The sequence below is a fragment of the Marivirga aurantiaca genome (assembly GCF_016679925.1).
Lineage (GTDB): Bacteria > Bacteroidota > Bacteroidia > Cytophagales > Cyclobacteriaceae > Marivirga > Marivirga aurantiaca.
The window spans coordinates 1-56,807 of sequence record NZ_JAEQBW010000017.1; the positions used below are offsets into that span (position 1 = coordinate 1).

33 protein-coding genes are annotated in these 56,807 nt (G+C 38.0%); 12 read left to right on the forward strand and 21 right to left on the reverse strand.

The features are described from left to right. The 4 genes from JKA74_RS20045 to JKA74_RS20060 form a co-directional block, all read right to left on the reverse strand. Positions 1-7,059 (reverse strand): beta strand repeat-containing protein (locus JKA74_RS20045; RefSeq protein ID WP_201433032.1); only part of this gene is annotated, 7,059 nt, incomplete at its 3' end. Between the two features lie 153 nt (positions 7,060-7,212). Beyond that, positions 7,213-8,478 carry a PD40 domain-containing protein gene (locus tag JKA74_RS20050; protein ID WP_201433033.1) on the reverse strand — a complete coding sequence of 422 codons (1,266 nt, stop codon included), beginning with the start codon at positions 8,476-8,478 and terminating at the stop codon, positions 7,213-7,215. Positions 8,479-8,497: 19 nt separating this feature from the next. Continuing rightward, positions 8,498-9,478 carry a PorP/SprF family type IX secretion system membrane protein gene (locus tag JKA74_RS20055; protein WP_201433034.1) on the reverse strand — a complete coding sequence of 327 codons (981 nt, stop codon included), beginning with the start codon at positions 9,476-9,478 and terminating at the stop codon, positions 8,498-8,500. Positions 9,479-9,505: 27 nt separating this feature from the next. Beyond that, complete coding sequence (locus tag JKA74_RS20060) at positions 9,506-15,163, reverse strand: T9SS type B sorting domain-containing protein (RefSeq protein ID WP_201433035.1); 5,658 nt, start codon at positions 15,161-15,163, stop codon at positions 9,506-9,508. A 1,023-nt stretch (positions 15,164-16,186) separates the two neighbouring features. Here JKA74_RS20060 and JKA74_RS20065 point away from each other — a divergent pair. Beyond that, positions 16,187-16,768 (forward strand): LOG family protein, encoded by a 582-nt coding sequence (locus tag JKA74_RS20065; RefSeq protein ID WP_201433036.1) that lies wholly within the window; start codon positions 16,187-16,189, stop codon positions 16,766-16,768. Between the two features lie 9 nt (positions 16,769-16,777). Here the strand turns inward: JKA74_RS20065 and JKA74_RS20070 are convergent, their stop codons facing one another. Further along, positions 16,778-18,100, reverse strand: a complete 1,323-nt coding sequence (locus JKA74_RS20070) for an HTTM domain-containing protein (protein ID WP_236587978.1) — start codon at positions 18,098-18,100, stop codon at positions 16,778-16,780. Between the two features lie 347 nt (positions 18,101-18,447). On the opposite strand from JKA74_RS20070, the gene JKA74_RS20075 reads away from it, so the two are divergent. After that, positions 18,448-19,203, forward strand: coding sequence for a hypothetical protein (locus JKA74_RS20075; protein WP_201433037.1), 756 nt, complete (start codon positions 18,448-18,450; stop codon positions 19,201-19,203). Between the two features lie 93 nt (positions 19,204-19,296). On the opposite strand, the gene JKA74_RS20080 is transcribed toward JKA74_RS20075, so the two are convergent. The 4 genes from JKA74_RS20080 to JKA74_RS20095 form a co-directional block, all read right to left on the reverse strand. Next, positions 19,297-22,875 carry an ABC transporter permease/M1 family aminopeptidase gene (locus JKA74_RS20080; protein ID WP_201433038.1) on the reverse strand — a complete coding sequence of 1,193 codons (3,579 nt, stop codon included), beginning with the start codon at positions 22,873-22,875 and terminating at the stop codon, positions 19,297-19,299. Between the two features lie 18 nt (positions 22,876-22,893). Continuing rightward, positions 22,894-23,766, reverse strand: coding sequence for an ABC transporter ATP-binding protein (locus tag JKA74_RS20085; protein WP_201433039.1), 873 nt, complete (start codon positions 23,764-23,766; stop codon positions 22,894-22,896). 342 nt (positions 23,767-24,108) lie between these two features. Next, positions 24,109-24,984: an alpha/beta hydrolase family protein gene (locus tag JKA74_RS20090; protein ID WP_201433040.1), complete on the reverse strand. Its 876-nt coding sequence runs from the start codon at positions 24,982-24,984 to the stop codon at positions 24,109-24,111. 56 nt (positions 24,985-25,040) lie between these two features. Continuing rightward, positions 25,041-25,595 (reverse strand): TetR/AcrR family transcriptional regulator, encoded by a 555-nt coding sequence (locus JKA74_RS20095; protein WP_201433041.1) that lies wholly within the window; start codon positions 25,593-25,595, stop codon positions 25,041-25,043. A 200-nt stretch (positions 25,596-25,795) separates the two neighbouring features. Here JKA74_RS20095 and JKA74_RS20100 point away from each other — a divergent pair, with 200 nt between their 5' ends. Beyond that, positions 25,796-26,671: an NmrA family NAD(P)-binding protein gene (locus JKA74_RS20100; protein ID WP_201433042.1), complete on the forward strand. Its 876-nt coding sequence runs from the start codon at positions 25,796-25,798 to the stop codon at positions 26,669-26,671. Positions 26,672-27,016: 345 nt separating this feature from the next. On the opposite strand, the gene JKA74_RS20105 is transcribed toward JKA74_RS20100, so the two are convergent. After that, positions 27,017-28,357: a dihydroorotase gene (locus JKA74_RS20105; RefSeq protein ID WP_201433043.1), complete on the reverse strand. Its 1,341-nt coding sequence runs from the start codon at positions 28,355-28,357 to the stop codon at positions 27,017-27,019. 22 nt (positions 28,358-28,379) lie between these two features. Between JKA74_RS20105 and JKA74_RS20110 the strand changes: the two genes are divergently transcribed. Next, positions 28,380-29,696, forward strand: coding sequence for a DEAD/DEAH box helicase (locus JKA74_RS20110; RefSeq protein WP_201433044.1), 1,317 nt, complete (start codon positions 28,380-28,382; stop codon positions 29,694-29,696). A 54-nt stretch (positions 29,697-29,750) separates the two neighbouring features. Here the strand turns inward: JKA74_RS20110 and JKA74_RS20115 are convergent, their stop codons facing one another. Next, positions 29,751-30,341: a DUF6036 family nucleotidyltransferase gene (locus JKA74_RS20115; protein WP_201433045.1), complete on the reverse strand. Its 591-nt coding sequence runs from the start codon at positions 30,339-30,341 to the stop codon at positions 29,751-29,753. A 68-nt stretch (positions 30,342-30,409) separates the two neighbouring features. Next, a complete protein-coding gene (locus JKA74_RS20120; RefSeq protein ID WP_201433046.1) occupies positions 30,410-31,879 on the reverse strand; it encodes a M28 family peptidase in 1,470 nt (489 codons plus the stop codon). 235 nt (positions 31,880-32,114) lie between these two features. Here JKA74_RS20120 and gcvP point away from each other — a divergent pair, with 235 nt between their 5' ends. The 3 genes from gcvP to JKA74_RS20135 all read left to right on the forward strand — a co-directional run bounded on the left by gcvP (position 32,115) and on the right by JKA74_RS20135 (position 36,701). Then, a complete protein-coding gene (gcvP, locus tag JKA74_RS20125; protein WP_201433047.1) occupies positions 32,115-35,024 on the forward strand; it encodes an aminomethyl-transferring glycine dehydrogenase in 2,910 nt (969 codons plus the stop codon). Between the two features lie 218 nt (positions 35,025-35,242). Continuing rightward, positions 35,243-35,767: a Crp/Fnr family transcriptional regulator gene (locus JKA74_RS20130; RefSeq protein ID WP_201433048.1), complete on the forward strand. Its 525-nt coding sequence runs from the start codon at positions 35,243-35,245 to the stop codon at positions 35,765-35,767. A gap of 76 nt (positions 35,768-35,843) precedes the next feature. After that, entirely contained in the window at positions 35,844-36,701 is an 858-nt protein-coding gene (locus tag JKA74_RS20135) for an acyl-CoA thioester hydrolase/BAAT C-terminal domain-containing protein (protein ID WP_201433049.1), read from the forward strand. Positions 36,702-36,775: 74 nt separating this feature from the next. Here the strand turns inward: JKA74_RS20135 and JKA74_RS20140 are convergent, their stop codons facing one another. Together JKA74_RS20140 and JKA74_RS20145 are read right to left on the reverse strand one after the other, a co-directional pair. Beyond that, positions 36,776-37,654: a murein L,D-transpeptidase catalytic domain family protein gene (locus tag JKA74_RS20140; RefSeq protein ID WP_201433050.1), complete on the reverse strand. Its 879-nt coding sequence runs from the start codon at positions 37,652-37,654 to the stop codon at positions 36,776-36,778. Positions 37,655-37,825: 171 nt separating this feature from the next. After that, on the reverse strand, positions 37,826-39,517 hold the full coding sequence (locus JKA74_RS20145; protein ID WP_201433051.1) for a L,D-transpeptidase family protein: 1,692 nt from the start codon (positions 39,515-39,517) through the stop codon (positions 37,826-37,828). Positions 39,518-40,060: 543 nt separating this feature from the next. Between JKA74_RS20145 and JKA74_RS20150 the strand changes: the two genes are divergently transcribed. Beyond that, positions 40,061-40,534, forward strand: coding sequence for a hypothetical protein (locus JKA74_RS20150; protein WP_201433064.1), 474 nt, complete (start codon positions 40,061-40,063; stop codon positions 40,532-40,534). Positions 40,535-40,649: 115 nt separating this feature from the next. Here the strand turns inward: JKA74_RS20150 and JKA74_RS20155 are convergent, their stop codons facing one another. Continuing rightward, positions 40,650-41,135: a hypothetical protein gene (locus tag JKA74_RS20155; RefSeq protein WP_201433052.1), complete on the reverse strand. Its 486-nt coding sequence runs from the start codon at positions 41,133-41,135 to the stop codon at positions 40,650-40,652. A gap of 166 nt (positions 41,136-41,301) precedes the next feature. Here JKA74_RS20155 and JKA74_RS20160 point away from each other — a divergent pair, with 166 nt between their 5' ends. Next, positions 41,302-43,341 carry an OmpA family protein gene (locus JKA74_RS20160; protein ID WP_201433053.1) on the forward strand — a complete coding sequence of 680 codons (2,040 nt, stop codon included), beginning with the start codon at positions 41,302-41,304 and terminating at the stop codon, positions 43,339-43,341. A 75-nt stretch (positions 43,342-43,416) separates the two neighbouring features. On the opposite strand, the gene JKA74_RS20165 is transcribed toward JKA74_RS20160, so the two are convergent. From JKA74_RS20165 to JKA74_RS20190, 6 genes are all read right to left on the reverse strand, one after another. Then, positions 43,417-44,022 carry a CxxCxxCC domain-containing protein gene (locus JKA74_RS20165; RefSeq protein WP_201433054.1) on the reverse strand — a complete coding sequence of 202 codons (606 nt, stop codon included), beginning with the start codon at positions 44,020-44,022 and terminating at the stop codon, positions 43,417-43,419. A gap of 76 nt (positions 44,023-44,098) precedes the next feature. Next, complete coding sequence (locus JKA74_RS20170; RefSeq protein WP_201433055.1) at positions 44,099-45,358, reverse strand: M16 family metallopeptidase; 1,260 nt, start codon at positions 45,356-45,358, stop codon at positions 44,099-44,101. Between the two features lie 6 nt (positions 45,359-45,364). Beyond that, positions 45,365-46,555 carry a type IX secretion system outer membrane channel protein PorV gene (gene porV, locus JKA74_RS20175; protein ID WP_201433056.1) on the reverse strand — a complete coding sequence of 397 codons (1,191 nt, stop codon included), beginning with the start codon at positions 46,553-46,555 and terminating at the stop codon, positions 45,365-45,367. Positions 46,556-46,581: 26 nt separating this feature from the next. Continuing rightward, on the reverse strand, positions 46,582-49,953 hold the full coding sequence (gene porU / locus JKA74_RS20180) for a type IX secretion system sortase PorU (RefSeq protein ID WP_201433057.1): 3,372 nt from the start codon (positions 49,951-49,953) through the stop codon (positions 46,582-46,584). 47 nt (positions 49,954-50,000) lie between these two features. Beyond that, on the reverse strand, positions 50,001-50,684 hold the full coding sequence (gene pssA / locus JKA74_RS20185; RefSeq protein WP_201433058.1) for a CDP-diacylglycerol--serine O-phosphatidyltransferase: 684 nt from the start codon (positions 50,682-50,684) through the stop codon (positions 50,001-50,003). A 24-nt stretch (positions 50,685-50,708) separates the two neighbouring features. Continuing rightward, entirely contained in the window at positions 50,709-51,353 is a 645-nt protein-coding gene (locus JKA74_RS20190) for an MBL fold metallo-hydrolase (RefSeq protein WP_201433059.1), read from the reverse strand. A gap of 65 nt (positions 51,354-51,418) precedes the next feature. Here JKA74_RS20190 and JKA74_RS20195 point away from each other — a divergent pair, with 65 nt between their 5' ends. The 3 genes from JKA74_RS20195 (at position 51,419) to JKA74_RS20205 (ending at position 56,634) form a co-directional block, all read left to right on the forward strand. Beyond that, positions 51,419-52,489 carry an NAD(P)/FAD-dependent oxidoreductase gene (locus JKA74_RS20195; protein WP_201433060.1) on the forward strand — a complete coding sequence of 357 codons (1,071 nt, stop codon included), beginning with the start codon at positions 51,419-51,421 and terminating at the stop codon, positions 52,487-52,489. A gap of 82 nt (positions 52,490-52,571) precedes the next feature. After that, on the forward strand, positions 52,572-55,745 hold the full coding sequence (locus JKA74_RS20200) for a PD40 domain-containing protein (RefSeq protein ID WP_201433061.1): 3,174 nt from the start codon (positions 52,572-52,574) through the stop codon (positions 55,743-55,745). Positions 55,746-55,752: 7 nt separating this feature from the next. Then, entirely contained in the window at positions 55,753-56,634 is an 882-nt protein-coding gene (locus JKA74_RS20205; protein WP_201433062.1) for a YicC/YloC family endoribonuclease, read from the forward strand. Positions 56,635-56,807 lie beyond the last annotated feature (173 nt).

The window sequence follows — 56,807 nt, forward strand, 5'->3', positions numbered from 1 at the left end:
GGCTGTCACTCCTTCCGGTTGTGACTCATCTATTTCCACTTCAGTAGTGGTGGTAGTTGTGCAACCGGTACTTTCTTTGGTTACTTCCAAAGTGTATTCACCTGGGGAATTGACTGTGGTAGTTGCTTTGGTTGCAATCTCATTGCTGCCACTTAACCAACGGTAGCTCACGCCTGCTGTAGTCGTGGAACCTGTCAGCTCTACGCTGGTGGTTTCACAAGTCAATGGGCCGCTATTGCTGGCTGTCACTCCTTCTGGTTGTGACTCATCTATTTCCACCTCAGTAGTCGTGGTAGTCGTACAGCCGGTACTCTCTTTGGTCACTTCTAAAGTGTATTCACCTGGGGAATTGACTGTGGTAGTTGCTGTGGTCGCTATCTCACTACCATCACTTAACCAGCGGTAGCTCACGCCTGTCGTGGTCGTGGATCCTGTCAGCTCTACGCTGGTGGTTGCACAAGTCAATGGTCCGCTGTTGCTGGCTGTCACTCCTTCCGGTTGTGACTCATCTATTTCCACTTCAGTAGTGGTGGTAGTTGTGCAACCGGTACTTTCTTTGGTTACTTCCAAAGTGTATTCACCTGGGGAATTGACTGTGGTAGTTGCTGTGGTCGCTATCTCACTACCATCACTTAACCAGCGGTAGCTCACGCCTGCTGTAGTCGTGGATCCTGTCAGCTCTACGCTGGTGGTTGCACAAGTCAATGGTCCGCTGTTGCTCGCTGTCACGCCTTCGGGTTGTGACTCATCTATTTCCACTTCGGTGGTTGTGGTAGTCGTACAGCCGGTACTTTCTTTGGTTACTTCCAAAGTATACTCTCCAGGAGCACTTACTGTAGTAGTAGCTGTGGTTGCAATCTCATTGCTGCCACTTAACCAACGGTAGCTCACGCCTGCTGTAGTCGTGGAACCTGTCAGCTCTACGCTGGTGGTTTCACACGTCAATGGTCCGCTGTTGCTGGCTGTCACTCCTTCCGGTTGTGACTCATCTATTTCCACTTCAGTAGTGGTAGTAGTTGTGCAACCTGTACCTTCTTTGGTTACTTCCAAAGTGTATTCACCTGGGGAATTGACTGTGGTAGTTGCTGTGGTCGCTATCTCACTACCATCACTTAACCAGCGGTAGCTCACGCCTGCTGTAGTCGTGGATCCTGTCAGCTCTACGCTGGTGGTTGCACAGGTAAGCGGGCCATTGTTGCTCGCTGTCACTCCTTCTGGTTGTGACTCATCTATACCTACTTCGGTAGTGGTGGTAGTTGTGCAGCCGGTACTTTCTTTCGTTACTTCTAAAGTGTATGTTCCAGGAGCACTTACTGTAGTGGTCGCAGTAGTCGCTATCTCACTGCTGCCACTTAACCAACGGTAGCTTACTCCTGTTGTAGTCGTGGATCCTGTCAGCTCTACGCTGGTGGTTTCACAAGTCAATGGTCCGCTGTTGCTGGCTGTCACTCCTTCCGGTTGTGACTCATCTATTTCCACTTCAGTAGTGGTGGTAGTTGTGCAACCGGTACTTTCTTTGGTTACTTCCAAAGTATACTCTCCAGGAGCACTTACCATAGTGGTCGCAGTAGTTGCGATCTCCGTTCCGGAAAACAACCAACGGTAGCTCACGCCTGTAGTGGTCGTGGAACCTGTCAGCTCCACACTGGTGGTTGCACAGGTAAGCGGGCCACTGTTGCTGGCAGTCACTCCTTCTGGCAGGCTAATATTTTGTATAACTGTTGCAGTAGCAGTTCCTGTACACCCTCCTGCTAATGACACGACCAGTGTGTAGTCACCAGGCACACTGACATTAATTACCTCTGTATCGGCCGTGAAATTATTTGGCCCTGTCCAACTATAAGTAACATCGGATTCAGAAGACTCTCCCGTAATACTCACAGAAGTATTGTTGCAACTTAACACTCCATTTGCAGTAGCCGTGACATCAAGGCTACTCTGTCCTGTCCCCTTTACAGTTATGTTGTCATAATAATAAAACTCACTATCACCAGTACTTTTTGTGCGAATCACAAGTTGAACCGTAGAACCGTTTAGCATATGTGATGACACTGTGGCACTGGTAAAGCTACCATCTTTGTCGCCATCTATGAAAAGCGTTTCCGAACCTCCATCCAGCTTATAATAAATGCGGATGTAATCCTCTCCACTATCCAAAGATCCCTCTCCTTCTATATCTACTGAAAGAACTACATCTGTAAAAGTTGAAATATCAATCACTTCTGATGTCCAAACCCCACGGCCTAACTCCGAATCTATACCTGAACCATGGGCAACAAATCTTTGGCTCCTAACTTCCATATACCCGGTATTAATCCCTGAATCATCAATGGACCAGGATGTGCTTCCATTGTCTGATGTTGTGCCATCGGCAAGATCATTAAAATCTTCTAACCATACGGTGCCCGAACCGGAGTTGCCATCGGTAACAGTAACAGTTTGGGAAGAAGTACATTCATTTGCCGGATCTGTTACGGTTAAAGTGTAGAGTCCCGCTTCATTGGCTGTCGGGTTTTGTGAGTTCGAACTGAAGTTGTCCGGACCCGCCCAACTGTAGATCGCATTCGGAGTAGTGGAACTACCCAATAAAGTAACTGAACCGGAAGAACAGTCCAGCGCACCATCTACGGAGGCTGTTACATCCGGTGGGTTTGTATTTTGCGTAACTGTTGCAGTGGCTGTTCCTGTACACCCTCCGGCCGATAACACGACCAGGGTATAGTCTCCAGGGGTACTTACAGTAATTACTTGCGTATCTGCGGTAAATCCGTTCGGGCCAGTCCAGCTATAGGTGGCATCAGGCTCAAAAGACCCTCCTGTGATATCTACGGAAGTATTGGAGCAGGTCAGCACCCCGCTTACTGAGACTGAAGGTGTAACAGCTTCATAGACCGGTGTGCCAGTTAGCGTCACATTCTCTATATAATATCGCTCATCATCCCAAGTGTTTCGAAGGCGTATGATCACCCGAAGCGTACTACCATTAAGAGTCGGAGACAATGCCATCGCAGATCCCGTAGCAGCAGTGTTGGCACCATCCAGGCCGTAATGATCCTCAAAGAACAGCGTTTCTGCTCCCCCGTCTAGTACATAAGACACTCGAATGTAGTCATCACTTTCAAAATCACCTAGTACCTCACTTCGCAAGGAAGTCGAAATAGACACATCTGTCTTGCCTGAAATGTCAATAACCTCAGATAGCCAGATCCCTTCGTTGGCCGATTCGAAGGAAGCCTTGAGTTCGTTGTTTTTGACGGAGAAGGTGCCTGTGCCCGGGTTTTGGATCGACCAGGCAGTGCTGCCATTGTCAACGGTAGTGCCGTTGGGGTGTGAAAAGTCCTCTACCCAAAAATCGCTGGCAGAGGCGCTCCCGGCAGTTACCTCCACCGACTGGGATGCAGTACAACCGTTTACAGGATCTGTTACGGTCAAGGTGTAGAGTCCCGCTTGACTGGCTGTCGGATTTTGCGAGTTCGAATTGAAATTGTCCGGACCCATCCAACTGTAGTTCACATTCAGAGTAGTGGAACTACCCAATAAAGTAACTGAACCGGAAGAACAGTCCAGCACACCATCTACCGAGGCTGTTACATCCGGTGGACTTGTGTTTTGCGTAACAGTGGCAGTAGCAGTTCCCGTACATCCCCCGCCAGAAGACACCACCAGGGTATAGTCTCCAGGGGTACTCACAGTAATTAATTGCGTATCTGTGGTAAATCCGTCCGGGCCAGTCCAGCTATAGGTGGCATCAGACTCAGAAGACCCTCCTGTGATATCCACGGAAGTATTGTTGCAAGTAAGAATACCTTCTACTGTCGCTGTAGCATCCACAGTACTCTGACCAGACCCCTTGACAGCTATGTTATCGAAATAATATTTCTCAGTGGAATGCGAATTATTTACTCTTAAAATGACCTGAACAGTATTACCATTAAATGGTCCGGATTCAATACTTTTTGTTGATGTTGAATTATTTGCTCCATTAAGCCCCCCATTATTTTCAAAAATCAATATTTCTGCTCCACCATCTATTTTATAATATGCTCGTATGTAATCCTCTGACTCAAAATAATCATTCGAACTGGCGGTTGCGCTTTTCAGATCAGCAGATATAGTAACATCATTAATGCCGGATATATCGATAACTTCTGACATCCAGATACCCTCATTAGCTGAATCGAATGAAGCTTTGAATTCATTTCCCTTTACTGAAAAAGTGCCTGAACCGGGATTCTGTACGGACCAGCTTGTAGAGCCATTGTCTGAGTTTGTGTGATCTGCCAGACTGAAGTCTTCATGCCAGATCGTGCCTGAGCTTTCAGGTTCAACGGTGGCTATAGCAGTTGCCGTACATCCTTCGGAAGTCGATACAACCAATGTATAATCGCCAGGGGCGCTAACAGTGATTATTTGCGTGTCTGCGCTAAATCCGTTCGGGCCCGTCCAGCTATATGTGGCTTCTGTAGCACTGGAATTGCCGGAAATTGTTACTGAGGAGCCATCACAGTGCAGATTCCCATCCACAGTTGCCGAGGCAGTTAAAGGAGAACTAACCATCACATTGTCAAAGTAATACAGTTCATCTGTGGCGGTGGTCCGGCCTTTGATAACGACCTGAAGGGTAGAACCGTTAAGTTCGCCACTGGTGACAATGCTGCTTTGTTTATTTCCATTGATTTCTCCTAAAAACTCATGGGCAAGTACTTTAGATCCTCCATCCAATATGTAATATAATTTCAGATAATCGTCCAGGTCTCCTGAACTTTCCAGTCCATTTCCACCATTGATCACCTCACTTCTCGCGGACATGGTAATAGTCACATTCGGCATATCTGAAATATCGATTACTTCCGAAGTCCATTTCGCTATTTCCCCGGCACCGGTATTCACAATTACAAACTCATTATCCGATACCTCGAAATCTCCACCTCCGCTATTTTCAATACTCCAACTTGTACTACCATCATCGCTGTTGGTACCATCAGAAAGAGTGAAGTTTTCGTGCCAATGAGCTATGGTGTTAAATTCCAATAGCTCTACCTCTGCGACAGCGGTACATCCCGTTTCAGGGACAGTCACTGTCAGAGCATAAGTTCCTGGCTCCGTTACCACTGGGCTTTGCTGTGATGACGCAAAACCACCCGGTCCGGTCCAGTCAAAGGTTGCATTTGAAGTATTGGAGCCACCAGACAATGTCACCGAGGTATTGGTGCAGCTTAGGTATTCACTTGCTGATGCTGTCGCTGTAACTGTGGAAGCCAATTCCACATTGTCAAAATAATAGAGCTCATCAGTAGCAGTGGTCCTTCCCTTGATAATGACCTGGAGGGTAGAACCATTTAGTTTCCCACTACTTACGGTAGTGGCATCACTGCTATTTCCATTGATCTCTCCTGAAAATTCATGAGCCAGTGTTTTAGCCCCTCCATCCAGTATGTAATATACCCGCAGGTAATCTTTCAGATCTCCAGAATCTTCCAGCCCATTTCCACCATTGGTGGCACTTCTTGCCGCCATGCTGATCGTCACATCAGGCCTGCCCGAGATATCTATTACCCCTGAAGTCCATTTTGCAACTTCTCCTGCACCTGTGTTCACGACTACAAATTCATTTCCTGAGACTTCGAAATCTCCTCCCCCACTGTTTTCAGTACTCCATGCTGTACTCCCACCATCACTGCTTGTGCCGTCAGGATGGGTAAAATCTTCACTCCAAAAAGTACCTGCCCCACCTCCAGACACTTCTACACTAGCAGTATTGGTACTTTGAGACTGAGGATCGGTAACAGTAACTGTGTAGGTACCAGGATAGCTAACAGTAGGGTATTGGCTTGTGGACGAGAAGCCGTTAGGCCCACTCCATAAATAATTCACATTCGAATAATTGGCTGTAGCACCTATCGTTACATCAGGATTGCTGCAGGAAAGGGTTCCTCCGGTGATTTCTGTAATCTCCAGTGCTGACACACCCACGACCAACATATTATCGATCGTATGCTTTTCATCCTCCCAGCTATTGTTTACCTTGATGATGAATTGCACTGTATTTCCTGAAATATCCTCTGCGGATACAGTGACGGGGGCTGAAGTGTTATTGAAACCACCGATCAGTACTTTGTCCCCTCCATTTAGCCGGTAGTATGCGTTTATGTAATCCAAATCCTCCATTCTGCCAAACCCTGAAAGATCCACGGATAAGTCTACCGATGAATAACCTGATATATCTATTGGTTCACTGATTAGCTGAGCTTCCCCTTTAAGATCTCTTCCGAGAAACCTACCCTGTCGTACTTCGAAATATCCGAGAGAACCAATAGATGCTCCGGATATATCTCTCGTCCATTGACTGCCCGAGGTAGAGAAATCGGGGGGGCCTTCAAAAGTTTCATGCCAAACCAGGTTGTCGGGGAGACTCATTGCATCCGCAGAAACTGTCACATTATCAAACCGAATATACTCTCCTGAGTTATCATTATAAACTTTAATGATAATCTGTAATCGACTACCCGTCAAACCCGAAATAGTAGCTGTAGCTCCGCCAAATGATCCATATTGCGCTCCATTGTTCAGCAGGGTTTCCGATCCTCCATCCAATTTATAGTATACCTTAATATAATCTTCATTAGATTCCAAATCACCTGAAGAGGATATATCCACCTGAATACCCACATTGGTGTGGTACTTAATATTGATCACCTCCGACCGCCACTTTGCTTCCTTATCGAGATTATTAGCCTCATAAGCATGGTTTTTTACTTCAAAATGGCCCGTAATCCCCGAAACCTCACCATCCCATGAGGCTTGTCCCGCATGATAGTTTATCCCATCGGACAGGTTATCGAAATCTTCAAACCAGATCTGATTTGACCCCTGGCTAACTTTTTTGAGATCAGGGTCAGTTTCAGGAGAACTTACACGGGTCAGTATCTCACTGCTCCGAAAGGTTATATCGGGAGCAGCTATTGCTTTGTTTAAATTTTCTAAGAATACGTTACTAATAAGTAAAAAAGAAAGAATTATCAGTTTAATACTTCTTGAGAAATAAGGTATAGATTCCATACTATAGGTTTTGGTTAAAAATAATGTTTGATCCGCCCATTACCAGAGTTGCTGGCGATTGAGCTTATTTAGTTTTAGTTATTGTTTATTTCAGGTCATTGCACAAGCGAACATTTTTCTTGCTTTGGCTGCCCTAACGATTTTCTGTATTATTCATTGGCTTTCATAAAATAATCCAAGCACCTTCTTGCCAGAACTCTTAAAAAGATCTTCGTATCGGGTTACTTTTCTCACAAAGGCATCATAATATCCCATCTGGCGGTATGAATTCATTGCTTCCACAGCTAAAGAAAAACTATCGAACTCACCAATAGAGAATCTATTCAAACCATCATTGCCCATGTAGACAGTTACAGAGTGAATATCAATTTTGTCAAAAAAGCCAAGTTCAGGTGCTTCTTTTTTTCCTAATGCCAATAACTGGACAGTATAATAAGTAGACTGACTTAGCATTTCCTTACTTAGTGTATCCTGCTCCAGAGCAATACTGGTGCTATCCAACCAGATTGTAGTGTCAGGTGCCGGGGATTCATCTTCAAAGGTGATAATTGCACTATATATATCAGAAAAATCCCTGTTTTTGGAACTACTGTAAAAAGCGAGGTCATTGGAATTTAAACTTAAATAGGCATCGAAGCCTTTTGTATTTATTTGTGAGCCAAGATTGACAGGCTTGCTCCAATTTTCCCAGCTATCATCTAATCTTTCGATCATGAAAATGTCGGCATCTCCATAGCCTCCATGTCCGTTACTGGCAAAGAAAATCCTTTTCCTGTCATTTGTCAGGAAAGGAGAAATTTCAAATCCAGCTGTATTGATTTCCGGACCTAAATGAATAGGTTCATGCCATTGGCCATTTTCTTTGACATATATATATATATCTTCCTCACCATAGCTATCTTCCGAATTCGATGACAGGAGTACGACATCCCCGGCCGGGGCAACAAAATACCCTCGAAAATCCCCTAGACTATTAAAGACTATATCATATTCCCGTGGATGAGTCCAAAGCCCATTTTCGCTTTTTGTACTATAAGATATACCCCATTTTTTCCGTAAAGGACCTGAATAAGAATTGAGAAGATATAAGGTGTCATAGTTTCCTGATATACCTACTACCAAATTATTATCAATAGTATTTAATGAAGCTAAGTTACTGGCTCTTGACCAGGTACTATCTTCCTTCAATTGACTATACCAAATATCCTGGCCTGCCAGTGCACCTCCGATATTTTCTTCAGAAAAAGTCCGTACAAAAAACAAGACCCTTCCATCTTTGGTAAGAATAGGGGCAGATTCTTCCGCCTCACTATTGATAGAATCTGAAAGAATATTTACTTCGCTAATATTAAATTGAGCCATTAAAAATGGGGCTGGCTCCATATAAAGTATCACCAAAGAAGTTAAAAAGACTTTCACAGATACTCTCTGGAAAAAACTACCAAATCGGAACATAACCTTTTTTATTAAAAAGCTGAAAGCCTAAAACAATCTCATGGCTATTAGGCTTAAACCCTTGAACATTTAAATTCTTATATTCATAGGAATATCCGAATCGAAACATATCATTTACAACCAAACCCAGCATACCAATAAATGTCTGGTCATTTCGGTAAACTATACCGAAGTCCAGCAATTGATTGAACCTAAGTTTTAACCCTAAATCAAATGAAGTAGGATTTCTATTTGAATAACGCACTATACTACTGGAAATCAGTTCCAAATTCTCTTGCAGACTAAACCTATAACCCCCCAATATTTGATGAGAAAACCTGATAAAGATCCCTTCTTCGACTTTATATCCGGATAAGAGTGCATCTCCGGCATTTAAGATTGAGTAACTCAAGTAATATGATGGAGAATAAAACGCCAATCCAATATTTATTCTTAAATAAGTGGAGGAGGGTGTATTCTCCAAATATGCATTATAATAGGGATCACCCGGATCAAAAACCTTAATCTCTTCAAAATCGATTTCCGTTTGATTGACACCAGAAGACAATCCCAGGGACAAGTAAGTTCTGTTTTTTACGGGAACATGTACAGCAGTATTTAACATGACCAAGTTTTGGTTAAAAGCCCCTAATTCATCTTTTATAATATATCCACCAATCCCTATTTTAACATCATTACCCTCGTAAGCGGAAAGGTTGCTTACTCGTGTAGAGTTGTGTCTATACTCATTATTCCGGAATTTTTTAACACCATTTACACTTGCCATCAGTGTTTTGGGAGCTCCATCAAAACCCACCCATTGCTGACGATAGGATGTACGGATATCAAGAAAGTCCATGGCACCTGCCAGGCCGGGCGCAACAGAAGGCATGTTTTGATGATACTGAGTCATAAAAACATCACTTTGAGAATAAGTCCTCTCCCATGTCATCCATATTATCAATAAGAAAATATATCTAAGCATTTTATCATTTAATTTAAAAAAGCACTTTTACAGTATCATTACAAAGCCTCTATAAACTCGTTTTGAACTATCATTCAATTCAATAACATAGAAGTATGTATCCTTCCCTAATTTTTTGTTGCCGTTGGTTCCGTCCCATGGTCTTTGATACCCCTCGGAATAGTATACCCGAAGTCCATTTCTATGCATCACAGTGACTTCACAATTTGGATACATCTCGAGCTCGGGAATTAGCCACAAATCATTAAACCCGTCATTATTTGGAGTAAAGGCACTCGGAATATTTAATTTATGATCAGGGTCGAGGATGGTGATGATGATATCAAAGTCTTCTTCGATAAACTCCTCCCCTGAATCTGTCGAACGGATAGTTAAGCTAAAACTATTTTGGGAATTATAATCAAATGAGCTGTTTGTCAACAATTGATTGTCCTCAATTGAAAATAATGAAGCATCAGCTCCCCCAACTATCTCGTAGTAGTGCACATCATCAACATCTTCATCTGTTGTAGAAAGCACCCCTATAAAAGTTCCTATCGGTTCTTTTTCTGAAACAATATTATTTGATAAATCAATGGAAGAAGGGGTGTCATTAGCATCCAGAATGATTATCTGAAATGTTCTTTCGAAAAACCCACCACCGGAATCTGTGGTTCTGACCAGAATTTCATAATTATCTTTCAATTCAAAATTAAAAGATTCAGCAGTGACCAGCTCATTCCCATTGATTGAAAACGAAGCAGCATCCGGACCACCTTCAATGGTATAGGTGTGGGTATCATTGACATCCTCCGTGTTAAATATTCCCACAAATGTGCCAATGGATTCGTTTTCAAGTACCGTATTTTGAGAAAGAGATAAGTTGACAGGTGGAGCGTTAACTTCAATAACAAATACCGTCAGGAACTGTTCATCCGTGAAGGTTCCGTCACTCACAGCAACGATAACCTCATATGCATTATCCATATCATTATCTGTAGGATTGTCAAAATCCGGTGCATTGATGAAAACCAAATCACCAGAGACTTCATTGATGTTGAACAAGCCATTATCTACTCCGCCTATGATACTGAAAGTCAGAGGGGCTTCTGCATCATTATCAGTAGCTGTAACCGTGGTAACAGCAGTGGTGTTCTCATTAATATTGATAGAGGCATTGTCTCCGCCACCATTGGATGTTATTACTGGTACATTATCATTTAGATCATTGACTGTTACTATCCAACTCATGCTGGCATCGTTGTCATCAGAGTCCGTAGCGGTAATCTCAATTTCATAAACATTATCTGTGTTGGCATCATCAGGATTCTCAAAATCTCTGCCCACCATACTTACCACTCCTGTAGTAGCATTGATGGTGAAGTCAGATGCATCCGCTCCTCCGCTGATTGTATAAGTAATATCTCCAATCGGAGTGCCTATAACCGAAGGAGTTTCTGAAGTGTAGGCTGCATTTTCATTGACATCAGCATCAGCAATAGGGTCGATAGTAAAAGTAGTAGCTTCAATTACATCATTAACTGTTACCGTCCAGCTTTCAGAAGCATTGTTGCCATCAGAGTCCGTAGCAGTAATCTCTATTTCATACTCATTGTCTGTATTGGCATCATCAGGATTCTCAAAATCCCTGCCCACCATACTTACCACGCCTGTAGTGGCATTGATGGTGAAGTCAGCAGCATCCGCTCCTCCGCTGATTGTATAGGTGATGTCTCCAATCGGAGTGCCTATAACCGATGGGGATTCCGAAGTGTAAACTGCATTTTCATTGACATCAGCATCAGCAATAGGGTCGATAGTAAAAGTAGCAGCTTCAATTACATCATTAACTGTTACCGTCCAGCTTTCAGAAGCATTGTTGCCATCAGAGTCCGTAGCAGTAATCTCTATTTCATACTCATTGTCTGTATTGGCATCATCAGGATTCTCAAAATCCCTGCCCACCATACTTACCACGCCTGTAGTGGCATTGATGGTGAAGTCAGCAGCATCCGCTCCTCCGCTGATTGTATAGGTGATGTCTCCAATCGGAGTGCCTATAACCGATGGGGATTCCGAAGTGTAAACTGCATTTTCATTGACATCAGCATCAGCAATGAGGTCGATAGTAAAAGTAGCAGCTTCAATTACATCATTAACTGTTACCGTCCAGCTTTCAGAAGCACTGTTACTTTCAGAGTCAGTAGCGGTGATCTCTATTTCATACTCATTGTCTGCATTGGCATCATCGGGGGATTCAAAATCCCTAGGAACCATGACCACTATCCCAACAGGATTTATCATGAACGCTGCTGCATCCGCCCCTCCACTGATCGTATAAGTGATACTTCCTATTGGGGTGCCGGTGATAGAAGGCGGTGGAGCCAAAGTGTAGGCAGCATTTTCATTAACACTCGCATCAGCAATGGGGTCAATGGTAAAAGTAGCTGATTCCATCACATTATTGACTGTTACTGTCCAGCTATCAGAAGCGGTGTTCTCATCGGCATCTGTTACGGTGATCTCTATTTCGTAGACATTGTCTGTGTTGGCATCAACGGGATTCTCAAAATCCCTGGCCACCATATTTACTACACCTGTAGTGGCATTGATGGTAAAGTCAGATGCATCTGCTCCTCCGCTAATTGTATAAGTGATGTTGCCAATCGGGGTGCCTATGACTGAAGGCGTTTCCGAAGTGTAAACTGCATTTTCATTAACATCAGCATCAACAATGGGATCAATGGTAAAAGTAGCTGATTCGATCACATCATTAACTGTCACTGTCCAGCTATCAGAAGCGCTGTTGCCATCAGAGTCCGTAGCAGTAATCTCAATTTCATAAACATTATCTGTGTTGGCATCATCAGGAGATTCGAAATCTCTGGCTACCATACTTACCACGCCTGTAGTGGCATTGATGGTAAAGTCAGCAGCATCTGCTCCTCCGCTAATTGTATAAGTGATGTTGCCGATCGGGGTGCCTATGACCGATGGGGTTTCCGAAGTGTAGGTTGCATTTTCATTGACATCAGCATCAACAATGGGATCAATGGTAAAAGTAGCTGATTCGATCACATCATTGACTGTTACTGTCCAGCTATCAGAAGCGCTGTTGCCATCAGAGTCCGTAGCAGTAATCTCAATTTCATAAACATTATCTGTGTTGGCATCATCAGGAGATTCAAAATCTCTGCCCACCATACTTACCACTCCCGTAGCGACATTGATGGTGAAGTCAGACGCATCCGCTCCTCCGCTGATTGTATAAGTGATGTCTCCAATCGGAGCATCCCCGCTTAAAGAAGGAGTCTCAGAAGTGTAGACTGCGTTTTCATTGACATCAGCATCAGCAATGGGATCAATAGTAAAAGTAGCTGATTCAATTACGTCCTGAAGAGTTACTGTCCAGCTCATGCTGGCATCGTTCCCATCAGCATCTGTCACGGTGATTTCTATTTCGTACACATTGTCGGTGTTGGCATCATCAGGAGATTCAAAATCTCTGGCTACCATACTTACCACGCCTGTAGTGGCATTGATGGTGAAGTCAGATGCATCCGCTCCTCCGCTGATTGTATAAGTGATATCTCCAATCGGAGCCTCCCCGCTTAAAGAAGGGGTCTCAGAAGTATAAACTGCGTTTTCATTGACATCAGCATCAGCAATGGGATCGATAATAAAAGTAGCAGCTTCAATTACATCATTGACTGTTACCGTCCAGCTATCAGAAGCACTGTTGCCATCAGCATCTGTTACGGTGATCTCTATTTCATAGACATTGTCTGTATTGGCATCATCAGGATTCTCAAAGTCTCTGCCCACCATACTTACCACACCTGTGGTAGCATTGATGGTAAAGTCAGCAGCATCTGCTCCTCCGCTGATTGTATAAGTGATGTCTCCAATCGCAGCCTCCCCGCTTAAAGAAGGAGTCTCAGAAGTGTAGACTGCATTTTCATTAACATCAGCATCAGCAATGGGATCGATAGTAAAAGTGGCTGATTCAATTACATCATTAACTGTTACTGTTAGTGTCTGTTGGTCAGTATCCACTCCATCACTAACACTGACTACTACCACATACACGTTATCAGTATTATTATCAGTGGGATTTTCAAAATCCGGAGCCGGACCAAACACTAATGCACCATTACTACTATTAATACTAAACCGTGCCTGATCAACGCCTCCCACAATGCTATAGTTAAGAGTAGTTCCTGCATCCGCATCTGTTGCAGTAACCGTAGTAACAGCAGTCGCATTTTCATTAACATTAATAGATGCATTGTCACCTCCTCCATTGGATGTGATCACAGGAGGATTATTATAAACATTGATATGCACCCATGCCGTATCTGCAAAGCGATAGGGGTCCGTAAAAAATGTACTATCAACTATCAGGTACTCAATGGAATCTTTACCGAGATAGCCTGAAACAGGAGTATATGAAATATCCGTTCTGTCAGATATTTCTGCAGTACCATTTTTAGGTGGTGTAACAATGACACTTGGAAACACATAATCTTCATAAAGCATATCATTATTCTGAATATCCAGCACATCATCTTCTGCATTGGTGTGTACATTCACTGCATCATCTATGACATCGATTTCCGGAGATACTTCATGCGCATCTCCAAATAGTTTTATATTTTCGTAATGAGGTTCAAAGGGGGAGGATGGTGAATTTGCTGTATTCAATTCAGCTATACCATAATTATAGGTATAGCCATTGAATTCTCTGTCAAAATGCCATACCCCGTAAAGTTTGGCATCCTCATCCCCTCTTAACCTAGTATAGAGGTCTGCCTGAACCTCAGCTTCAGACCGAAATTTATTCCATAACCGCAATTCACTTATATCTCCCTCTAAATGATTAGTATTCATGGTGTAGGTTTTCGTAACATCATTTTTTGTAGAAGTTTCGCCACCTACAAACAATCTGGTCGATTGATTTTCATCAGGAAGCTGAAAAGTTCTGCTACTCACCTTCTCGCCATTAACATACAGATGGTAAGTATTGACTACATCTCCACCGGTGAAGGTCAGGTGATACCATTGATTTTCATTAATAGGCAAAGTTGCAGGATTGGTTTCAACGGCAAAACCAGAAGTGTACACATAGGCTCTAAATTTACCACTTAGATAACTGATTGTATAATATGCGGTTTTACCTCCATAAGCCGATTCACGCATTAAGATAGTTTGATTTGTCTTAGAAGTGTTATTAATACGCACCCAAAGTTCTACAGAGAAACTTCTATCACTATCATCCAGACTGAGGTAAGATGAATCACTTACCACTCCATAGCCAGAGCCATCAAATCTGATAAAAGAATTAAATCCATTCTCAGGTGTAGAAGCATCAACGGTTGAAAAATCTCCCTCTGTTCCATCAAACGAGGTAACCGCATAGAAGTAAAACTGGCCATTGGTTAACCCATTGTCTGTATAGGTGTTTGTACCAAAAGGTACATTTGCCAAAGGACTAAAGGTAACTGAATCTGTAGATCGGTATATACGATATTCCGAAACACCCGGACTTACCGTTGGCAGCCAGGAAAGTTGATTGGATTCATCAAGCGAAACTAAATGAAAGCCCGTAGGAGGGTCAGGCTGAGCATTTGATGTAAATATTACAAAAAACAGCAGAATAGTGCAATGCCAAATCTTAGGATGGGGTAGCCTTTTGATTAATTTCATGTAGGTTTTGGTTTTATTAAAAAATCTGCCGAAACAGAGTTACTATAGGTCAATCACCATAAAAAAACAGATTAAAGTTAAAATAACATTCACACAAATTAATACATCCCCACAACCACTACTTCTATAAGGATTTACCATACTTTCCCTCAGACGTCTTGGTGGATCGATAACAAGCCAAGAAACTTTACTTTCTGCAAAACCCTTGACGAACACTATCAATATAGATACAACGACATTTAAGTTAGCTACATTGATTATTTATCAAACGTAGCAAAGGGCTATCACAATAACATTTCTAAATCGAACAATTTATTACATGCATAATATTAATAACAATAAAGTAAAAAGATTGTGTGGGTATCTTATCCTGAAACAGGTTGACATATTTAACCTTTAAAGCGCAAGCAATGAGGGGGGGAACCAGCTTCTTCAGCCATACTTAAAGAATACTGAATACTAACTTTTCACGACTCACAACAACAAGCTTAAGTGTTTGATAATTAGTGGCTATATGATTGAATATTATCAAGAATAGGGAAAATATTATTACCGCATATGAAATAAAAAACGAGAAAGTAATTTACTCAAAAAACCCTAAAAATTATTAATTTTAAACTGAGAAGCTCCCACTCAACACTAACTATGATCACTTCTAATAATGATATTTATGTGTTCTATTTTCCTATTTTTCTCCTGCGTTTTACTTATATTGGGACATAAAGCGGCAGATGTGGAAGCCAGGCTATAGTACCCATCAAAGACAATAACCTATGTATAATTAAAACCTACTTTATTGAAAGTTTTTCAGTAGATTTAGGGTTATAGTATTTTAGTTTATTAATTTTATGAGCACCTGGTCCTCTTGATCTTATTTTACCTATATGGTCTTCAAAAAGCAGCCTATGGGTGGTTATCAGTATTTTATAGTAATTTTGACAAAAATGCTACACCGTTTTACTCATCCTTATGTCTGCTGACAGGGGATTTCAATAATTACTTTAGCAATAAATTAGATAAATAATGAGAAACATCACTGTATTCTGTGCCTCAAGCCCGGGAATCGATTTGAAGTTTATGTCACAAGCCAACTTGTTGGGCAAAACCCTTGCCGTCCAAAACATTGGACTGGTGTACGGTGGGGCTAAAGTTGGACTTATGGGTTCTGTGGCAGAAGGTGTTTTAAACAATGGCGGAAGAGTAATAGGGGTACTTCCCACTTTTTTAAGATCAAAAGAAATTGCTCATGAAGATCTTACTGAGCTCATATTGGTTGAAAGTATGCACGAAAGAAAAACCAAAATGAATGAATTATGTGATGGGGTGATTGCCCTTCCCGGGGGTTTTGGAACTTTGGAAGAACTATTTGAAATGCTCACCTGGGCACAATTAGGGCTTCATCAAAAACCAATTGCTTTATTAAACTTCGATGGATTTTATGACTCTCTCATTGAAATGATCCAATCAATGGTTGATAAAGGCTTTCTAAAAGAGATCAATCAAAAGATGTTGTTAGTGAGCGAAAATATTGATGATTTGTTACAAAAAATGGATAGCTATGTAGCTCCTAATGTTGGGAAATGGATTCAGGAAGAAAACACATAACAGTACCTCTTACTTATCCTCCTCCATTGGCAATAACCAGTCAGATTTACGAAACCGATACCATTCCACTTTAGCCAGATTTCTTTCAGGATCGTATAAAGGCTGACGTAATCCGTTATTCAATCGAACTTTTCCATTGGCGTAAATTTCCGCATCAGACCATCCTCGTTCAGCATAGTCTTTTTTAAGCACCTGCACAAATTGCCAACACATATCCGGCCGCGTGGCAATTACACGCTGCTGCTTAAAAGTGAGGTATTTGGATTTATCCACCATTTCCGTGCTATCATTTGCAGGATTTACTACCTTAAAATTGACATGGCCACTTTTGCTACGCAACATCATTCGCCACGATAGCCTGTGCCCCTCTTCACTCCAATGCACATTGCTGTCATAAAGCCAATGCCTTGAAGGCAAAACAAGTTGGATAAGCACCCACACCATGAGAGCTGCCAATAATGGCCTGTTCACAGGGTAAACAAGCATGTTTGTTTTTTCTATTCTGCTTTTAAAGAATATCCTGCGGATGGTGACCGGATCAAAAAAGAAAATACACATAGCTATACCCATAAAAGGAAATATCCCTACCTGAAAAACAGCTGAATTGAATAAATGAAAAAATATAGAAGTGATGAAAGCCCATTTCCGTGTGGATTTCCATAATAGCAGTGGCGTTATAAATAGGTCAAACATTACTCCTCCATAAGCAATGAAGTAATGAGCCCACCTTTCCTGAAGTAAATCGCCCACTAACCAAAGATTTTTCTTTGCCAGTAATAGCATTCTGATTGATTCCGCAGTGAGCCAGTCAATATTTAGTTTAGCTATACCGGCATAGGTATAAACAATACCTATCTGCAAAATAAATAATAATCTACACCAATTAGGACATGTAGAGGACTTTAGTTCAGGTTTATATTTAGCATCCAGGGAAAAGGCGCGATTGGCAGGTACGAAACACATCAGAAAACAAAGTAGCACCAAAAGGTAATAATGGTTGTTGTAATTCGTCTTCTGCATAAAGTAAACCAAAGACCACATTAGAGTATAGCTTCCAATGGCCAGCCTGTATTTATAACCTAACATCACCATCACTCCAAAGCAGCCCATAATGAAAAAGTAGAAATACATACCATTCCCCGGCAAAGGATGAAGCCAGGAAAAATCAATGAATGGAAAAGTCATCACAGGATCAATAAAAGCCCTGCGTACCCAACCTGTCATGATAGCACCCCATGCCTCCGCTGTGATCAGGAAACCGAAAATAGTCCTGAAAATAACCAGGAAACTGTTATCTACAGCTTGAAAGAGACTTTTCTCTAATTTCCCCATGTATTATTAAATTTTTTGAAAATGCCAATCATTACCACTTTACAAAAGTATGGTTTTTCCTGAGAAACAGTTTTTCTTTTTAATAAGTAGAAGTTGTTATTAATCCCATACATAGGATGGAACTTTATGATTCAATAATACTAAGATCCGTTCGGATTAAATAGAGCCTATTAGGCAATTACACGAGAATCATTCGTAACTACCTGGACATAAGGATCAAATGACAAACATTCGTATAATTTATTCTTTAGCATCCATATAAATTTCATCTTTTCATAATCCATACTAACTTTATCAGAATTTAACTGTTCAAAGTTCTGAATACAACAGGTTTTAATAAAGAAAACATGTCCGCAAATCAAATTATTCCGGGAATACATAACTGGTGCGATAGATGGTGTGAGAAATGTCCGTTTATTAAAAGATGTGCTGTTGGAAAGCAGGAACTGGAAATCCTCAATAAGGACGGCAAAGATAATGATCCTGAATTTTGGCCAAAAATTGGAGAGCAATTGTCCAGAACTTTAGATTTACTAAAGGATGTAGCTATAGAGAAAGGAATTAATTTAGATAATATTCCTCAGGAAGAATGGGACGAAATACAAAATGAAAGTGAACAACAATGGGCAGAAGCGGAAGCTCACCCTATTTCTGCCATTGGCCTTGAGTATTATAAATTGGCTAATCAGGAAATCGGTTTGGGCTTTATCCGTGACAAGTTACAATCAGAACTCCGGAACCTAGAGTTGGGAATTGATAAAAAGACCACTGAAAACATTCAACAGCTAAAGGATGGACTGGATGTGATAAAATGGTATATGTACTTTCTTCCCGCCAAATGCCAGAGGCTGGCAATGGAACGGTTGGACAAAGATATGGAGGAGGAATTCCCTCCGGAAGAGCGATCCTATAATGGCACTGCCAAAATAACCCTCATCGGTATAGAAAGGTCTGTTGCTGCCTGGGGAATGTTGCTAGAAAAAATACCCGAAGCAGAAGATGGAATCCTTTCTGTTTTAGTTTTATTACAAAAATTACAAAGGCTCATTCAAGTGGAGTTTCCTGATGCGGAAAAATTCATCAGACCTGGATTTGATGAATAGTAATATTGGTCAAAAAAAAGACAGCCGAAGGAATCCTCAGCTGTCTTTCTAAATTGATGATTGAATATAACTGATTGAATATAACCTTAGCTCTTATTCTTCAGTTATTTTTTTCACATTGTCTTCTGGCATTCTATCAATCAGGTAATTATAAGGATCAATACCCGCTTCGTAAGGAGCTTCCTTTACCACAAATTTAAAAGTGTTTTCTGCCTGAGTAATTTTTCTCCTTTCGTATACCAAAGGCTCTCCTAAATTCTTGGAAGATTCCGTTTTAGCAAAAACCCCAATATCAATGTAATCAGCCAAAGGCACATCAGTTTGTTTCCCCAGGGAGTCTGCGTGGAACTTTTCAGAAAAAGTAGTTAAAGTCACCTCATATTCATCTCCCCTTTTAACATATTTGCTCTCAATTACTCTGTTGGAAAACAAAGTGATATTTTCGAATAGATCATCAATCACATACTGCAAACTGTCTGGTGTTACTTCCCGAAAAGCCTTTACTGCTGAAATAGAAGTAGGATATAAAGGGTCTTTGTAAGCATGATCCACCAGGAGTTTTTGCAAAGCCTTATTCACACTGTCTTCACCAATCATTTCTTTCAGATAATACATCACTACAGAGCCTTTTCCGTAATGGATGTACCCTTGGTTTTCTGTTTCCATAATGGGCCTTTCCGCTTCAAATTCTCCGCTTCTACCATTAAGATAACTATTCATCTCATACCGAAGAAATTTCTTCATCTTATCTCTGCCATACTCTTCTTCCATAACCATTAAGGCAGAATATTGGGCAAATGATTCGCTCATCATTTCTGAACCTCTCATCCCCGGCCCAATTAATTGATGCGCCCAGTATTGATGCCCCATTTCGTGTGCCACTACATAATATACCAAATCGATATCATCTTTAGTCACATCTCTGAGATCGGCAATAAAACCAATTCCCTCACTATAAGGCATGGTGCCCGGAAATGCCTGCGCAAATCCAGCATATCGTGGAAACTCAATAATTCTACATTGCTTATGATAATAAGGCCCGAAATTACTCGTATAGTATTCCAGGGATCTCCTCATACTGCTAAGCATATTCGGCACATTATATTCATGGCCTTTGATATAATACACTTCAAGATCTACATCATTCCATTTTTCCCTGGCTACTTCATATCTTGCAGAAATAAATGAATAGAAGTTAAGAGATTTTTGATCCAATTGATATTCATAATATTTCCTTCCATCTTTTTCCCATTCTTTTAATAAACTTCCGGGAGCTACTGCAATTTGGTCTGATGCAGTGCTGATGACAGTATGAACATCTACCCAATCGGCATCTTCAGAAATATAAGGGTTTTTTCGGCTTGCAGTATCCGACTCATCCAATTTAGGAAGTCTCAATCGCTTAGGTAAATCTAATTTTGCCCTTTTGTTTTTATCTGATATCTCATAATTCCTTAAATAACCAAAAGTAGGTAAGAGGTCACCGTTGTTGAAAAACGTACCGTTTTGAGTTAAAGAAGTAAAAGAAACACTGTTTTCGAAACCTTTAGTGATCTTATTAAAAGCTATCTCTAATTCCATCGTATCTCCGGCTTGCATGGGTTTCTCTAAAGTATAGATTCTGTAATTCAACTTTTTGTCATCCAATTTCAAAGTGGCATTGGGAATTTCAATTTCCATAGAATCAGGTAAAACAGGCATGGAGAAATGGAATTCATTGATGCTTTCACCAGATTTATTCACAATCGTTCCTTTGATTCGCGTATACAAATCCCGTTGATATGGAAAGATATCTATTTGATAATCCAAACTTACCCATCTTGGCTGAGCAATCCCTTCATATTGTTTATAGCTTAATTCATACTCTTTTTGTCTTCTTTCCATTTCCTTGGAAGAAACATAGGTGTTCAAAATCTCTGTATTATAATATACAAAGCCGGCACACAGCAAAAAGGCTACTATCATTACACTTAAAACCACTCCTCTTTTTTTGATTCTTTGCAGGGCAAATTGAGAACGGATTTTAAATCCTGTTTCCTTACCTCTTACATAAAAGGCATAGATAGCCATGCATAAAATCAGGCAAAACAAAGTCCAATAAATATTAAACAAAATTAAACCTGGTACAAAAGGACCAAAGCCGTTCATATCTGAGTACCTGCCTGAAGGAGTCCCTCCGAACTCCAGCATATTAGAGTTCAGTTCTAAAACTGACCAGATAAATGAATTAACAATGATAAAAGCTACAAAAGCAAAATAGGCTATATACCTGTTATTAATCAGGTAATGGAAAAGCAAAGAGATAACAACCAGAAAAGCAAACTGGAACATATCCAATACCAATAGAGACTTAACGTAAACCCCCAACTCAAAACGGGTATAACCATACAGCCCCTGGGTAATAACACCTACCAAAATAGTGAATGACAACACTAAAAACAGACTGAAAATCATAGCTACCAGCTTCGAGCTAAATAACATCCCTGTTCTTGAAGGCGTGGCATCTTGTATTTCACTTATTTTGGCATCTCTTTCCTTCCAAACCAGTACTCCTGAATAGAAGGTAATGATTCCGATAATGAACAAATAAAATGCTCCGCGGATGGTATCAATCACATCATAAGTAACAGGATATCTTACTGTACCGTATCCTCCTGAAAAGCTGGTAAGACTGGCAATTAAATTTATCAACCCAATAATGACTATAATAATAAAGGTCTGGTTTTTAACAATTGCCTTAGTTTCAAAAACAATCATATGCCATAGCGCATTGAATGAAAAACCATTTCCTTTCGGAGCACTGAAAGACTTTAATCCGCCACCCTGAGGAATTGCTTCTTCTTGTACTTTCAATTTCTTCTTGCTTACTTTTTCATTTCTGGTATTAAATGAAAAGCGTGTATACATACCAAATAAGAGCAAAATACTTAAGCCAACCCAAACCAACCTGTTAATTAACAATTGCCCTATTAAAGGTGTGGCAGTTGAGTTCTGTTCTTCTATTGTTTTATATTTACTGAGGGTTTCTAAAGGCTGAAAACCAAAGGGATCCAAAATATTAGCCAACCATTCTTTTTCTAAATCTGAAGTAAACCCCTGGCTCACCACATAAAAAACCAGGATTAGCATGGCTCCTACAAAAGACACAATATTACTTCTGAAAACAACTGCCAAAGAATAAAGCAAAACACCGGCAATAATAGTATTAGGCAAAGCAAAAGTAAGGATGCCTTGTATATGGCCACTCCAGATAACAGGGCCATATCGTTCAACCTCCACCCAAGGCATTAATGGGCCTAACAAAGCACCCACCGATACTCCTAAAAGCGGAATAATAGCTATCGGTAAAGTCCCCAAAAATTTCCCGAAGAAGTAATGACTCTTTTTGATGGGTGACGAAAAAACAAATTGATGCATGCCGGTACTGAAATCCCTGTTGGCTGTAGCATTCATAAATGCCGTAGTCATAAGCAGGCACATGAGCGACATAATCCCATAATAGGATTGTATAACATAAGGAGCGTTTTTATAGATGTTTCCTATACCCCCTCCAATTTGTACCTGATCCAGTGAAACAGCCAGAAAAACTAATAAGGTGATAATGAAAAAAAAGATCCAAAGCATTGGTGATCTTAACCAATGATTCCATTCATGTTTAATAAACTTCCACATAATTTTGAATTTACTGGTTTAGACTAGCTCATTTAATTTGGCAAAGAAAACATCTTCCAGGGTTTCCTCAGCCTGAGTAAATCCGCTATTAAGAGGCGTTTCAGAGTACACATGAATTTGCGGTTTACCTCCTACCAATTTGTTGCTGATTACTTTGAATTCGGATTGATATTGAGGCAATTCATCTTTGTTCACACTTTTCTCATAAACCCTGTCCTTTATCTGGAGCAAAGCTTCATCAGTTGTTCCTGAATAAAGCACTTTGCCTTTATCCATAATGGCCATATTGGTGCATAATTCACGTACGTCCTGAACAATATGGGTTGAAAGAATTACAATAGTTTGCTCCCCTATTTCACTCAAAATATTATAAAACCTATTTCTTTCCCCGGGATCCAAACCAGCTGTTGGCTCATCTACAATTACCAATTTAGGACTTCCTATCAGGCATTGAGCAATTCCAAATCTTTGACGCATACCTCCTGAATAACTACTTACGGCTTTCTTTCGATGCTCAAATAAATTCACCTTTTGAAGCAGGTAGTTTACCATTTCTTTCCGCTCATTACTTTTGTCAAACCCTTTCAAAATAGCCAGATGATGCAGCAAATCAGTAGCTGAAGTACGAGGATAAACCCCAAACTCCTGCGGAAGATAGCCCAATACTTTCCTTACCTCATCCTTGTTATTTAACACGTCAATATCGCCCAAAGTGGCGGTTCCACTATCTGCATTTTGCAGGGTGGCCAAAGTACGCATCAGGGAGGATTTACCGGCTCCGTTAGGTCCAAGTAGTCCAAACATTCCCTTATCGATTGTAAGGTCTACATTATTCAAAGCATGGACACCGTTTCCATACTGCTTATTCAGATTTTTAATGATTAGTTGCATAGATGATTGTTTTGTTTGGTAAATGATAAATGAAGTAAAGGCTTAGCCAATACCTACTTATTTAGTAGCTAAGACTGAGATTTTTATTACAATAAAAGTAAAAAAATTTAATTGTCTCTAGGCAGATGTATAAAAGCAGGCAAAAGTTGCATTCCTATCTGCGAGAATTATAAAACGTGAATTATATCATTCAACTTTATTAAGCCTTCCTTATTGACAGATAGGAAATTAGTAGGGTAAATTAATCGGTATGTTTCCGAGCATAATAAAAAACTAACCAAGCACGGGCTAAAGCTTAGCGTTTATTTCATCACCAATTGAACCTAATAAAATATAGTGGAATTAAATCTCAAGAAACTGATCAAATTTCTGAACTACCGAAGGCCATAACTTCTCTTTCATTCTTTTTTTAAAAAAACCAAAATGACCTATTGACATTTTATTAATTTCTGCTGGGGTCAATTTAGTGAAATCAATCCCTTTTGCGCTACTTACATTACTCCAATAGGCAGGCACAGATTTTTTGTTGGAAATAGGGTCATCTGTAGCCCAAAACACATGAATAGGAAAGTTATAATTGGCAAAATTCCCAGTTGACACCGATTTTCCGTAAAATTCAGAATCGAAAAAGTAACTCTTTTGGGAGCACCATGACCGCCATTCTTTAACCACATTTGTAGGTAAATCTTCCATAATCCCAAACCTGGAGGCATTTACGTAGCCGGTAAAAAAGCTGCTAAGTGGTGTAAATATGTAGAAAAGGAAAAATGATTTAAGTCTAAACCCGAGTGGCATATAGGGCAAATATCCTGTTGAAACTGCAAAATTAACCATCCCTTTTACGTTCTCTAATTTATTAATAAACCCTATTTGCTGACCACCCACACTATGCCCGAAAAACATGAAAGGAAGTTCAGGAAATTCTGATTCAAGGTATTTTTTAATAGCGGGCATATCTTTTATACCGTAATCCAAAAAACTGAATTCACATTTTGATAAATCCTCTACATCTGAATCTCCTGAACCCCGATAATCCCAGAGACAACATACGTAATCATTTTCAGCCAGGTATTTTACAAAGGGTAAATAAAACTCTTTCTTAGCACCTGTCCCACCATTAAATTGAATGATAGCTTTGGGAGACTCAGGAATTAAAAGCATTCCTTTCAATACAAATCCATCCTCACACTCCACTGAAAAATTTCTTTTCGTAATCATATTCATTTATTAAAATCTTAAATATACCAAACGTTTGGTATGTTAATTTATAAATTTTATAGCATCTCAATACTCCTATTTAAAGCTCTTTTTAAGTACAAATTATCTTTATGCAACTGCATTATTATGATAGATCCTTCAATATCTCCAATGATTTGTTGCACAACATCCGTTAATTGATCATTACTGTATTTTTCCTTAAAAACTTCCATCAAAGCCTGTTTCCAAAGTTCGAAAAATCTTAATATTTCCTTAATAAAAGTATCCTCCACATGAGCTGTTTCAAGAATGGTATTAGCAAAAATGCATCCTCCCTCATTATCGGTAAAGGCTTTAAAGGCTTTTTCAGACATTTTTTCTAACTTCTCTTTGCTTGATAATTGAGGCTCAAATGCAATGCTAAATAAGCTGGTTTCAAACCATTGGATGGAAGCCATTAAAGCTTTGCGCATTACATCCTCTTTGCTCTCAAAATGATGATAGAATGTTCCTTTAGTTAATCCCACCTCTTTTGCCAGATCACTCATTTTCGTACGATAGTAACCTCGTCTGCGAAAGACTTTAATACTTTTATAAAGGATTTCCTCAGGTGTAATTTTCTGTAGCGGCATTTACTAAACGTTTGGTATGTAAATTACAAAGATTTATTGATTTTGAAAAGTTTGATGAAATTCTTACCAAAACTTTTATTTTTAAAAACGGTATATTGACTTATCAAACAATGGACTATTAGCAGTAGTGGTTATACTAAAATCAAAAAGTAAGCATCTGCAATAGATTGTTGAAATGTGTACATTTTGAGGTAAAATCCATGAGAACTATATTAGTAACCGGGGCTACAGGCAATATCGGTAAAGCAGTCATTCATCATTTATTAAAAGCCAGTGAATCTATCTCCATTAAAGCCGGGGCAAGAAAAGCCGAAGAAATAAAAAGCACATTTCCTGCCTCTGAGCATATTTCCCCTACTTTATTTGATTTTGAAAAACCGGATACTTTTGCTCAGGCTCTGGCTGGTTGCGATAGCTTATTCCTATTAAGGCCTCCGCAAATATCGGAAGTAAAAAAGTACTTTGAACCTATTATTGAAGAAGCTAAAATACAAGGTATTAATCACATCATATTTCTTTCGGTACAGGGAGTAGAGAAAAGCAGTATCATTCCCCATCATAAAATAGAAAAGCTGATTGTGGAAAGTGGAATACCTTACACATTTTTGAGACCAGCCTACTTTATGCAGAATTTTACTACTACTCTCAAGAAAGACATCATTGAAAAACAGATAATATTTCTACCGGCCGGAAAAGCAAAATTCACCCTGATTGATGTGGATGATGTAGGGAAAGCTGCTGTTCCCATCATAATTTATCCTGAGCAACATGTAAATAAAGCTTATGAACTCACCAATGAGGAACAACTGAGTTTTACAGAAATGGCAGCAAAAATCTCTAAAGGAGTCGGCAGAGAAATCAGATTTATTTCCCCTAATTTATTAAGGTTTTACCTTCAAAAAAGAAAAGAGGGAATACCCGGGGGATTTATCCTGGTAATGATTATGCTCCATTATTTACCCCGCTTTCAGCAAACTCCTCAAACTACTGGATGGATTTACAAACTCACAGGCCAAAAGCCAAAATCTTTTACTGAGTTTATAAAGGAACATAAAAACGCATTATTGAAAGCCTGAATTTGATACATTGCTTATTAGCCTGAATTTGATTTTAAAAATTTACCTAAAACTACATTAGGACGTTCCCGCTGTTGCGGGACTGGCTATCTCGGTCCCGATCGGGATTACATTTTCAAAAAAAAGAAAATTAACTTGTGCCGCCACAGCGGTATCCGTGATCTCATTAATATTTAGCCTGAGATACCGGATAAATTAAGACCTATGGAAAGGTAAGTCTTAATTTTCCGGCATAGCCTGCCCCGCCTTAGCGGGGACGGCATTTTATAGCAATCGAACTCAGATTATTAGGTGATGGAAAATTTCTCTCCATTCACTTAGAGAAGTTTTCCATCAATCTCTTATTTAAGACTGCTCAAACCATAATCTCTCTCCGCTTTCCCCTTCAAGAATCCCTTCTTTGTTATAAACTAATCTTCCATTCACATAAGTAGAATCAATAGTCGATTGAAAGCTGTGTCCTTCAAAAGGGGACCATCCGCATTTAGAAAGAATATTTTCTTTTGAAACAGTATAATTTCTCTCTAAGTCAACCAAAACAAAATCAGCATGGTAGCTCTCCCTTATAAAGCCTCTCTCCTTCACATGGAAAAGAATGGCAGGATTATGCGCTGCCTTTTGAGCTATTTGCTCCAATGAGATTTTCCCCTGATGGTAGAAATCCAATAAAGCCAACAAACTATGTTGCACCAGCGGACCACCTGATGGCGCTTTAAAATAAGAGTTCTGTTTTTCGGCAAAGGTATGAGGTGCATGATCTGTAGCGATCACATCTATTCTGCCATCCAGAACCGCTTTCATAATTTCCTCCCTGTCATGAGCAGTTTTTACCGCAGGATTCCATTTAATAAATGTTCCTTTTTCGTGATAATCTTCTTCTGAAAACCAAAGATGATGAATGCAGGCTTCTGCTGTAATTTTCTTTTGCTCCAAGGGGATGGAATTATCAAAAAGGGAAAGCTCTTTGGCAGTAGAAATATGGAGTACATGCAGTCGTGAGCCATGTTGTTTAGCTAATTGTACAGCAAGAGATGAGGAAAGGTAACAAGCTTCTTCACTTCTGATTTTAGGATGCATCTCAATAGGAACTTCCTCACCATATTGAGACTGATACTTTTCCGTATTGGCTCGGATAGTCGCTTCATCTTCGCAATGTGTTGCAATTAACATGGGCACTTTTGAGAAAATATTATTCAAAGTCTGCTCATTGTCTACCAGCATATTCCCTGTAGAGCTTCCCATAAATACTTTTACCCCGCAAACATTTTTAGGATTAGTTTTCAGCACCTCCTCAATATTATCATTGCTCGCTCCCATAAAAAATGAGTAATTCGCTAAACTATTTTTAGCCGCAATTTGATATTTATCTTCCAGTAATTCCTGAGTCAATGCATTGGGAACTGTATTCGGCATTTCCATAAATGAAGTAACCCCACCGGCTACTGCAGCACGAGATTCAGTAAATATATTCGCTTTATGCGTAAGACCGGGCTCTCTAAAATGTACCTGGTCATCAATTAATCCGGGAAATAAATATTTTCCTTTGGCATCAATTACTTCATCAGCTTCATCTGAACCTATCTGGTTAGCAATTTTCTCGAATCGACCATTCTTAACAAGAACATCTTTTGACTCAATCTGCCCATCATTCACTATCTTTGCATTTATAATCAGTAGCTTTTTCATAATATTCAATAATCATCGGTTCATGTCGCAAGATATCTCATCATTTCAGGAATTTAAACTAAACAAGCAATTATTCAATGCAATTGATGATCTGGGCTACGAAAAACCCAGTCCCATTCAGCAAAAAGCAATCCCTTTGATATTAAACGGACATGATGTAATAGGGATAGCACAAACCGGAACGGGTAAAACAGCTGCTTTCGTTTTGCCTCTTCTGATGAAATTAAAGTATGCACAAGGTGATGCTCCGAGAGCTTTAGTCATAGCCCCGACTCGTGAATTAGTGATGCAGGTATATGAAAACCTGAAAGAACTGGGAAAATATACTGATTTAAGAGCCGTCTGCCTATATGGTGGTATTGGTGCCAAAAAACAAGCTGAAGAAGTAGCTGCAGGTTGTGATTTATTGGTGGCTACACCAGGCAGGCTATTGGACATTTATCAAATGGGTGTGCTCAATACCAAGCATATTAAAACATTTATACTTGATGAAGCCGACAAAATGATGGATATGGGTTTTATGCCTCAGATCAGAAATGTGCTGGAAATTTTACCCATGAAAAAACAGAACCTGTTTTTCTCAGCCACCTTTCCTGAAAAAGTGGAGAAGTACGCTTACGAATTTACTGATTTTCCTGAAAAAGTGGAGGTAACGCCCCAGGCTACTACCACGGATCTGGTCAAGCAACACCTTTACCATGTACCCAACTTCCTTACTAAAATCAACTTATTGCAACATTTATTGCTCAATGAAAAACTGGGACGGGTGATCATTTTTGTGAGCACTAAAAAAACAGCTGATAATGTTTTTCATTTTATTGAAAGAAAGGTAACTGACAGTGTAAGAGTAATCCATGCCAATAAAGGGCAATCCACCAGGATTAACTCTGTTAAAGAATTTAGCGAGGGAAATATCAGGATATTGGTTTCTACAGATGTCACTGCCAGAGGAATTGATATTCACGAAGTGAGCCATGTAATCAATTTTGATGTACCTAATAAAAACGAAGATTACGTACACCGGGTAGGCAGAACAGGCCGGGTGCAACATAAAGGAGTAGCCATCACTTTCGTGAATGCCGCTGAGGTTTATAATATTGGAAAAATTGAAGAGCTGATCCGGATGAAAATTCCGGTGAGGAAGTTACCGAAAGAAGTAACAATAGAGGCTACTTTACCCGAAGAGCGACAAGCCATTGACATGGAAATTGACAGACAAAAAAGAATTGAAGATCCTGATTTCAAAGGTGCTTTCCATGAAAAAAAGAACCCTCATGCTGCCAAAGGAAAAAAAGGTGGCACTGGCAAAAAGCCTAAAGATAAGAGAAGGAAGAGATAGTGAGGTCTAAGATTAGACGCTTCTTAAATTGTGGATTTTGGAGTCTTGAAATATCTAAGATTTCATATTATTTTGATCACGTATTTTCTCCAGATTCTCAACATCATCCAAGTCTTTATGCCGACCTAAATTTTTCTTCTCCAAAATAAGATCATTGATGTGAATAACTCTGATAGGAATACCCTCTATCTCGCTTTGATATGACCTTTGATAAACTTCTTCAAAATCCTCCTTCTTAAATAACGAAGTATATCCCATAAAATCAGCAGTAAAACCTGAATCGCCTATTGTCAAACTGCTCCATCCTGGAATCAATGGAACTTTAAAGTAACTTTCTGCAGCAGGAACATCTACTTGAACAAGTGCTTTTACTAAACGCTTTTTATTTTCAGGCTCTTCCTTTACCCATAAATCGATGTCGCCAGTTGTTCGTATATGTCCATGAAAAACAGTTGCTACGCCTCCTACCAATATATATTCCACTTTATTTTCAAACAGACTTTTTAATAACCCGAGAACTTCTTCACTATGAATATCCATAAAGTCTTTTGGTTCATTTCTCTTATTGGCCCTATATATTTTAGAAGCAAATCGAGTTAATCCGGTAAACTGCTTTAAGTTATCGATATTTGTTTTAACAGCCATAATAGCATATTTTTCCCATTAACAATATTTAAACAACTTTCATTGCAACTTACCGGAGTTCACACTTTCTATTCCTTTATTTCAACTTCCTCTTCCACCTCATCCACCAATGGTCTTCCCTCTCTGTTAGCCAATTCCCATGCGGTGTAAAAAACTAAATCGGTCCTTTTTTTCAAGAGATCAAATTCTATTTTATCAACTGTATCAGTCGGTTTGTGATAATCCTTGTGCGTACCATTAAAATAAAATATGATTGGCACTCCATTTTTGGCAAAGTTCCAATGATCAGATCTGTAATAAATTCTATCCGGATGGTCTTCTGCATTGTAAGTATAATCTAAATCCAGCTTGGTATAGTTGGAATTGATACTTTCACTGATCTCATGCAGTTCGGTTGAAATTCTATTAGAACCAATTAAATAAACAAATTCCCTGTTTTCTTTATGCACGGAATCTACACGTCCTATCATATCAATATTCAAGTTGGCAATTGTTTGCTCCAAGGGGAAAACCGGGTTTTCTGCATAATAAGCAGAGCCCAAAAGCCCTTTTTCCTCTCCTGTTACTGGCATAAACAATATACTTCTTCTTGGTGTATATCCATCTTTTTTGGCCAATGCAAAAGCCTCGGCTATTTCCATTACAGCTGTTGTTCCGGAGGCATCATCATCAGCACCATTGTAAATTTCACCATTTTTAATCCCTTCATGATCATAATGGGCAGTCAATACCAGAATTTCATCTTTCTTCTCACCACCTTCCAAAAAGCCCAGTACATTTTCAGTTTCTATAACATTTACATTCACTTCACCATACAACTCAACTGTCGCCTTATCACCAATCTTCAAATTATCGAGAGGTTTACCGTATATTTTTTCTGCTACCTCAAGGTAGGTCACTAAACTTACCAAACCTTTATGGGAAGGCTTTTTCCTGGAAGTAGAGCCATGTGCGGCATAATATTGACCATATCGAATCACCATATTCATCTTTGCACTGTCGTCAGCCAAAACTACAGCTCCTTTGGCTCCTTCACTTTCCAATTGCTCCAATATTGGAGTAAATTGTCCTTTAGCCTGAAACATTACAAACTTATCTTTCACTGAGAGCTGAGCCAAATCTTCTTTGCTGGCTTCATTTATATAAACAATTTCCACTTTTGATCTCTCCATTGGATTGTTGGACCAATAAACCATTTCTTCAAGGTTCTTTAGCGTATCATTATCAAATATTAATTCAGAATGACCTCTTTTGGTTTGGTATAGGTTAAATTTTTGGTAATAAGAATCTCCTTCAACCGGTGCACTCAATCCAATTTCTTCAAAATGCTTTTTTATATAATCAGCTGCCATTTTCTGCCCCTTTTTACCTGTTTCACGCCCCTCTAGCGAGTCTGAAGCAAGGATAGTTAAATGCCGGGTTAAATCTGCATCAGTAATAGTGGTTGCATATTTTCTGGCTACAGACTCATTCACTTGAGAATAAGACAGATAGGAGAAGCAAAAGCATCCGAAACAAAGAATTAAAAACTTATTCATGATAAAAGGTTTAAAGGATAAATAATTTAAATTTTACTGTAATCTGAACAAATATACTATCAAATATATTGTACTTTTGTGGCATCATTCAGAAGCCTGAATATCATACAATTTTACAAAAGTTATCTTCAAATATGGGGTGAACAAACATTTAAAGCTATTTTAAATTTAAAAACCTAAAATGCATCATATTTTTGCAAATCCCATATAACATGTGAAAATTAATACAATACTTATGAAATTAAACCCTCGTTACCAAGAAAGATTTGATGTGAGGCATAATGCACCGGATAAACAGCAAATAAAAGAGATGCTGGAAATGGTCAAAGCCGATTCCCTGGAACATTTGATTGAAGAAACCATTCCTAAGAACATCAGGTTGAAACAGGACTTGAATTTACCTGCTGCACAAACAGAATTTGAATTCCTTGAGTCGTTCAAAAAAATGGCTTCTAAGAATCAAATTTATCGTTCCTACATTGGTTTAGGATATTACAATACACATGTTCCCGGTGTAATTCTGAGAAATATCATGGAAAATCCCGGATGGTATACTGCTTACACTCCTTACCAGGCTGAAATAGCCCAAGGCAGGTTGGAGGCACTTATCAACTTCCAAACTATGGTAACAGATCTGACGGGAATGGAACTTGCCAATGCTTCCTTGTTGGATGAAGGAACTGCAGCAGCTGAAGGAATGAGCATGTTCTACGGTATGCGAAAAGGCAAGAAGAAAAACGCACATGTATTTTATGTAGATGAAAACATTTTCCCACAAACATTGGATGTGCTTAAGACGAGGGCTATTCCTATTGGTATTGAATTGAAAGTAGGAAAAATCACCGATATTGATGTAACTGACCCAACTATATTTGGTTTATACACTCAGCAAATTAATAGACAAGGGGATATCATTGATCTAAAACCTATTCTGGAAGCTGCACAGGAAAATGAAATTTTCTCTACTATAGGAGCTGATTTGTTATCCCTGACTTTACTAACCCCTCCCGGAGAATTAGGTGCTGATTGCGTGGTAGGTACCTCCCAAAGGTTTGGTATCCCGATGGGATATGGTGGCCCTCATGCTGCTTTTTTTGCCACCAGGGAAGCTTATAAAAGACAAATTCCCGGCAGGATCATAGGAGTTTCTATAGATAAAGCCGGAAACAAAGCTTACAGAATGGCTTTACAGACCAGAGAACAGCATATCAAGAGAGAGAAGGCCACTTCCAATATTTGTACAGCCCAGGTTTTATTAGCTGTGATGGCAGGAATGTATGCCGTTTATCATGGACCAACCGGGTTGAAGAAAATTGCCATCCGTACACATTCTTTAGTGAAATTATTGGCCCAAGGCCTGGAATCACTCGGTTATCAGGTACTTAATAAAAATTATTTTGACACCATCAGTATAGAGTTGGAATCAGAAAAATTAAGGGAAATGCTTCACTCATTAACACTTGAGCATAAAATCAACCTTAATTTTAGTGGGGACAAAACAGTATCCATTGCCTTAAATGAGACCACAAGAATTGCAGATGTGAGTGAATTACTGGAAATTTTTGCATTAGTGCTTGATGAAGATGCTTCACTTTACAGAATAGAAGAAAAAGCCAATTCCCTTGAGTTGGACTGGCCAAAAAACTTCGTCAGAAAAAGCGCCTATCTGGAACATCCTGTTTTCAATAGTTATTTTGCAGAACATGAGATGTTGCGTTACATTAAGAAATTGGAAAACAAAGACCTTTCTTTGGTGCATTCCATGATTTCATTGGGCTCATGTACAATGAAGCTGAATGCTACAACTGAAATGATTCCGGTTACATGGCCTGAATTAGGACATATCCACCCTTATGCTCCAAAAGAGCAAGCATTAGGCTACAGGGAGATGTTTATTAAACTGGAAAACATGCTAACGGAAATCACTGGATTTGCAGCAACTTCCTTGCAACCGAATTCGGGCGCTCAGGGAGAATACGCAGGCTTAATGGTAATAAGAGCTTACCACTTAAGCAGAGGTGACAACCAACGTAATGTTACAATCATTCCTTCTTCCGCACATGGTACCAATCCTGCAAGTGCAGTAATGGCTGGCATGGAAGTAGTAATTGTAAAGTGTGACGATAATGGAAACATTGATTTAGTTGATTTAAAAACCAAAGCGGAAAAGCATAAAGAGAATCTTTCAGGATTAATGGTTACCTACCCATCCACTCACGGAGTGTTTGAGGAAGAAATCCAGGAGATTTGCGAAATCATCCACCAAAATGGGGGCCAGGTTTATATGGATGGTGCCAATATGAATGCACAAGTAGGGTTAACTTCACCTGCCAATATTGGTGCCGATGTTTGTCACCTGAACTTGCATAAAACTTTTTGTATACCACATGGAGGCGGTGGACCTGGTATGGGACCAATTTGTGTGGCAGAACACCTGAAGAAATTCTTGCCAGGTAATCCATTAATTCCTACTGGTGGTGACAATTCTATTTCTTCTATTTCGTCTGCACCATGGGGAAGCGCAAGTATTCTGGCCATCAGTTATGCCTATATTTGCCTAATGGGAGCCGAAGGTTTGAAAGAAGCCACTCAATTGGCCATTTTAAATACCAACTATATCAAAGCGCGATTAGCCAATCACTTCCCTGTGCTATACACAAATAAAAAAGGACGCTCAGCACATGAAATGATTATCGACTGCCGATCTTTCAAGGAATTTGGTATAGAAGTAGAGGATATTGCTAAGCGTTTGATGGATTATGGCTATCATTCACCAACTGTTTCTTTTCCGGTACCTGGTACTATGATGATTGAGCCTACTGAAAGTGAGACTAAAACAGAGTTGGACAAATTCTGTGATGCCATGATTTCTATTAGAAAAGAAATTCAGGAAGTAGCAGATGGTTTGGCTGATCCACAAAACAACGTATTGAAAAATGCCCCGCACACTATGTCTGTTGCTTTGGCAGAGAATTGGGACCTCCCTTATAGCAGAGAAAAAGCGGTATTTCCTTTGGCCTATGTGAAAGCCAATAAGTTTTGGCCTAGTGTGAGCCGAATTGATAGTGCTTATGGTGACAGAAACTTAATGTGTAGCTGTATCCCTGTTTCTGAATATGAAAATGAGGAAGAAGCAATGGCGTAAGCAAAAGCATTATTAATTATATTAAAGCCACTTTAAAAGTTTCTATATCTTTTGAGTGGCTTTTTTTTGTAAATTATGGTCAACAAGATAACATCATGGCAAGCTTGAAGAAAATCTTAACCATGTTGTATTAATTGCAGGAATTGAAAAATACATAAACCCATTACATTATCGAAAAGCACCAATTATTTTTTAAACACTTTGAAAATTATATTGACTTGTCTGAATCTTTAAAAGAAGATATCTCCAAAAGAATTCGTTTTGAACAATTCAAAAAGGGAGAACTTGTACATAATGCTGATTTAATCTGTACTAAGAGCTACTTTATTCAAGATGGAATTTTAAGGACTTATTTTTTGAAAGATGGCAAAGAAATTAGTGAATATTTCTGTAGCGAAGGAGAATGGATCAATTCGCCTCGGAGCTTCATGCAAAGGAAGAAAGATATATATTACATTGATGCCATAGAAAATACTGATGTATATTGTTTAGATGTAAATGACCTGCTTTTCCTCTTTGACCACTACCCCGAAATGGAGCGCTACTCAAGGTTATCAATGGGCACTCTTTTTGGCCATTTGATAGAACGAATCACTTCCTTACGATTTACAACTGCCCGGGAAAAGTATGAGCACTTTTGCCAAACCTACCATGACGTTAACCATCGCATTCCTCTGGGTATGATTGCTTCCTATTTAGGAATTAGTCAGGAAACATTAAGCAGGGTTCGGGCAAAAAGATAATCTTTTTGATTTAAATCAAAAGAAATAGAATTTATTAGCAATACTTTTGGACATCGTAGACTTAAAATAAATTCCAATGTTGAAAAAATTATTGATTGGCCTCATAGTGGTTCTTGGCACACTATTCTTATTTCTGGTATTATATACTCCCCCTATTTCAGAAAATCATGGTGAAATTCAAACAAGGTTGTACTTAGGAGAAGGTGAAAACCAGCCATTAGTCGTAGGATTTGGTGGTGGAGAAGGAGGAAATGCATGGGATAGTGATTACTGGAAAGATATCCGTAATGAATTCCTTAACCAGGGTTATTCCTTTTTAGCAATTGGTTATTTCGGTATTGAAAACATTCCTGCGGAACTTGATAGGATTTCACTTAATGCCATTCATGATTCGATCATGCAAATAGCCCTTCATCCTAAAATCAACCAACAAAAGATAGCTTTAATTGGCGGCTCAAAAGGTGCTGAACTTGCTTTGAACCTTGCAAGCAGATATCCGGACTATGGAGCAATAATTGGCATTGTACCCAGCCATGTATCTTTTCCGGCCAACAATATGAGTGCTTCCACCTCCTCATGGACTTTTAACGGAGAAGAAATTCCTTATGTACCTATGCCGTGGGCGGCAGTACCTGCAGCTCTCAAGCATGATTTACATAGTGCTTTTTCTATTATGTTAGAAAACGAAGAAGCTGTAGAAAAAGCAAAAATAGCCGTGGAAAACATTCAAGGTTCTATCCTACTGGTTTCAGCTACTGAGGATGAAATGTGGCCATCTACTGAAATGTCAGAGGATATTATACAAACATTAAAAAAAGAAAATTTTGGGTATTATTATGAGCATATTCCGGTACAGGGTGGGCATACAGAACCTCGAAAACATTTTAACCGCATTTTCGACTTCCTCAACAAACATTTTAAGGAATCATTGTAAGCAAGAAAGGAGATTTGGAAAGATGATTTATTTCCAAATCTCCTCATTCGCCATAAAATAACATCTCTGAATAACTACCCTTGCTCAGATTGAAATTCATCAATCAACTGCTTCACATCCAAATATTTTGATGCATTCAGGTAACTATCATCATTATAATACGCGAAAATGACTGTTTTATTTTTAATAGTGTCTATCACTGTCCGACTTAAACCTTTTGGTAGTGCCGGACAACCATAGCTACGGCCAAGTCTTCCATATCTTTTCACAAAATCATCACTTACATAAGAAGCTTCATGCATTACAACTGCTCTTTTAAACATATTGTCATTCCAGCCTACTTCGTCTCCCATTAATCGCATACTATAACCGTTTATTCCAGTATATGTGCCTCCGGTTACATAAAAACCAAGACTGCTAGAATTGGATGAACGTTCATTCGAAAATGTTCTAGCCATATCTTCCCCGGTGTTCCTTCCGTGACTTACAAGAGAATAGAACATAAAATCCAACTGATCCAAATCAATAGTATAAAACCTTTTATCGCAACTGCTCTTGGTGAAATCTATGATCGAAACAATATTCTTGTCATTAAGTCTTTCATCTTGCTTCAGTGAATAATATCCTATCAGGGCATATCTAAAAGGTTTGAAATCCAATTTCACATCAGGATTCTTCTTGATCAATTGATGATAGAGGGATTTTACTGAGTCTTCAAAACTATCCAGAGAGTTAAAAAAAGAAAGCTCATATGCTTCTTTCTTTCGAATTGAATCTACCTCCACCATATCCTTAGGATGGGGTCTTAGTTGAGTTAATGAATCTATTTCGGCATGAATTAATTTTTCTTCCTCGGATTCTATTCTGGTAGCTTCATCTGGTTTTTCGGAGCATGCTGTAAAATTCAGAAAGAAAGGGATAGTTAATAAGAGAGTAAAAAATCTTTTGAGCATTGATATTGAATTTGAAATTTTTACTTTTAAAAATATGCACTTCTACTATTGAAAAATAGAGAGGCATCAAGTAATCCTACTTCACCACCTTCAATCAAATTTGAGTAAAAATAGTTCCGGATTACCAAAGTATATACTCTGCAAAACCTCACCATCATGGTTTTTAATCACTCATGAATATTCATTGTCAATACTTTTGGCATATTTCGATAACTCTTCCAGTTTCTTTAGTTGAATTTCATCAAACCCATAAATATCTTCAAATATTTTAAGCGCTCCGTTCTTATCCACCCATGTAGTTAAATAAGCAATCTGGACATGATATGGTTTTTCCAGATAAACTTTTTCAGTCTCCCCTTCAACCATCATTTTACTGATTTTATCCTTGTCCCAATCGCCCTGATCCCTTAATAAAAAATAAGCGAATTCCTGAGGATATTCCAATCTGATACAACCATGGCTAAAAGTCCTTTCTTTTTCATCAAACAAATAGCTCTCAGGGGTATCATGTAAATAGATAGCCAGACTATTGGGCATGATAAACTTCACTAAACCCAATGCATTAGAGGTGCTCGGTTGTTGAACAACCTTAAAATATTTTTCTTCAATGCTATCACTCTCCCAGTTAACCAGATAGGGGTCCACTTCTTCCTCATTTTCATAAACTTTGAAATCCCTGTCAATGTAATAGCCCGGGTCTTCTTTGAGTTTTGGGATCATTTCTTCTTTTATAATACTTTGAGGAACTGTCCAGGTAGGGCCAAACTCAATGTACTTCAAAGTATCACTAAAAATTGGCGTGGCATTATATTCTTCTCCTACAATTACTTTCATTTTCAATTGTAGTTCTCCTCCTTTATATGCCCTCAACTTAAATTCCGGCACATTTACTAAAACCATATCTCCCTCCATATCTTCCGGAAGCCAACGCATTCTTTCCAGGTTTAATGCAATCAACTTTTTCAACTCTTCATCCCCCATATTTAGGTATTTCAAAGTATTTGTCCCGGGCAGTCCGTCCACTTTAATGCTAAAGGACCGCTGAAAATCTTTTATTTTTTCAATTAAAGTACTATCAACCTGGCTGGCACCTGCTCCCATTTCTGTTTCAATACCCCATTGATTAAGGTTATTTCTGATATATTTTACGTTTTCATCTTCATAACCAATTTCAAAATCATCCAGATTTTTCATACTGAATTCAATGATTTCCCTTGGCTCACTATGGTTCAATTTTTTTAATTGATCTCTGAGATTGACATAAAAAGAGTGACGAGGCTGCAAGGTATCTAATAATTTATTTAATGATGACTGATCATTAATTTCAAGAAGTTGCGGGATCGCAAATCCATTGACCTCATCTTTCAACCAAATCCATTCTTTTCTACCGGGGTTTGCAATTCTCCCTTTCTTGAGATGTGTAATGAACAATATAAAAGAAGCAGTTGCGTCTCTGTCCAATTTCGAAATTCTTCTTGTGTCGGTCTTCTCTTCATTATAAATGCTTTCTGCTTCATCTTTCAAATGATTAAGTCGGTACAAGGCTGGATCGAGTCCGTAATCTTCAGCAGCACTTAAAACATCAACTAATGAAGTAAATAGTGAAGTTTTCTTTGTTGCATAAAACCATCGGGTTTTACCTCCATTTTTTCGGTAGAAATCAGAGACTTTACTGGAGATTTCCTCCTGTCTCGCAGTATCTAAAACCACTGTTTTTTCAAAAAATGAAGGAGTCGTATCTGCTAAACTTATAGCTTCCGAATCCTTGGTTATTTTAGATTGATTGCCGGTTCCACTGTTATTATCACAGCCTGTTAATAGATAAAGTAAGAAGTAAAATGCGATAAAAAATCTTAAGTTCACGTATGTTGCTGTTTTCAAAAGATTGCCACTTACAATCTTTTACATGAAAAATAGCTCGGTCTTGCTAAATAATTATTTAATTAATGGCATTTAGTGTCCATCTGCCTTCTTTTAGGGAAAACGGCAGGTAAGTGGTTTCCGAACCTTCATAAAAAAATCATGTATCACTTCCTGAAAGGCTATTCGTAATAACCTGAGTTCTACGTTCAAATGGGTTTTTAACCCAAATTTAAAATCGAACCCAGGTAAAGAAGTTGTTACATTTAATTGTACTGAAAGTAACTACATTGGTTACTAAAACTTATGAATAAATATTATAGTTCCCTTACGTTACTATCAAAATTACCCAAAAGGGAAATAGCAATTCTCATGGTAAAACAAGCTATTTCAGCTTACCTTTATTCCAAATAATTTTAATTAAGACATGAAGTGAGCATAAATTTTAGAATCCTTAATATACCAACCGAGGATGAATAAAATTTATTGAATTCCATAGCCTGCCCCGACTATTTCGGGGTGACCATTGACAATGAACTTATACACATGAAAGCAGCCACCATTAGTGAAATAAAAAAAGAGCTGAAAGATCGCTCTCCTGAAGAGTTGATGGAGCTATGTTTAAGGCTGGCAAAGTTCAAGAAAGAAAATAAAGAACTACTCACCTATTTACTCTATGAATCTTCTGACGATGATGCATATATTGAAGCTGTAAAATCAGAAATTGATTTACAATTCGGGGGAATCAATACCAGCAATTACTACTGGATGAAGAAAAGCATCCGTAAAATCTTGAGAAACACCAAAAAATACATTCGTTACACTCAAAAAAAATCCATCGAGATAGAACTGTTGATTTACTTCAGTTCCAAAATGAAAGCAATACAGCCTCCTATCTATCAAAATGCTACCCTTAAAAACATATATGAAAGACAAATTATGGCTATTAATAAAACTATCAGCACGTTGGAAGAAGATTTGCAGTATGATTATAACATTTTAATGGGAAAGCTAAAGTAGCTTATCCTTTGCAGAACACTTTTGACACAGAATCAATGTAACAATTTCTATCAGTGTTAACATTAGCCTTCTTACTCTTCTATATATTCTTTATTAGTCCTGATAGAAAAGTAGATCAAAAGGTCCAATTAATTCCAATTCCCCTACTGTTGAACACCATTCCAAGATGGTTTCTATAAACTTTTTTACTAATAAGTTTTCGACTGTTATATAATTCAATTGCCAGATCAGCCCTTTTATCAGCCTTGATGCTAATTCCCACTGCGCCTAAAAACAGACCTGCTCCCAGGCCTCCAATAGCAAAATTAAAGCCCCTATTATCTTCCAAACTAACCAATTGAGATGCTATTGCACTTAAACCAAGCCCTGCAGTTGTGGCAGCCAAAAAATTAAGCCTACGGGAAGATCTGATTAACTTATGTGCGTCTGTATGAGGTAGCATTATTTTTACTACTTTCCTTAAGGGTACATTTTCTCCCAGAATATAATATTGGTTCTGTAAGAATTCTTTCTTCCTTTCGATAAGTGGAACATCACTTTGCGCCTGAACGACATTTGAGAAGAGAATCGTAAATACAAAAACTACTAAGCCATATTTCATAATACAATAATATTATCCTGATATAAATTCACAATAGTTACATGATTTTATTTTATCTCATTAAATCATAAGATTGAAAGAAAAATGACAATCACGTACTTTTGTCTTTAATTTAGATGAATAATTTATAATATTCCTCCCTATTTTTTAAAAAAAAATCCCAACTATGAAAAGACTATTTACTATTCTTTTATTGATTCCCCTCTTTGCAACAGCCCAGGATCCCCAAATTCTTTATAAGTTGGAAGAATTGGGCAAAAATGTCAACACTCGCTACCATGAAACAGCCCCACTTATTACCTCAGATAATCAAAGGCTATATTTTACAGTTTCCAATCATCCCGAAAATACGAATGGCACGGACAATACACAGGACATCTGGTATTCCGACAGGTTACCGGATGGAACATGGGGCAAAGCACAACACATGGAATCTCCTTTGAACAAAAGGAAATTTAACCAGGTACTTAGTATTTTAGATTATGGAAATACCTTATTGATTAGAGGTGGAAAAAGCAAAAAGAAAGAAGGATTTTCTCTGGTTTTTCGTAATGGGGATAGTTGGTCCAAACCTGAAAACCTTGACATACAAGATTTTGAAGAAATGAACAATGGACGTTTTTCAGGGGCTGTTATCACACAAGATCGTGCCACAATTGTCATATATATGAGTGAAAGAACAGGAAAGGCCTACAGCGATTTATATGTAAGCAAATTGCAGCCTAATGGATCGTATTCCAAACCTGAACTGATCACCAGCCTCAGTACCCCTCAAGATGAGTTCGGGCAATACCTTGCCGATAATGACAAAACCATGTACTTTGCCAGCAATCGGCAAGGCACCATGGGAGATGTAGATGTTTGGAAAACAGAACGTTTGGATGACACGTGGCAAAAGTGGTCAGAGCCAGAAAATATTGGACCTCCCATCAACACTTCGGGATTTGATTCCTATTTCTCAATTGATGCCACAGGGAAACATGCTTTTACTACCAGAACTTATGTGAGTGCAGATGGCAGCAATATGAATATCTACGGCTTAGTTCCCAAACCCAAAATTACAGTGAAAGGGACTGTGCGGGATACTAAAACCGGTGAGGCTGTCGCCCTTCAACTGGAGGTGAATGAAAAGGATAAAAATCCAAAGATTCTCGATGTAAGAAATAATGGAGAATATAGTTTCACAACCTATGAGGAAAAACCCTTTCTTTTTAGTGCTCAAAAGAATGGTTATCTTGATTTAGAAGATACCATTGACTTGCGCCATATCACTAAAGACACTACCCTTGTTAAAGACCTATTCATTGAGCCGATAAAATCCGAAATATTCTTATATGGCTACATCCTGGAATCTGAAAGTAAATTCCCTGTGATGGTAGAGATTAGTGCAAAACAAAATAAATGGAATAAAAAAACTACAACCAACTTTTCAGATGGTCAATACCGCATACAACTCAAAGACGAAGGAGTATATAGTATCAGCATCAATGACTCTATCTATGAACCAATTACTGAAGAGATAAAAGTCAAATTGGAGAAAGACGTTTTCTACAAAGAAATCAGAAAAGATTTTCTACTTGATAAAAGCATACAACCTTATGTGCTTTCAGGATACGTTTATGACAAGAAAACAAAAGAGCCGCTTGCCGCATCAGTCTCACTGGATTTAAATGACACATTAATAGTGAAAACTGAAAGCGATAGTGACGGATTTTATACTGTTCAACTTAAAAAACCTACGAAATACAAAATACATGCAGCAAAAGCAGACTACCTCAATTTAGAAGAAAGTGTTTCTGTTTTTGACAATCAGGATTTTCTAAATTATAATAAAGATTTATTTTTAGATCCCATTGAAGTGGGTGTTACAGTCATCATCAAAAATATCTATTTCAATTTTGATAAATCAGATTTGAAAACGGAATCTTTTCCTGAACTGAACAGGCTTACCAATTTAATGCAAACCAATCCAGGGATCACTATTGAAATTGCAGGCCATACAGATGACAAAGGTAGCGATGACTACAACATGGATTTAAGTGATGGCAGAGCCAGGGCAGTTATGAACTACTTACTGGAACAAGGCATTGATCCTGACAGAATGCTGGCCAAAGGGTATGGAGAATCACAACCAATTAGCACCAATCATACAGAAGAAGGTCGTGCAGAGAACAGAAGAGTGGTATTCACTATTTTAAGCAAATAATAGTTGGTATCAGAAAATTCAGAAATTATACTGGTTTTCTGATACCAAACTTAGGGTGTTTATAATGCGAGCTGATTAAGCCACTTTCCCTTGCTTTGGAAAAGGCCTATAAGCATAATATTGCAATACTGCTTCCAATGCTGCTTCAATGGCTTCATTAATGGGCAGCATCTGGTTAGCCAACCTAAAATCAATTTGCATCAAATGAGTGTAGTAATCTGAAAATATAGGAACTTGCTCATTTCTCTTCAACATTTCCACCGCTTTGGCATAGTTTTCTACTTGTCCCTCTTTAATTAACTTACAAGTCACTAAACGAAGCTTTCCATATTTATCTTTCCCAGCACCATAGCCAAACAGCCTGCAAATCAACCCTCTATAGGGGTAATTTCCACAGCTTCCTTTGGTGGAATCTGTCAAACTAAGAGGATGGTATAAAATGCAGATTGATGAATTCTCTGATTGAAGTTTATCCAGCATTTCATGCGCCATTCCTTGTTTGAACCAGTGGAAAGCCAAAGGAAGAAATTCCAGGGGAGAAGCTTCAATATCAGGTTTGGTACAACATTTGCCACAACCTGAAAAACAGAAGACGCCTGAATTTTCTCGAAAATTATTAATGTCTGAATCAAGGCGGGTATACAATTGTTCTACCGCTTTTACCTTTTGGATTATGCTCATATTTGTAGCGCAAAGCTACATGAATTGAATGAATTAGTTGATAAGTGCTAACACAAATATTTATCAAAAAAATTGATCATACCACTTTCACAACACAATATTCTTTTGAAAAATACTTCTTGCTGATTTCTTGAATTCTTGAAGCAGAAATGGTTCTTATGGCATGAACATAAGCATCAAAATAATTCTGGAAATCAATTCCCTCTGATAATTTAGATTTATAATTATCTGCCTGGCTAAAAATAGTATCCAAATGACCTGCCAATTTGCCCAACATATAGTTTTTCACTGTTTCCAATTCCTCTTGAGAAACTTCATGCTGTTGCATATCTTCCATCTCTTTGTAAATCTCTGCTACTGCATCATCTACATGAGCTAATTTCACGTCCGCTCCTATCAAATGATAATCTTCATGTTTATAGTTGATCACCATAGAAGATATTCCATAGGTATAGCCTTTATCTTCACGGATATTCTTCATCAACCTTGACCCAAAATACCCTCCCAGGATTTCATTGGCTATAGATAAAGCAAAATAATCATTATTGGATTTGGGAATGGACAAAGTCCCCATTCTTAATGAAGCTTGTACGGAACCGGTTTTTTGGAAGATGGTTTCCTCATAATCAGGAGTTAATTTCCCTGTATACGTTACTTCATTTACTTCAAATTTTAGAGTCCCCAAATAGTCATCAATTAATCCTATTACTTCCTCAGATACTTCCCCGGCAATTACCAATTTAGGTTGGCGAGAATAAAAGTCCTCATAAAAAGAGGTGACATCCTGTAATTTGAGTTTATTTAAATGTTCTTCTTCCAGTACCACTCCATAGTTAGTGCCCTTCAGAAGATTATTCCTTAGCAACTTCGTAGCAATCAATGCGTTTTTTTGCGCATTTACTCTCACTTTTTGGATCTGTTGATATTTAAGTTTATCAAAATCAGCTACATCCAGAAGTGGCTCTGTAATAATGCTCTTCAAAAGGGGTAAAAGAGGGGTAATATATTCTTTGAGACACAGTAAAGAGATTGTGGTATGATCATAATCAGCAGTAACATCCAAATGCGCCCCATAATGATCAAGTGTATTTTGTAAAACTTCAGCCGGATAACTCTTGGTACCTTCTGTTAGTAATTTCGCACTCATATAAGCCTGTCCCGGAACTTGATCATTCACTTTCCCGAAAGGAAGCATATAATCTATTTTTATAACAGGATTGGTATCATCAGTAAGACAATGTATTTCCAGGTTATTTTTAAGTTTGGTAATTGAAGGCTTTGTAAGTGCCAAATCATCCAACATATACGCTTCAGGCGCTTGGGTTCTGTCCAACATAAATGATTATTCTGTAATAGAGGTTCTGTTCTCGGAATTTAGGTTTTCTAAACTAAAAGTCGCTGTAAAACGAAGTGTTTCAGCTAAAGGATTCTGTTGCTTGGTGGGAATCAGGTAAGAAAAATCCAATCCCAGTACCTGATACCTAAACCCAAGGCCTGCTGTAAAATATTGACGGCCTCCTTTTGTCACGTGCTCATAAAAATAGCCCGTTCTCACTGCAAAAATCTCATTATACCAATACTCCAAACCGGAAGCAATACTAATCTCTCTTAACTCTTCCTGGTATCCACCGGGTGCATCCCCGAAAGAGCCAAACATCCCTTCCAATAATGTAACTCTAACAGTATCATCTTCATTTGGAGTAGGTACCATTAATTTATTGAAATCCACTGATAAGGTAATGTTGTTGTAAGGATCAATTGCGGTAGTAAAGGCCGTCCCAATCCTAAGATTTATAGGCAAGAATTGCTCATTGTCATCATCAGAATAAGTGATCTTATTTGAAATATTGGAAATTTGCAGGCCTGAAGAAAATTCTGAATCATTTCCATTAAACAAAACAGATTTAGTGTAGAACACTCCTAAATCAACTCCCAATGCAGTGGCAGGCTTTGGGTCTTCCAAGTTACTACCTTGGTAATCGCCAAATAGGTTGGATCTTGCCACCCTTGCAGTTAATGAAGCACTAAAATTGTCACTCAGTTTTCTTGAATAAGCTACCGCAAAAGAGAAATCTTTAGGCGATGCTTCCAAACCATCTCCTGGTTGCCCTGTATCAGTAAAAAATATGCTTCCTAAATCGAAATATTTCATATCGATACCTATTACTTGTTCCTGGCTAATTCTGTAATAGCCACTTAAGTAGGAAATTGACATGTCGTTTACACCAATTTTAGTAAGCCAGGGAGAGTACGAAAGGGATGCTCCGATTTCATTTTTCACAAACGCCAATCTCGCAGCATTCCACTGCATAGCATTTGCATCGGGAGATAATGCCACTCCTACATCTCCCATACCAGCTGAACGAGAATCAGGTGAAATCAATAGAAAGGGCATAGCAGTTGTAATGACATTTCTCTGCTCTTCAAGGCTTTGTCCTGTAGGAGTAACTCCACCTCCAGTAACTTGTGCTTTGATAGATGGGCTCATCGCTACCAGAGCAATAACATAAAATATAAATTTTGCTTTTCGCATGTTATAGGGATTTATCTCAAATATACTTAATTGATTACAATTAGCTTTTTAATCTGCTGTGTTTTTGATTGATCTTCTACAGAACGAAGAAATACACGGATAAAATATAATCCGGGAGCAACTTTTACTCCTTCTTTACCTTTTAGGTTCCAACTATCTTCTCTTTGTTGGTCCGAAGTTAGGAAAGACTGCTCATGTACTACTTTTCCGTAGGTATCAATAATGTTGTAAATCACTTCAATATCCTCATTTCTTCTGTTCTGCGAAATTTTAAAATTAGTAAATTCTTTGGCAGGATTAGGATACATAATAAAATTTAAAATTTCCAGTTTCTCATTATCCACCACAAAAAACTCAATGGTTTCTTCAGATGAATTATTGAACACATCCTTTGCCTGAACCTTCAGATCGTGCCAACCTCCCTTTAGACCTTTTAAATTATAAAAAACCTCTCCTTGTTGGTAGGAGTCCAAATCATAATAAAAATAGTCATTTAATTCAACGGGATCATTGTCATCCAGGGTGAAAATTATCCCTTTATCTAATCCTCCCTCAGAAATACTAATACCATGCTCATCAAATAATTGGAGTAAAAGGGTGGCATCACTGCCTACTTTATCTTTATTCCTGAAACTATAATCATCCATAAAAACAGAAATATCAGGCCCTAAATCATCATTATTATCCATGCTATTGCTCCCTCCAACATAAAAATCATTGTAGAAACCATTCGCGTCTTCATTTCCTTCATTCGGGCGCGCATACAAACTTAATTTTCCTGCATCTACCTGGTAGTTCATGTTTTTGGGCATGTAAAAAGTAAAGGAAAACTCTCCATTACTAATGCTTGCCTGCCCACGATACAATACGCTCTCGAACACATCAAATGCTAATGGTGATGTATTGGGGTCGAATGTTCTTCTTTCTATAGCCTTATCAAATAATTCAGCAGTCAGCACCCCGTTGAAATTACTCATTTTCTGGTTTTGATAGGAAAATATTTCACCACTTACTGATATCTTGGACATGCTTTTCAGGGTATCTGTTTCACCAGCCTCGTTCACAATATTTGTTATCTTTGCCTGATGCATAGGCTCTGCCAAAGTAAGAGCCGGATCGCCCAATAGAATAAAATTTCTATTGTAGACTCCATCAAGGCCATTGTTTTTAGTATGTCTCACAATATCTCCCAATTTTCTGGGTGCCTTGCCTTCTCTATCAAAAACGCTATTGTAAAAGGCTTCATTAAGTTTATAGTTGGAATTGGCAAGCACAGGGCGCGCGGTGGTCAATAAACCTATTGCCCCGGCATCCTTTTTCAAAATCAAATCCTGAGCACCGGAAACAATTCTGGGGTTATCATGCCTTCCAAATTCACAAGTAGCCGTTACAAATAGGGGCAGCCTATCCACATTGTTCCATTTGCTTATCATGCTTTTTGTCAAAATGCCCTCATCTGTCAAGGAGCTTTCAGCTCCATGTCCTATATAATTCACTATTAAGGCTCCTTTCTCTATCATCTCATCAATCGCAGATATCATCTTTGGTGACCTTTCAGAACTTGCAAAACTTTCTTGTTCAAAAGCACCAAGATAAAGTTTGTTAATATTGAAAAAATTATAATTATCAATTACATACTTTGAAAGTTGCTCAGAATCAATTTGGTAGGCATTATCATCACCATCATCTGCAATAAAATAGATTTCATTTCTCCATTTTCTTAAAGCATTTGGTTTAGTTTCATAATCAATAATTTTCTTAACCACTTGTTGGGCCTCCTGTAATGTTGTGCATGGAATCCTGCCTATACCTATATCTATATCATCAACATTATTGGAGCTCTCTTCCCATTCACCCTCATGATCCTCCATAAAGCCAAAAAAATCATCTGAAGAATAGGTAAACACAGGATGCAGGGAATTCCGGGATTGGTAAATGGGGATAAAATTAGTATTGTTGTCAATTCTGTCCTTATAATCATAAGATCCGGCTCCCATCATTAAAACATATTTTAGTTGGCCGCCTTGCTTATCATATAAATATTTAATGTAATTCCTCATAGCAGATACATCTCTCCTACCAGAACCGAACTCGTTAAAAATAGCCTCTGTAGTTGTAATTTCCACCTCAAAATTATTATACGCCCTTCTATGTCGGGCCAATTCCTCGGCAGCAGATTTAAATATGGAAGTAGTTATTATTAAAAAGTCGGGATTGGGATTACTTTTTAAATCCTGAGAGACTATTTCCTCAATAAATATAGGGGAAAAAGCATTTTGCTCATTAAATACAATAAATTTTGTTTCTGTATTTGCTGCAGCCTTGTTAAAGGAAAAATCACCTTCAACATGGTCTACTGATTTCGCATTAATAGGATGAGACACATCCCAAATGTATTGGGAATTCACCCCCTCAATTGAGATATTATAAGAACCTATGGCTTGAAACTCTCTGTTTCTTAAAATAATTTGCTCATTATTATACTTCAACTTCAGAGGAACCGTCATAAATAAATTATCAAGTCTGCCCTCTGATTTGTCAGCACCCGAACCTTGGTGTACAAGTTCAACAACTATATCATTGCCCGCCAAAAGAGAAGTGCTGATAGTAGAGTTTTCCGACACTATTGATCCTTTAAGACCATACGCAGAATTATTAATAGTTGGCAATTGTACATCTGCTAAATCAAAATTATTAAGAGATATTTTTAAACTTGCAGCGCTATAGGTTTGCGCCATATAGGTAGTTCTTAAATGAACAGGCTTATTGGTAGCTAATTCATTAGAGATATTAAAAGTGAAATCCCTGGTTTTAGTAGTGGCAAAAGATTCCCCAAACCACTCTCTTCCTGAGTTTTCTATATTGGCTTCATCGAGTTCATGAACAAATGTTCTTTCAAACCAATCGATAGTAGTTGCCCCATTGATGAGTTGGCTAGTAGCCAAGGTTTCCAATTGTTTGCTCTGAGTATCGACATTAAAATCAATAAAAAAATATAATGAATCAGCATATAGGTTATTGGAATACTCATAAGTTTCTGAGTCAAAATCATAACGAGTATTTTGAATAGCATCTGAATAAAAAAACACCAATTCCCCCGCATCAAATGTATTGTTTTGATTGGCTTCTACCTGTACTGATAGTGGTTGTGGATCAATAGGATAATCAATAGCATTGGCTTGTGGAATGGTGCCACCTGGCATACCGTATATCTGAATTTTATTAGGGTTTACTTTGGTCGGGTCCAGAGAAATTGCTGTTAAAAAGTCCCTGTCAATTTTATAGACACCTTCTTGTGTGGTAGCAATCTTTACTAAACCAGCTTTCTTCAAGACTGATTGAGCATTAGTTTTAATACTGATTGTCAATAGAAATATAAAAAGGAGCCTGTAATTCATTGAAACACTGTAGCTAATATGATTTACTTAACACATTTAATGCGCATTTAATTTCTCCGGATGCTAAAGTACTGAATAGCAGACATAAAAATATAGAGCAGTATAACGATAGGAACACCTGAAAATTGAAAAACACCTATGATTATTAAAGAAAATACTATTATCAAATATCTGAATACATTTTCTTCCCATTTTAAACTCTTAAACTTTAAGGCAATCATAGGAAGTTCTACTACCAGCAAAACGGAAAAAAGGAATGTTATCACCAATAAACCTTCATTGGTGAAAATAAAAGCCAGTTCAGAATACTCTCTTAAAAACACCAAAAAGCATATAAATAATGCATTGGCAGGAGTTGGTAAACCTAAGAACTGGTCTCCCTGCCGTGTATCAATATTGAATTTTGCCAATCTGAAGGCTGAACAAACAGCCATAAAGAAAGCCAAAAAGCTCAACCATCCTGCCTCATTGTTTTGTAGATATTGGAAAACAATAAAAGATGGAAGCACTCCAAAAGTCACCATGTCTGCCAATGAATCCAATTGTTTCCCAATTTCAGAATGTACTTTGAGCAGTCTTGCCATCATACCATCAAGAAAATCAAATACAGCGGCCAAAGCTACAAAGTAGGCTGCAAAAACAAAGTTGGACTGAAGGGCGAAATATATCCCTATACAACCCGACACTAAATTGGCTGCGGTAATGAAATTAGGTATGTTTTTTTTGATCATTTCTCTTTTTTGAATCGAATCAATTTAATGAATAGCGCAAAAGGGATTGGAGTTTTTTTCTTTTGCTAAGGTTGTCTCCGGCCCATGACCACAATATACCACTACATCGTCATGATATTTAAACAACTTTTGCTGAATGCTATGAATTAATGTATCAAAATCCCCCCCCGGTAAATCTGTCCTTCCTATGCTTCCATCAAACAACACATCCCCACCAATAAAAACTCTTTCTTTTTCATTCATCAGTCCAATATGGCCGGGAGCATGTCCAGGCAAAAATAATACCTCAAAATCAATTTCTCCAATGGAATGTTTATCTCCCTCCTTTAAAAATTTATCCGGCCTACTTGGTTTGTAATTCGCAAATCCATATCCCGCAGCGTAAGAAGAAACAGCTTCTAATACAGGCAAATCCTGTTCATGCATTATTAAAGGCACCTGATAAGTTTCCTTCACAAAAGCATTGCCTAATACATGGTCTATATGACAATGTGTATTGATTAGTTGTGTAACTTTTAAACCTTCTTGTTTTATGAATGCGACAAGTTCATTTTCCTCATAGCCTTCGTAACATCCCGGGTCAATTATGGCTGCCTCCTTATTGTCATCGTAAACAACATAAGTATTTTCCATAAAAGGATTAAAAACAAAACGCTTTATATGTATCATATCAATTATCTTTCATGCAAATTTGTTGAAATTTATACTGATTGCCTAAAATATGATTTAATAATATGATGGTAGATTTTCTTATAGTGGGACATGGGATAGCGGGAATTTGTGTAGCAGAACATTTGGAAAGATATGGAGCTACTTTTTCAGTTATTAATCATGAAAACACTCATTCCAGCTCAAGAGTGGCAGCAGGCCTCTATAATCCTATTACTGGAAGAAAAATGAAGAAAACATGGCTTGCTGATGAAATATTCCCTTACCTGGAATCTTTTTATGGCTCCTTGCAAGAAAAACTGAAAACGCCATTTCTCATTAAAAAAAATATTTATCGGCCTTTCACTTCTATAGAAGAACAAAATGAATGGATAGGGAGCGACCTTGAGATTAGCTCCGGTGGAGTAAACTTTATCCATTCTGTAGCAACTGCTGCTAAATATCAGGAATTTATTCATGATCCCTATGGAGGAATAATGTTGGCATATTCAGGTTTTCTTGATTTAAATGCGTTGATTGATGCTCATAAAAATTATTTAATTGAAAATGGTCGGTACCATGCTGAAAAACTCGATTTTAAGCAGTTAAAAATTTCACATGATTTAGTGGAGTACGGGCCTTACAAAGCCAGAAAAATCATCTTTTGTGACGGACCGTTGAGTGATAATCCATACTTCAATTGGGTACCTACCGCCCCTGTTAAGGGAGAAATTTTGCACATTGAAACCGAGAAACCATTACCTGAAGATGTAATTTTCAATAGAGGCGTATTTATCGTAAAGCACACAAAACATAACTATTACAGAGTAGGTGCTACCTACGAATGGAAAAAACTTGATAACCAACCCACTGAGAAAGCGAAAAACCATTTAGTAGATAAATTGAATGATTTACTAAAAGTACCTTTTAACATTGTTGACCAGATAGCAGGTGTAAGACCTGCTTCAAAAGACAGAAGACCCTTAATTGGGAACCACCCGGTTCAAAATAACGTTTTCCTTTTTAATGGATTAGGCACAAAAGGAGTGTCATTAGCTCCTTATTTTGCTAATGATTTATGTTTATTTATATTAAAAAATAAAAATTTAAAAGAAGAGGTAAACATTAGTCGTTACAATTCATTACATTCAAGATAATGTTTTTTTTATGTTGAAAAATATTTACCCATATATCTGTTTTCTAATATTATATATTGTGCTTGCCTCTCCAAAAGAGGCAATGGCACAGAATAATGATGAGATTTTCGGCAAAAGCAGGATACAATACAGATCATTTGATTGGAGGTTTTATAGCACCCCCCATTTTGATGTATATTATTATCAGGGAGGGCAAAAACTAGCCAAACATGTAGCTGAGTACATTGAAGAAGAATACAACAGGATTACCGATATAATGGGATATGCCCCTTACATCAAAACCAAAGTTTTCATATATAACAGCAATATAGATCTTACACAAAGCAATGTGGGTATCAAAGAAGCTACCTTTGACATAGGTGGACAAACCAATTTTTTAAAAACACATGTTGAGCTAGCCTTTGAAGGATCAATTACCGAGTTCGAAGAAAACCTTGTCTACAAAGTTTCTAAGCTTTTCATTGACGACATGCTGTTTGGAGGTTTGATCTCAGAAGTTTTTCAATCCACTTATTTATTTACTGTCCCTGATTGGTTTGTGGAAGGTATTGCTGCTTACATTGCCTATGGTTGGAATGCTGAAATGGACGATTTTGCAAGAGATTTCTTAATGAATAACAGTACAGCAAAGATTAAAAGATTATCAGGCAAGGAGGCTAGATTAGCCGGTCAAGCAATCTGGAACTTTACCTCAGAGAAATACGGAAGGATCAATATTTCCAATATTCTTAACCTCACGCGTATCATAAGAAACGAAGAAAGAAGTATTCCTAATACGCTTGGATTACCTTATAAAGCCTTTTTAAACGAATTTCGTTTTTTCTATATCAACAATATAAGTGATCAGGAAAAAATGGAACCCATTCAAAAGAATCAGCTTTCAAAACCCTGGAAGAAGAATTTATTGTACAAACCCACTTTTAGTCCTGATGGCAATTGGCTCGCATATTCAATTAATGATAATGGGAAATTTAAAGTGAGGTTAAGAAATCTTAATTCGGGGAAAGAAAAAACCATACTTAAAGGAGGAATTAAAAGACTGGATAACAAATTCTATGAAAATATACCTGTAATGGATTGGGGGGATAGTGCAACTTTAGGAATAGTTACTCATGAAAGAGGAGTCAATTTACTAAAATTATATAATCCTTATTCCAAAGATTTACAAACCCGGGATCTAAGAAAATTTGATCAGGTCAACCAAATGGATATTTATCCTAATGGTAAAACGGCTGTAATAAGTGCTAATATAAATGGTCAGTCCGATTTATATTTAGTAAGCACAGGCAGGCCTAACATCAGAAGATTGACCAATGATGTTTTTGACGATTTACATCCGGCATTTATTCCTGACACAAAAAGAATAATATTTTCCTCTAATAGATCCATTGATTCCCTTTCAATCAAATATGGTTACGAAAGGATTTCTGAAAATTTCAATCTTTTCGAATATGACATCGATCATACAAAAGACACAGTCAAAAGACTTACAAATGATTTTGGCATAAATACTCAAGTGAAAATTACCGACTCCTCCAACTATTATTTCCTAAGTGATAAATCAGGTATATTTAACCTATACCAGTACAATACTAACAAAAAAGTTATTGATCAAGTCACCTCATTTAATTCTAGTATTCAATCATTTGACATATTACCAAAAGAAGATAAGTTTAGTTTTGTTTTAAATAAAGGAAAAGGAGAGTCTTTGTATTATTATAAAGATTTTGAACCCACAGAAGCTCGCTTCCTTCCCTCTACATTAAGAAAGCAAGTGGAGTTAAGCAGAAGATTGGCAGAGTCACAAAAGAACAAACAAAGTACTAAGCCACTCAATAATGATTCAAGATTTTCAAATGACTCTATAACTAGCAAAGAATTAAACCCCAAGGATAGCAGTGAAATTGCAGGTAGATTAAATGCTGATGATTTTAATTTTGAAGGCAGTGCTTTCAACCCCAGACCTAAAGAAAGTTCATTATTAAAAAACCTTAACAAGCTGAGGAAAAGATCAAGTCTGAATGGCCCATATGAATATAGTCCGACTTTCACAGCTGACAATGTAGTGGTTTCATTCCTGATAGATCCTCTCATTGGCTTTGCTCCTTATTTAGAATATCAAATGAATGATCTGATGGAAAATAATAAGTTCTTCGGAGGAGTAACTGTTTCTTCAAGGGACTTCAAAAGTGGAAAAGTTTTTGGAGAATATCAGCATCTTTCAAGGCTATTTGATTATTCTGTTAGGTTTGAAAGAAAAGTCTTGAATTTCATGTTGGAAAACAGGACTGTAGATCAAACCTACTCGCTAAACTCTTTAACATTTGGGATATCTTATCCATTTTCAACAACATCCAGATTAAGTCTTAAGCCCCATGTTCTATTAAAAAACTTCACTGAATCCAGTGATAACATATTGAATAATAGCTCCTCTGCTCCTTTGGCTAAGAATCCTATTCAAAATGATGTTCTTTTTGGAGGGAAAATAGAATATATATATGATAATTCCGAACCCAAAGGTTTGAATATCAGAGAAGGCTTAAGAGCGAAAGCCGTTTTCGAAAATTACACATCAGGATTTGGAAAAAATCAATCCTTTTCCAAATTATATGTTGATTTTAGAAATTATCAAAAGGTATTTAGAGAAATCACCTTTGCTACTAGATTATATGGAGGAGGCTTCTTTGGCGGAAATTCTCCATATTTCATGCTAGGTGGGGTAAATAACTGGTTAGGTCAAAACATTAACCGACCGGAAGCAGGTGAAACAACAGCCGATCAGAATCCTTTGGCACTTACTACCACAGAAAATCCAACAGATAATTCTAATATACTCTTTCATGAATTTGTAACAGGTCTTAGAGGATTCAGACTAAATGAATTTAGTGGGAAAAATGTAATTCTATTAAGTAATGAATTGAGAATACCATTATTTAGGGTGCTAAGTAACGAGGCAATCTCTTCTTCATTCCTCCGAAATTTTCAAATCATTGGATTTTACGATATTGGAACAGCCTGGCTTGGCGGCACACCATGGGATGATGACAATAGTATCAACAAACAGATTATTAATAATGGCAACAAAACTTTTAGAGCTGTTATTAGAAATTACAAAAACCCCTGGTTATCCAGTGTCGGTATGGGCTTAAGAACTACACTTTTCGGGTATTTTGTACGTATAGATTACGCTTACCCCATAGAAGATTATGTATTAAATGAACCGAAATTCCAAATAAGCATCGGTTACGACTTTTAAAAAAATTATGATAAAATCAATGACCGGCTTCGGAAATGCAGAAGCCCAAACAAATTCAATAGAAATTGTTGTCGAAATAAAAACCCTTAATTCAAAATTTCTCGATTTAACACTAAGACTCCCTAAACTACTAAATCATAAAGAAATAGAGATTAGAAATATTATTAGCAACGAATTAGTCAGGGGAAAACTTGCAGTATCAATTCAAATAAATGAAAACAACAGTGCTACCAAAGCGCTTACCATTAATAAAGAGTTATTTGAAAATAACTTCCAGAATTTAAGTGAGCTGGAAAAAAGCACCAACAGAAAATTCACTGACATCTTAAAAATGGCCTTGGAATCTCCGGATGTAATGAGCTACAATGAAGTAAATGCTCTTAGTGAGGAATCATATGAAGATGTCAAAGAAACCATCTTAAAGGCTATACGGGAATGTAATCACTTTAGAACAGAAGAAGGTATAACTGTAGCTACTATTCTAAAAGATTATATTGTTCAAATAGAAAAAGCACTTGATGTAATCATTTCACTAGAACCACGTAGATTGGTTAAAATTAAGGAAAAACTTAAAACCAATATAATAGAATTAACAGAATCCGTTAATTTTGATAAAGATAGGCTTGAGCAAGAACTGATCTACTACTCTGAAAAACTAGATATCAACGAAGAAATTGAACGTTTAAAAATCCATCTAAACTATTTTCAGGATACAATTTCAAGCGAGGCTACCTCTCATGGCAAGAAACTAGGATTTATTACTCAGGAAATGGGAAGAGAGATTAATACCTTGGGCTCCAAGGCAAATGATTCAGATATTCAGGAGAAAGTGATCATTATGAAAGAAGAATTAGAAAAAATCAAAGAACAAATCTTAAATATACTTTAATAAATTTTCCAGGATTTAAAGTCAACCTTCATAGAGGTAAGTTTAGGGATCAAGCAATAAATCTGGGGATTTAGGAATGAAGAATTAACTTTGTCAAAAAAAGACAAAGTGGATCAGAGTTTAATTGAGTTGTTTTTGCCAGAAGGTATTCTCGAATATTTCCAGGTTACTTC

Excerpts from the sequence above, each read along its gene's own strand:
- JKA74_RS20120 (WP_201433046.1), bottom strand. The coding sequence starts at position 31,879 with ATGAATAAGTTTTTAATTCTTTGTTTCGGATGCTTTTGCTTCTCCTAT.
- JKA74_RS20115 (WP_201433045.1), bottom strand. The coding sequence starts at position 30,341 with ATGGCTGTTAAAACAAATATCGATAACTTAAAGCAGTTTACCGGATTA.
- JKA74_RS20200 (WP_201433061.1), top strand. The coding sequence starts at position 52,572 with ATGGCACAGAATAATGATGAGATTTTCGGCAAAAGCAGGATACAATAC.
- JKA74_RS20205 (WP_201433062.1), top strand. The coding sequence starts at position 55,753 with ATGATAAAATCAATGACCGGCTTCGGAAATGCAGAAGCCCAAACAAAT.
- JKA74_RS20055 (WP_201433034.1), bottom strand. The coding sequence starts at position 9,478 with ATGCTTAGATATATTTTCTTATTGATAATATGGATGACATGGGAGAGG.
- JKA74_RS20080 (WP_201433038.1), bottom strand. The coding sequence starts at position 22,875 with ATGTGGAAGTTTATTAAACATGAATGGAATCATTGGTTAAGATCACCA.
- porV (WP_201433056.1), bottom strand. The coding sequence starts at position 46,555 with ATGCGAAAAGCAAAATTTATATTTTATGTTATTGCTCTGGTAGCGATG.
- JKA74_RS20165 (WP_201433054.1), bottom strand. The coding sequence starts at position 44,022 with ATGAGCATAATCCAAAAGGTAAAAGCGGTAGAACAATTGTATACCCGC.
- JKA74_RS20065 (WP_201433036.1), top strand. The coding sequence starts at position 16,187 with ATGAGAAACATCACTGTATTCTGTGCCTCAAGCCCGGGAATCGATTTG.
- pssA (WP_201433058.1), bottom strand. The coding sequence starts at position 50,684 with ATGATCAAAAAAAACATACCTAATTTCATTACCGCAGCCAATTTAGTG.
- JKA74_RS20075 (WP_201433037.1), top strand. The coding sequence starts at position 18,448 with ATGTCCGCAAATCAAATTATTCCGGGAATACATAACTGGTGCGATAGA.
- JKA74_RS20190 (WP_201433059.1), bottom strand. The coding sequence starts at position 51,353 with ATGATACATATAAAGCGTTTTGTTTTTAATCCTTTTATGGAAAATACT.
- porU (WP_201433057.1), bottom strand. The coding sequence starts at position 49,953 with ATGAATTACAGGCTCCTTTTTATATTTCTATTGACAATCAGTATTAAA.
- JKA74_RS20085 (WP_201433039.1), bottom strand. The coding sequence starts at position 23,766 with ATGCAACTAATCATTAAAAATCTGAATAAGCAGTATGGAAACGGTGTC.
- JKA74_RS20155 (WP_201433052.1), bottom strand. The coding sequence starts at position 41,135 with ATGAAATATGGCTTAGTAGTTTTTGTATTTACGATTCTCTTCTCAAAT.
- JKA74_RS20170 (WP_201433055.1), bottom strand. The coding sequence starts at position 45,358 with ATGTTGGACAGAACCCAAGCGCCTGAAGCGTATATGTTGGATGATTTG.
- JKA74_RS20070 (WP_236587978.1), bottom strand. The coding sequence starts at position 18,100 with ATGGGGAAATTAGAGAAAAGTCTCTTTCAAGCTGTAGATAACAGTTTC.
- JKA74_RS20160 (WP_201433053.1), top strand. The coding sequence starts at position 41,302 with ATGAAAAGACTATTTACTATTCTTTTATTGATTCCCCTCTTTGCAACA.
- JKA74_RS20195 (WP_201433060.1), top strand. The coding sequence starts at position 51,419 with ATGATGGTAGATTTTCTTATAGTGGGACATGGGATAGCGGGAATTTGT.
- JKA74_RS20135 (WP_201433049.1), top strand. The coding sequence starts at position 35,844 with ATGTTGAAAAAATTATTGATTGGCCTCATAGTGGTTCTTGGCACACTA.
- JKA74_RS20110 (WP_201433044.1), top strand. The coding sequence starts at position 28,380 with ATGTCGCAAGATATCTCATCATTTCAGGAATTTAAACTAAACAAGCAA.
- JKA74_RS20105 (WP_201433043.1), bottom strand. The coding sequence starts at position 28,357 with ATGAAAAAGCTACTGATTATAAATGCAAAGATAGTGAATGATGGGCAG.
- JKA74_RS20060 (WP_201433035.1), bottom strand. The coding sequence starts at position 15,163 with ATGAAATTAATCAAAAGGCTACCCCATCCTAAGATTTGGCATTGCACT.
- JKA74_RS20140 (WP_201433050.1), bottom strand. The coding sequence starts at position 37,654 with ATGCTCAAAAGATTTTTTACTCTCTTATTAACTATCCCTTTCTTTCTG.
- gcvP (WP_201433047.1), top strand. The coding sequence starts at position 32,115 with ATGAAATTAAACCCTCGTTACCAAGAAAGATTTGATGTGAGGCATAAT.
- JKA74_RS20100 (WP_201433042.1), top strand. The coding sequence starts at position 25,796 with ATGAGAACTATATTAGTAACCGGGGCTACAGGCAATATCGGTAAAGCA.
- JKA74_RS20095 (WP_201433041.1), bottom strand. The coding sequence starts at position 25,595 with ATGCCGCTACAGAAAATTACACCTGAGGAAATCCTTTATAAAAGTATT.
- JKA74_RS20090 (WP_201433040.1), bottom strand. The coding sequence starts at position 24,984 with ATGATTACGAAAAGAAATTTTTCAGTGGAGTGTGAGGATGGATTTGTA.
- JKA74_RS20150 (WP_201433064.1), top strand. The coding sequence starts at position 40,061 with ATGAAAGCAGCCACCATTAGTGAAATAAAAAAAGAGCTGAAAGATCGC.